This is a genomic window from Halioxenophilus aromaticivorans (assembly GCF_042850945.1).
GTDB lineage: Bacteria > Pseudomonadota > Gammaproteobacteria > Pseudomonadales > Cellvibrionaceae > Halioxenophilus > Halioxenophilus aromaticivorans.
Window position 1 is genome coordinate 1,437,494 of record NZ_AP031496.1, and the last position, 57,671, is coordinate 1,495,164.

The 57,671-nt window shown below is 49.7% G+C and carries 44 protein-coding genes (1 of these 44 cut by a window edge); 30 read left to right on the top strand and 14 right to left on the bottom strand.

What is annotated here, in order from left to right; all coding sequences use genetic code 11:
• The 10 genes from gluQRS to panB all read left to right on the top strand — a co-directional run.
• A protein-coding gene (gene gluQRS, locus ACGHM3_RS06275; RefSeq protein ID WP_345427311.1) for a tRNA glutamyl-Q(34) synthetase GluQRS crosses the window boundary here: on the top strand, positions 1-367 show its final stretch. 521 nt of this gene lie to the left of the window's left edge; the window shows 367 of its 888 coding nt (coding positions 522-888); its start codon lies off the left edge, out of view; the stop codon is at positions 365-367.
• Positions 368-380: 13 nt separating this feature from the next.
• The gene (locus tag ACGHM3_RS06280; protein ID WP_345427313.1) at positions 381-575 is read left to right on the top strand and encodes a hypothetical protein; all 195 of its coding nucleotides are present in this window, start codon (positions 381-383) and stop codon (positions 573-575) included.
• Entirely contained in the window at positions 562-3,516 is a 2,955-nt protein-coding gene (locus ACGHM3_RS06285; protein WP_345427315.1) for an ATP-binding protein, read from the top strand. Before ACGHM3_RS06280 ends, ACGHM3_RS06285 begins: the two co-directional genes overlap by 14 nt.
• Positions 3,517-3,600: 84 nt before the next feature.
• Positions 3,601-5,028 (top strand): sigma-54 dependent transcriptional regulator, encoded by a 1,428-nt coding sequence (locus tag ACGHM3_RS06290; protein WP_345427317.1) that lies wholly within the window; start codon positions 3,601-3,603, stop codon positions 5,026-5,028.
• Positions 5,029-6,518: 1,490 nt separating this feature from the next.
• Positions 6,519-7,358, top strand: a complete 840-nt coding sequence (fdhD, locus tag ACGHM3_RS06295) for a formate dehydrogenase accessory sulfurtransferase FdhD (RefSeq protein ID WP_345427319.1) — start codon at positions 6,519-6,521, stop codon at positions 7,356-7,358.
• A 287-nt stretch (positions 7,359-7,645) separates the two neighbouring features.
• The gene (locus tag ACGHM3_RS06300) at positions 7,646-9,805 is read left to right on the top strand and encodes a TonB-dependent siderophore receptor (protein WP_345427321.1); all 2,160 of its coding nucleotides are present in this window, start codon (positions 7,646-7,648) and stop codon (positions 9,803-9,805) included.
• A 184-nt stretch (positions 9,806-9,989) separates the two neighbouring features.
• Positions 9,990-11,351: a polynucleotide adenylyltransferase PcnB gene (gene pcnB, locus ACGHM3_RS06305; RefSeq protein ID WP_345427323.1), complete on the top strand. Its 1,362-nt coding sequence runs from the start codon at positions 9,990-9,992 to the stop codon at positions 11,349-11,351.
• Positions 11,352-11,358: 7 nt separating this feature from the next.
• Positions 11,359-11,862: a 2-amino-4-hydroxy-6-hydroxymethyldihydropteridine diphosphokinase gene (gene folK / locus ACGHM3_RS06310; protein WP_345427325.1), complete on the top strand. Its 504-nt coding sequence runs from the start codon at positions 11,359-11,361 to the stop codon at positions 11,860-11,862.
• Positions 11,863-11,872: 10 nt separating this feature from the next.
• Complete coding sequence (locus tag ACGHM3_RS06315; protein ID WP_345427327.1) at positions 11,873-12,553, top strand: deoxynucleoside kinase; 681 nt, start codon at positions 11,873-11,875, stop codon at positions 12,551-12,553.
• A 47-nt stretch (positions 12,554-12,600) separates the two neighbouring features.
• On the top strand, positions 12,601-13,428 hold the full coding sequence (panB, locus tag ACGHM3_RS06320) for a 3-methyl-2-oxobutanoate hydroxymethyltransferase (protein WP_345427329.1): 828 nt from the start codon (positions 12,601-12,603) through the stop codon (positions 13,426-13,428).
• Positions 13,429-13,530: 102 nt separating this feature from the next.
• Here the strand turns inward: panB and ACGHM3_RS06325 are convergent, their stop codons facing one another.
• The 5 genes from ACGHM3_RS06325 to ACGHM3_RS06345 form a co-directional block, all read right to left on the bottom strand.
• Positions 13,531-13,821: a hypothetical protein gene (locus ACGHM3_RS06325; protein WP_345427331.1), complete on the bottom strand. Its 291-nt coding sequence runs from the start codon at positions 13,819-13,821 to the stop codon at positions 13,531-13,533.
• A 740-nt stretch (positions 13,822-14,561) separates the two neighbouring features.
• On the bottom strand, positions 14,562-16,253 hold the full coding sequence (locus ACGHM3_RS06330) for a PAAR domain-containing protein (RefSeq protein ID WP_345427333.1): 1,692 nt from the start codon (positions 16,251-16,253) through the stop codon (positions 14,562-14,564).
• Between the two features lie 211 nt (positions 16,254-16,464).
• Positions 16,465-17,547 carry a trypsin-like peptidase domain-containing protein gene (locus ACGHM3_RS06335; RefSeq protein ID WP_345427335.1) on the bottom strand — a complete coding sequence of 361 codons (1,083 nt, stop codon included), beginning with the start codon at positions 17,545-17,547 and terminating at the stop codon, positions 16,465-16,467.
• 15 nt (positions 17,548-17,562) lie between these two features.
• Entirely contained in the window at positions 17,563-18,456 is an 894-nt protein-coding gene (htpX, locus tag ACGHM3_RS06340) for a protease HtpX (RefSeq protein ID WP_345427337.1), read from the bottom strand.
• Positions 18,457-19,132: 676 nt separating this feature from the next.
• Entirely contained in the window at positions 19,133-19,432 is a 300-nt protein-coding gene (locus ACGHM3_RS06345) for a TfoX/Sxy family protein (RefSeq protein WP_345427341.1), read from the bottom strand.
• Positions 19,433-19,643: 211 nt separating this feature from the next.
• On the opposite strand from ACGHM3_RS06345, the gene ACGHM3_RS06350 reads away from it, so the two are divergent.
• The 8 genes from ACGHM3_RS06350 to tsaA all read left to right on the top strand — a co-directional run bounded on the left by ACGHM3_RS06350 (position 19,644) and on the right by tsaA (position 28,019).
• Entirely contained in the window at positions 19,644-20,354 is a 711-nt protein-coding gene (locus ACGHM3_RS06350; protein WP_345427343.1) for a M15 family metallopeptidase, read from the top strand.
• Between the two features lie 44 nt (positions 20,355-20,398).
• The gene (gene cysE, locus ACGHM3_RS06355; protein ID WP_345427345.1) at positions 20,399-21,208 is read left to right on the top strand and encodes a serine O-acetyltransferase; all 810 of its coding nucleotides are present in this window, start codon (positions 20,399-20,401) and stop codon (positions 21,206-21,208) included.
• Between the two features lie 46 nt (positions 21,209-21,254).
• A complete protein-coding gene (locus tag ACGHM3_RS06360) occupies positions 21,255-21,923 on the top strand; it encodes a protein-L-isoaspartate(D-aspartate) O-methyltransferase (protein ID WP_345427347.1) in 669 nt (222 codons plus the stop codon).
• A 37-nt stretch (positions 21,924-21,960) separates the two neighbouring features.
• Positions 21,961-22,887 carry a DUF368 domain-containing protein gene (locus ACGHM3_RS06365; RefSeq protein WP_345427351.1) on the top strand — a complete coding sequence of 309 codons (927 nt, stop codon included), beginning with the start codon at positions 21,961-21,963 and terminating at the stop codon, positions 22,885-22,887.
• A 248-nt stretch (positions 22,888-23,135) separates the two neighbouring features.
• The gene (locus tag ACGHM3_RS06370; RefSeq protein ID WP_345427353.1) at positions 23,136-23,927 is read left to right on the top strand and encodes a peptidoglycan DD-metalloendopeptidase family protein; all 792 of its coding nucleotides are present in this window, start codon (positions 23,136-23,138) and stop codon (positions 23,925-23,927) included.
• Between the two features lie 149 nt (positions 23,928-24,076).
• Entirely contained in the window at positions 24,077-25,075 is a 999-nt protein-coding gene (rpoS, locus tag ACGHM3_RS06375; RefSeq protein ID WP_345427355.1) for an RNA polymerase sigma factor RpoS, read from the top strand.
• Between the two features lie 491 nt (positions 25,076-25,566).
• Positions 25,567-26,913: a DUF3422 domain-containing protein gene (locus ACGHM3_RS06380; protein WP_345427357.1), complete on the top strand. Its 1,347-nt coding sequence runs from the start codon at positions 25,567-25,569 to the stop codon at positions 26,911-26,913.
• Positions 26,914-27,296: 383 nt separating this feature from the next.
• A complete protein-coding gene (tsaA, locus tag ACGHM3_RS06385; protein ID WP_345427359.1) occupies positions 27,297-28,019 on the top strand; it encodes a tRNA (N6-threonylcarbamoyladenosine(37)-N6)-methyltransferase TrmO in 723 nt (240 codons plus the stop codon).
• Positions 28,020-28,104: 85 nt separating this feature from the next.
• On the opposite strand, the gene fdxA is transcribed toward tsaA, so the two are convergent.
• Together fdxA and mutS are read right to left on the bottom strand one after the other, a co-directional pair.
• The gene (gene fdxA, locus ACGHM3_RS06390) at positions 28,105-28,428 is read right to left on the bottom strand and encodes a ferredoxin FdxA (RefSeq protein ID WP_345427361.1); all 324 of its coding nucleotides are present in this window, start codon (positions 28,426-28,428) and stop codon (positions 28,105-28,107) included.
• An 89-nt stretch (positions 28,429-28,517) separates the two neighbouring features.
• Positions 28,518-31,262, bottom strand: coding sequence for a DNA mismatch repair protein MutS (gene mutS / locus ACGHM3_RS06395; protein WP_345427363.1), 2,745 nt, complete (start codon positions 31,260-31,262; stop codon positions 28,518-28,520).
• A gap of 254 nt (positions 31,263-31,516) precedes the next feature.
• Here mutS and dptF point away from each other — a divergent pair, with 254 nt between their 5' ends.
• Genes dptF through ACGHM3_RS06430 form a run of 6 tightly spaced genes read left to right on the top strand, consistent with a single transcriptional unit; the run spans position 31,517 to position 42,099 of the window.
• A complete protein-coding gene (dptF, locus tag ACGHM3_RS06400; RefSeq protein ID WP_345427365.1) occupies positions 31,517-33,085 on the top strand; it encodes a DNA phosphorothioation-dependent restriction protein DptF in 1,569 nt (522 codons plus the stop codon).
• Positions 33,085-34,431, top strand: coding sequence for a DNA phosphorothioation-dependent restriction protein DptG (dptG, locus tag ACGHM3_RS06405; protein WP_345427367.1), 1,347 nt, complete (start codon positions 33,085-33,087; stop codon positions 34,429-34,431). The genes dptF and dptG overlap by 1 nt, the downstream gene beginning before the upstream one ends.
• Positions 34,412-39,577 (top strand): DNA phosphorothioation-dependent restriction protein DptH, encoded by a 5,166-nt coding sequence (dptH, locus tag ACGHM3_RS06410; protein ID WP_345427369.1) that lies wholly within the window; start codon positions 34,412-34,414, stop codon positions 39,575-39,577. The genes dptG and dptH overlap by 20 nt, the downstream gene beginning before the upstream one ends.
• Positions 39,570-40,115, top strand: coding sequence for a hypothetical protein (locus ACGHM3_RS06420; protein ID WP_345427371.1), 546 nt, complete (start codon positions 39,570-39,572; stop codon positions 40,113-40,115). The genes dptH and ACGHM3_RS06420 overlap by 8 nt, the downstream gene beginning before the upstream one ends.
• A complete protein-coding gene (locus ACGHM3_RS06425; protein ID WP_345427373.1) occupies positions 40,112-41,263 on the top strand; it encodes a DGQHR domain-containing protein in 1,152 nt (383 codons plus the stop codon). Before ACGHM3_RS06420 ends, ACGHM3_RS06425 begins: the two co-directional genes overlap by 4 nt.
• Before the next feature lie 5 nt (positions 41,264-41,268).
• Positions 41,269-42,099, top strand: coding sequence for a hypothetical protein (locus ACGHM3_RS06430; RefSeq protein WP_345427375.1), 831 nt, complete (start codon positions 41,269-41,271; stop codon positions 42,097-42,099).
• On the opposite strand, the gene dndE is transcribed toward ACGHM3_RS06430, so the two are convergent.
• Genes dndE through dndB form a run of 4 tightly spaced genes read right to left on the bottom strand, consistent with a single transcriptional unit; the run spans position 42,086 to position 47,170 of the window.
• Positions 42,086-42,430, bottom strand: coding sequence for a DNA sulfur modification protein DndE (gene dndE / locus ACGHM3_RS06435; protein WP_345427377.1), 345 nt, complete (start codon positions 42,428-42,430; stop codon positions 42,086-42,088). The two genes, ACGHM3_RS06430 and dndE, sit on opposite strands and share 14 nt — an antisense overlap.
• Positions 42,431-42,480: 50 nt before the next feature.
• Positions 42,481-44,472 carry a DNA sulfur modification protein DndD gene (gene dndD, locus ACGHM3_RS06440; protein WP_345427379.1) on the bottom strand — a complete coding sequence of 664 codons (1,992 nt, stop codon included), beginning with the start codon at positions 44,470-44,472 and terminating at the stop codon, positions 42,481-42,483.
• Positions 44,472-46,055: a DNA phosphorothioation system sulfurtransferase DndC gene (gene dndC / locus ACGHM3_RS06445; protein ID WP_345427381.1), complete on the bottom strand. Its 1,584-nt coding sequence runs from the start codon at positions 46,053-46,055 to the stop codon at positions 44,472-44,474. The genes dndD and dndC overlap by 1 nt, the downstream gene beginning before the upstream one ends.
• Positions 46,052-47,170, bottom strand: a complete 1,119-nt coding sequence (gene dndB, locus ACGHM3_RS06450; protein ID WP_345427384.1) for a DNA sulfur modification protein DndB — start codon at positions 47,168-47,170, stop codon at positions 46,052-46,054. The genes dndC and dndB overlap by 4 nt, the downstream gene beginning before the upstream one ends.
• A 1,073-nt stretch (positions 47,171-48,243) precedes the next feature.
• On the opposite strand from dndB, the gene ACGHM3_RS06455 reads away from it, so the two are divergent.
• The 5 genes from ACGHM3_RS06455 to ACGHM3_RS06475 all read left to right on the top strand — a co-directional run bounded on the left by ACGHM3_RS06455 (position 48,244) and on the right by ACGHM3_RS06475 (position 52,236).
• Positions 48,244-48,774 carry a hypothetical protein gene (locus tag ACGHM3_RS06455; RefSeq protein WP_345427386.1) on the top strand — a complete coding sequence of 177 codons (531 nt, stop codon included), beginning with the start codon at positions 48,244-48,246 and terminating at the stop codon, positions 48,772-48,774.
• Between the two features lie 690 nt (positions 48,775-49,464).
• The gene (locus ACGHM3_RS06460) at positions 49,465-49,764 is read left to right on the top strand and encodes a hypothetical protein (RefSeq protein WP_345427390.1); all 300 of its coding nucleotides are present in this window, start codon (positions 49,465-49,467) and stop codon (positions 49,762-49,764) included.
• Positions 49,765-49,828: 64 nt separating this feature from the next.
• Positions 49,829-50,731, top strand: coding sequence for a 2OG-Fe(II) oxygenase family protein (locus tag ACGHM3_RS06465; RefSeq protein WP_345427392.1), 903 nt, complete (start codon positions 49,829-49,831; stop codon positions 50,729-50,731).
• A gap of 658 nt (positions 50,732-51,389) precedes the next feature.
• A complete protein-coding gene (locus ACGHM3_RS06470) occupies positions 51,390-51,902 on the top strand; it encodes a hypothetical protein (protein WP_345427394.1) in 513 nt (170 codons plus the stop codon).
• A gap of 1 nt (position 51,903) precedes the next feature.
• Positions 51,904-52,236, top strand: coding sequence for a hypothetical protein (locus tag ACGHM3_RS06475; protein ID WP_345427396.1), 333 nt, complete (start codon positions 51,904-51,906; stop codon positions 52,234-52,236).
• Between the two features lie 179 nt (positions 52,237-52,415).
• Here ACGHM3_RS06475 and ACGHM3_RS06480 read toward each other — a convergent pair whose 3' ends face one another.
• The 3 genes from ACGHM3_RS06480 to ccoG form a co-directional block, all read right to left on the bottom strand.
• The gene (locus ACGHM3_RS06480) at positions 52,416-53,726 is read right to left on the bottom strand and encodes a type II toxin-antitoxin system HipA family toxin (RefSeq protein WP_345427398.1); all 1,311 of its coding nucleotides are present in this window, start codon (positions 53,724-53,726) and stop codon (positions 52,416-52,418) included.
• Positions 53,726-54,049: a helix-turn-helix domain-containing protein gene (locus tag ACGHM3_RS06485; RefSeq protein WP_345427399.1), complete on the bottom strand. Its 324-nt coding sequence runs from the start codon at positions 54,047-54,049 to the stop codon at positions 53,726-53,728. The genes ACGHM3_RS06480 and ACGHM3_RS06485 overlap by 1 nt, the downstream gene beginning before the upstream one ends.
• A gap of 419 nt (positions 54,050-54,468) precedes the next feature.
• A complete protein-coding gene (ccoG, locus tag ACGHM3_RS06490; protein ID WP_345427401.1) occupies positions 54,469-55,842 on the bottom strand; it encodes a cytochrome c oxidase accessory protein CcoG in 1,374 nt (457 codons plus the stop codon).
• 253 nt (positions 55,843-56,095) lie between these two features.
• On the opposite strand from ccoG, the gene ACGHM3_RS06495 reads away from it, so the two are divergent.
• Positions 56,096-57,538, top strand: a complete 1,443-nt coding sequence (locus ACGHM3_RS06495; RefSeq protein ID WP_345427403.1) for a PLP-dependent aminotransferase family protein — start codon at positions 56,096-56,098, stop codon at positions 57,536-57,538.
• Positions 57,539-57,671: the final 133 nt, after the last annotated feature.

The following is a 57,671-nucleotide window of genomic DNA, read 5'->3' on the forward strand; positions in this document are numbered from 1 at the left end:
CTATCAGTTGGCAGTGGTGGTAGACGACTTGGCCCAGGGGGTAAACCATGTGGTGCGCGGCTCTGATTTATTAGACAGCGCCGTGCGCCAGGCACTGCTATTGCGGCTGATGGGTGCCGAGCCACCGGCATACGGCCATCTGCCCGTGGCGAGCAAACAAGATGGGCAAAAGCTCAGTAAACAAAATCACGCAGCCGCATTGGATAACAGTGCAGCCGCAGCGAACTTGGTGCGTGCGCTGCAATTTTTGGGTCAAGCGCCACCGGAGCATTTGCTCCAGGGCTCGGTGCAAGCTATCTTGCGCTGGGGCTGCGAACACTGGCACCGGGGCAAAGTGCCGGCCAGTTTGGCCATTGCAGTGGATTAATGTAGGGGGATGTGTGCAGTCAAATAGTGCCTCTGGCCAGCGTTGGATGATGCTGGTGTTAGTGATGGCGGCGACATTTTCGCCATCCGTTCTAGATTGGATGTTAGACCCAAAAGGCGCCTGGTTTCGCCCGTTTCTGGTGTGGCTGGTCGTCATTGCGATTGCTTTGGGTGTGCAGCTAAAAGGCCGAAAGCATGATGACCTTTGAGCTGTCCACCATTGTTTTAGTGGTGGTGGCCTATGTGTTGGTTACTTTTGGCATTGCCACCTTAACCAACCGCGGTTGGTTACCCGATTCCTTCATCAACCACCCTGTTACCTACATTCTTTCCCTGGGGGTGTTTGCCAGCACCTGGGCCTATTACGGCGTGGTGGATTTAGCCTATCAATACGGTTATGGCGCGCTCACCTATTACATCGGTATTGTGGCGTTATTTTTGTTTGCGCCGGTGGCACTGACACCCATTGCTCAGCTGGTGCAACGGTTTAAAATTCCCTCGGTGGCCGATTTGCTGGTATTCCGCTATCACAGTCAATTGGTGGGTAGCGTGGTCACTCTGTGCATGATGGCGGCTGTGATGCCGTTGGTGGCCATGCAAATTCAGGCGGTGGCAGAGTCGCTGTCTATCTTGACCAACTACACCCCAGAGAAATCTTCACATTTCGATTTCGAGAAGATGTTCGCCCTGGGCTACTGCCTGCTGTTGTTGGTGTTTGGCTTGCTGTTCGGAGCCAGCCGAGAAAAACAGCGTGGCCTAGTGATGGCCTTGGCGTTTGAATCGCTCATTAAGATCCTTGCCATTACTGCGGTGGGCTTGTTTGCTGTGTTCCAGGTGTTTGGTAGCCTAGATGGTATTGATCAGTGGCTGGCGCAAAACCCGGATCAGCAAAAGCTGTTGTATACCGCTCTATCGGATAACAGCACCCACACGCTGTTGTTGGTGTTTATTGCCACCGCCGTGGCCATGCCGCACTTGTTTCAATCATCGGTGGTGGATGTGCCCGTGGCTCGATCCATGCGTTTTGCCTCTTGGGCGTTTCCCTTATTTCTATTCTGTATGGCCGCGCCTATTTTGCCCATTCTGTGGGCGGGTTTCGCGCTGGATGTGCCACTACCGGTGCAGTATTACACCTTGGGCGTGCCGTTTGTATCCGAGCAGCCCGGTCTTACGATGTTGGCGTTTATCGGCGGCTTGTCCGCCGCCACCGGCGCCATCATCTCTATCACCATGGCCGGTACCGTTATGGTGCTCAACCACTGGTTACTACCAATGTCTCGTCTGGGTCAAAAGCGAGACCTGCGCCGCCGAATAGTGTGGCTGCGCCGCACTACCATGGGTGGCATATTGGCGGCGGCCTATCTGTTCTATCTGATCACCGGCGGCGACCACCGCCTAATGGAGCTGGCGCTGACCACTTTTGTGGCCATGTTGCAGTTTTTGCCGGCCATCATAGCCGTGACTTACTGGTCCCGGGCCAATCGTTTCGGCTTGCTGGCCGGTATGTGCGCGGGCGCTACGGTGTGGTTTTGGTGTTTGCTCTTACCTGTGATGTTTGAGGTGAGCCAAGTCAGTCTGCCGTTTTGGGGCACGGTGGCACTGGGCATTGATGCTTGGAATAGCATCGCGTTGGTGTCGCTGGCCTTGAACATTGGTTTGTTCGTGCTGGTTTCCATGAATACAGAGCAAAATGCCGAGGAGCAATTCAGTGCCTCGTTGTGCACCGAGGCTGAAATCGCTCAGCCAGTAAGGGTGATTTTGGATGTTCACAGTTGCGATGAAATCAAAGAGCGTCTAAGCCGGAGCTTGGGCGCAACCCTGGCCGAGATTCAGGTAAACAAGGCGGCGGAGGAGCTGGGCTACAGCTTTTCCGAGCGACGCCCGTACAGCCTGCGGCGAATCCGAAACCGGCTGGAAACCAATCTGTCTTCCATGATGGGGCGCTCCGTGGCCAGTGAGATCATTGATCGCCATTTGCCCTATCGTCTGCCTAGCCAGGCCGGTAATACCGACATTAACCTGATGGAATCGCGTTTGCACCGCTACCGCGATCGGCTCACCGGTATGGCGGCCGAGCTGGATAGCCTGCGCCTATACCACCGCAACACCATTTACGAGCTACCCATGGCGGTGTGTTCCCTAGGCAGCGACTTAGAGGTCATCACCTGGAATCGCTCCATGGAAGAGTTGACGTCAATCCAGTCTGGTGACGTGGCCGGCGCGCACTTGTCGGATTTGTCTTCGCCCTGGCGTGAGCTGATCATCGATTTCACCGACAGCGAAGAGCGCCACCTGCACGGCCAGTTGGTAAAGGTTGACGGCAAAGAGCGTTTTTTCAGCCTGCATAAATCGCCGCTGCATACCCCCAAAGCCATCGGCGAAGAAGACGGCCAAGTGATATTGATCGAGGAAATCACCGAGCTAAAACTGTTGGAGCAAGAGCTAACGCACAGTGAGCGACTGGCTTCCATCGGTCGATTGTCGGCCGGGGTGGCCCACGAAATCGGTAACCCGGTGACGGGCATTGCTTGCTTGGCACAGAACCTAAAGTACGATTCCGACGCCCCAGAGGTGTTAGAGACCGCCGAGCAAATCCTCTCGCAAACCCATCGCATCAGCAGCATCGTGCACTCGCTAGTGACTTTTTCGCACTCCGGCAGCCACAACCCTAGGCAGTGTTCTGCAGTGGAGGTGCAAAGTTTTGTAAGTGAGGCCATTGCGCTGTTGTCTCTGCAGAAAGACGATGTTCAAGTGACCTACCAAAGCTTTGTGCCCGCGCATTTGCGGGTGATGGGCGATACCCAAAAGTTGATTCAGGTATTCATCAATTTATTATCGAATGCGCGGGACGCTAGTGAAGATGGCGATACCGTTGTGATTGAAGCCGAGGCTGAAGCTGGCGAGGTGGCCATATCGGTGAGTGACCAAGGCAGCGGTATCGATCCAGACCACATTGATCAAATCATCGAGCCTTTTTTCACCACCAAAGAGCCAGGCAAAGGAACGGGCTTGGGTCTGGCGATGGTGTACAGTATCATCGATGAACACGACGGCAGTATCCGAGTGGAGAGCCCGCTCGACAAACAGAGCCAAACCGGCACCCGGTTTATCATTACCTTGCCTGAGGGAGTTGAGCCTTCCCCGGAGTAGTAGCAGGGCAACTAAGCCATCCGGCGAGCCTTTTATTAGGTTAAACTTAGGCTGTTTTATCAAACAAATTGTTCGGCGAGGACTATGAGCAAAATACTCATTGTTGAAGACGAAGTGATCATTCGCACCGCATTGCGAAAATTACTAGAGCGCAGCAAGTACCAAGTAAACGAAGCTACCTCTGTCAAAGAAGCCACCAGCAAGTACCAGCTGGCCGATTACAACCTCATTATTAGCGATCTGCGTCTACCCGGGGCCCCTGGTACCGATCTGATCAAGCTGTCTGGCGATGTTCCTGTTCTGATTATGACCAGCTATGCTAGCCTGCGCTCGGCGGTAGATTCCATGCGCATGGGCGCCATGGACTACATTGCCAAGCCCTTTGATCACGATGAAATGGTGGCCGCCGTCAAACGCATTATTGGCAAAGCCAATGCCGCCAAAATGCCCCAGCCTGCCGCCGGAAAACGCAGAACGACCGGCGCTTCCATTGATGGCATGATTGGCACCAGTGCCGTAATGCGTGAGCTGTACAACAAACTGCGCAAGGTTGCGCCCACCCAGGCCACCGTGCTGATCCACGGCGAAACCGGTACTGGTAAAGAGCTGGCCGCAAGGGCCATCCATAACCTCAGCCCAAGAGCAGACCAACCCATTATCTCGGTTAACTGTGCCGCCATTCCCGAAACCCTCATCGAATCCGAGTTGTTTGGCCATGAGAAGGGCGCTTTTACCGGCGCAGCCAACACCCGAGAAGGCCTAGTGGCCGCCGCCGATAAAGGCACGTTGTTTTTGGATGAAATCGGCGAGCTTCCGTTGGAGGCGCAGGCTCGCTTGTTGCGTGTGATCCAAGAGGGCGAGGTACGTCCCATTGGTGCTATTGAGTCGCGCAAGGTTGACGTTCGCTTAGTGGCGGCGACCCACCGTAATCTGTTGACTCTCTCCCGGGAAGGCAAGTTTCGGGAGGATTTATACTATCGCCTTAACGTCCTGCAGCTAACGCTACCGCCGCTGAGAGAGCGAGGTAAGGATATTCTGGCCATTGCCGAGGCGTTGATTGAAAAGTTTTGTGTGCAAATGGATGTGCCTATCAAGGTGTTGTCGCCGGAGGCCATCCAAGCCATAACAACCTACAACTGGCCCGGTAATGTGCGCGAGTTGGAAAACGCCATGCAGCGTGCGGTGATTTTCTGCGACGAGGGCAATGAGATCCCCCACGACGTATTGGATATTGGCATGGAGCTGGTAAACACGGCAGATATTGAGCGCAGCACCTCGCCATACCCAACAGCGGCCCCTGCGCCGTCTCGGCCTGCAGTCAGCAAACCCTCATCCGACCCCGCGGAAGATTTGTCCTTGGAAGATTACTTTCAGCACTTTGTGTTGGAGCATCAAGAGAGTATGTCGGAAACCGAATTGGCTCGTAAACTCGGCATCAGCCGTAAATGTTTGTGGGAGCGCCGGCAAAAGCTAGGCATTGAACGCAAAAAAACCCTCTCCAGCGCCAAATAGCCGTCTGCTTGGGTGTGCCCGCCCAAGCCCTCTTTTAAGCTCCCCTCTAGATAATTGAACCTCAACATAGATGCCCTTTGGTCACTTTTCCTAAGGGGGCACTTTCGGCGTGGTTTTATAACCAGCTCTTCTGAGCGCCCAAACCGTGCCAGGTCGCTTCAGTGCGTCGTTTTGGCTGCCATGGCGTTACTCAAGGTTACCGGGGTGTTACTTCCAGTAGACTTGCATTATGCGTTCTGTGCCTAAGCGGGCTATTTTTATAGCTGAAAACGAGCTGATTATTGTGCCAGCGTCGTTTGAGTCAACACAGAATGCTCATTCCGCATAACTGCATAAATTTGAATGCCGGCGGGGATCTAATAAAACCGTCGAAATCGTGTGAATGTCACCTGAATCTGGGTGTTACCTAAATGTGTTGTGGGTAACACTTCCCGTGAGAATAGGTAACGAATTGAAAATAGCGAATTTTCATAAGAAGACCTATTCTGGGGTTATGTTGTTGATATTAAATGATTTTTTATTTTTGGCGCACCAGCTGCATTATCACTGGCATAATAAAAACAACAAATAATAAAAATAATTACTTAGTAAACGACAAATTATAATAAGAACAACAAATAATAAGAAAAACGATTATAATAACAACAAGAAATAATAATAACAGACAATATAACAACAACAAGAAATAATAATAACGAGAAAGAAAACAACAACAATTAATAAAAACTAGCGACAAACTGACTTGATTCTCGGAGAGAGTTTGCGAATAACGCAATCAGTTGCACGGATGCTTAGACATTGTTGGTAATCCAATACAAAGGGGAAGAGGTTCTCTTCCCCTTATTGCTTTCCCCAAACACATTCCCTTTGCATAACTTCCCTTTGAACAACCCAGCTATTTACAGCTTCTGTTACAGTTTCTGGTACTACAGCCATATCATCTGAAACAAGCATCCACAGCTGGTCTCGATTATTTGATCAAAGCTTCCAAACGCGCGTGACCAAAGACCTTGCCATAAAACTCCGCGATAGCCTGGTAGTGCACCTATCCAAGATTTTTACTCACACTGTGCGCCGCGCGCTTTCACCTAAAGGCCTGCGTGATGCGAGCGCTTGGCGTGGCTTCACCTGTACAATGTCACAACTCCCTGGTTGGTTCTTCAAGCCTCAGTCATAACGGTAGAAGATCCTGGCCACAACGGCGGCCTTGGATAGTCGTTTGTGTTGGTGCCTTGCGCGGCAATATCAACGGCTTGTCTGCCTCTGGCCCCCTGGGTTGCACTCACCAAGCGCCGTGAGATCTTTCCCATAGGCGAAGCGAGGGTTACACTCGCGCTCTTCACGGCTGCCATCTCTGCACAGCACAAAGCCACCACTGTTAGGGTGAAAGAAATATCGCTGCCCAGTCAGAGGCCGGCCAATGTCAAAACCCGTAATCAAAAACAGCTGGCGCATCTGGCGCGCGGGCGAGAACACTCTGAGGCGTAACTGTGACTAATAAAGACAACAGCAAGCCCATGGCTTTACCAAAGAAGGTACAAAATGCCGCACAGAAAGCGGCGGTGGAATGCTGGCAGGAGGGTACAACCCACCAGCAACAAGACTGGGTAGCCGAAGAGGTACCCGTGGCCTTGAGCTACAACGGTATCTCACATGCTGTGATGATGGCCACGCCCATGGACCTAGAGGACTTTGCGCTAGGTTTTAGCCTTAGCGAGGGCATAGTCGATAGCGCTGACGAAGCCTACGATTGCCAGCAAGTCACCCACGCGGACGGCCTAGAGCTGCAAATACGGATCGCCACCCGGCAGCAAAATCGCTTGCAACAACGCCGCCGTAACCTGCAAGGACGCACCGGTTGTGGTCTATGCGGTGTGGAATCCTTACAGCAAATGCAGCGCGATATCGCCCCGATAAAAAACGCTGTGCCAGTTAGCGAGAGCGCAGTGCAAGCGGCATTACAGCAATTGCCTAACTGGCAGCCACTGCGCGCGGCCACCGGTGCCTGCCACGGCGCCGCCTGGTGCAGCGCCGATGGCGAAATTATCGTCTCTCGTGAAGACGTCGGTCGCCATAACGCGCTGGATAAACTCATTGGCGCGGCCGTAAAAAGTGGCCTTCGCTTTGATGCTGGCTTTGTAATGGTATCCAGCCGAGCCAGTTTTGAAATGGTGCAAAAAGCTGCCGCCGTGGGTATCGGATCGGTGGTGGCGGTGTCTGCGCCCACCTCCTTGGCGTTAACCTGTGCCCAACGCTATGGCGTGAACTTAATTGGTTTTGCCCGTCCAGGCCGGCACTGCCGCTACCATTCCACCGACGCTTCTCCATGACAGACAACGAGCTGAAGATCTTCATCATCACGGCCTAATTGCCGGCATCATCGTGGCTACCCAAAACAGCCGATGGTTGACCGTTAGCGCAGTCTAATTTCCAAATGATAAAAATAATAATTATTATTTGCATTGAGATTGTCTGGCGCTTGCTTTAACATTCCAGGCCTCGTCACAGTGCAGCCTGCGCTGTGAGCGCATCCTAACTCTGCGGCATAGCTGCCATTCTAGTCAGCGTACGCGCACAGGTTATTGCCCTAGTTTTACTTCCCGTTTTAGAGGTCATCATGCAGTTTCGCCCGTTTCCTATCCATTCCCTTTGGCACGCCATCGCCTGCGCTAATTCCCAACGGGCGGCCTGTGCTGTCGTTGTCGGTTGCATGGGCTCGACGCTGGCATTAGCGCAGAATGCCGGCCTAGAAGAAGTGGTTGTTGAAGGCAAATACTTGGTTAACGAGCAATTGGATACCGCGACAGGCCTTGGCCTAAGCCGGCAGGAGACACCGCAATCGGTGACCATTCTTACCGCCCAGCGAATCATTGACCAAAACCTGGCCACCGTGGTGGATACCGTACTGAACACCGTTGGCGTCAACTCCACCGAGGTGGACAACGTTCGCAATACGCTGCAAGCGCGCGGCTTCGATATCGCCAACTACCAAATCGATGGCGTGCCCTTGGCGTGGAGTTTGGCGGGCGATTCTGGTGAGACCATTGCCGATGTTTCGATATACGAGCGCGTGGAATTTGTGCGCGGTTCCACCGGCTTGCTCACCGGCCAAGGTGATCCTTCGGCGTCCATAAACTTGGTGCGCAAACACGCCACCAGCCAAGAGTTCAAAGGCTATGCTGCCGGCGCCGTGGGCAGCTGGGACACCCGCGAAGTTTCTTTCGATGTTGCCAACAAACTGAGCCCGTCCGGCGCCATACGCGGCCGCTTGGTGGGCAAGTACAAAGAGCGAGAATCCTATTCGGATTATTTTTCTGCTGAAACCAACGTGTTGTACGGCACAGTCGAGGCAGACCTCAGCAGCAGTACTTTGCTGCGAGCCGGTTTTAGCTACCAAAGCGACTCACCGGATGCCGCGGTGTGGGGTGGTTTACCCGGAATCTTCAGCGACGGCTCAGCCACCGATTGGGATGTAGAAACCACCACGGCACCGCATTGGAGTGCGTGGGATACCACCAGCGAAAACGCTTTCGTTAACCTGCAGCACACCTTCGTCAACGACTGGGAGCTGACGCTTAGCTACAACAAACTCAGTTACGAAAACGACACCCGCTTGCTGTATTTGTACGGCGATTTAGACGCTGCAACCGGTGCCGGCTTAATCAGCTGGCCCTACCGCAGCGAAGGCGAAAGTGACCAAGACAGCTTTAACTTCCAGCTGCAGGGCGAGTACTCGCTGTTTGGTGCCGAGCACGAGTTTGTAGTGGGTGGTTTGTACTCCGAGCAATCTGCCGTGGCCAAAACCTACACCGCGTTGACGAACAGCTTTTTAGCGGTGGATAACTTCTACCAGTGGAACGGCGATTTTCTGCAGCCGCAGTGGTCAGATAGCCCCACCACCACCGCCCAGGATATGGACACAGAGCAGGAAGGCCTGTTTGCGGCCACCCGCATCAATGTGTCTGATGCGTTAAAAGTTATCCTAGGTGGCCGCATCAGTAGTTGGCAACGCAGCGGGCAGAGTTACGCTACGGTTACCGACTTCGGTGAAGACGACGTACTGGTGCCGTACTTTGGTGTGCTGTACGACATCAACGATGAGCATCGTGTTTACGCCAGCTATACCAGCATCTTTAACCCACAAAATGCCCAGGATCTCAACGGCAATTATTTGGATTCCATTGAAGGCAACACCTTTGAAGTAGGCCTGAAAAGTCAATTCCTGAACGACCGACTGCAGGCCTCCTTAGCCGTATTTCGCATCGAGCAGGACAACCTCGGCCAAGATCACGCCATCGACGGTGTGGTGCAATATGTGCCAGGGTCACCGGGTAGCATTGCTCAGATAGAGTCAGAGGGTGTAACCAGTGAAGGCTTTGAGATTGAGTTGGTGGGCCAGCTATTGGACGGATGGAACGCTACCGTAGGGTACTCCTATTTTACTGCCGAGGATGCCGCCGGCGTGGATGTAAACACCGACCACCCGCGTAAGCAATTTAACCTGTTTACCACCTACCAGTTGGTTGATGCCTTGCCCCAGCTAACCCTAGGTGGTGGCATTAACTGGCAGGATGAAACCTACCAAGGCGGCGCCAGCCAAGACGCCTACACGCTGATTGACCTGATGGCCCGTTACGACATTACGGAAAACCTCAACCTGCAGCTAAACCTGAAAAACCTAACCGACGAAAAATACTACAACTACATCGCCGGTAATAGCCAAGTGCGCTTTGGTGCGCCACGTAACGGCACATTGTCTGTGCGATACCTCTTTTAAAGCGGCCTATGGCAGCCGCCGTCCGGTGGCTGCGCTGATTGTGCTAGTCTTTCTGCAGCCAACCCGATGCTATCAACCGACGAAAAATTCCCCGGTAGCCAATCCTCTGGTAGACTCACGCCCTTATTTACTCAGGCCTTAGGGCGGAGCCCCATTTGTATCCAACCAGCAGAATTAACACAGCATGTTGAAACGCTTTATTAGCCTTTTCACCGGTGATTCCACCAGTAGCGGTAAAGTGGTTATTCCGCACAGTAAACACTCCATTGCCAATAATGATGTCAGCCGTAATGCTATTAAGGTGATTGAACGCCTGCAGCAAGCGGATTTTGAGGCCTACTTGGTGGGCGGTGGCGTGCGCGACCTGTTGTTAGATGGGCACCCAAAAGACTTTGACGTGGCCACCAACGCCACGCCTGAACAGGTGCGCAAGTTGTTTCGCAACTCGCGCATCATCGGCCGCAGATTTCGCATAGTGCATGTACGCTACGGCCGAGAAGTGATTGAAGTGACCACCTTCCGCAGCCATCACCAAGAGGGCAGTGGCAAAAGCCAGGAGTCACATCAGTCGGATGAGGGCATGTTGCTGCGCGATAACGTCTACGGCGATTTGCAAAGCGATGCCGAACGCCGCGACTTCACCATCAACGCCCTGTATTACGACCCGGTCAGCCGCGACATTCTAGACTACACCCGTGGTGTTAACGACATCGACGCCCGTATGTTGCGCATCATTGGTGACCCGGCCACCCGCTTTAAAGAAGACCCAGTGCGCATGCTGCGTGCTGTACGATTTGCGGCCAAGCTCGGCTTTGAAATAGAACCCAAAACAGCTGCCCCCATTGCTGACCTAGCCTCAATGCTGCAAAACATCCCCGCCGCGCGCCTGTGGGATGAGAGCATGAAGCTGTTTATGAGCGGCTATTCCACCGCCATATTCCACCAAATGGTGGAGCGCGATCTATTTAAGTATCTGTTCCCGGGCAGCGCCTCGCACATTGCCAACCCACAGACCATGGCGTTTTTTGAAAACGCCATGCTCAACACCGACAAACGCATCCGCGCCGATAAGCGCGTAACGCCTGCGTTTATTTTTGCCGTGTTGCTGTGGCCTGCGGTGGTGACGCGCCAGGATGAGCTCATGGCCGAGGGCAGCAGTACGGCGTTACAAGCCGCCCACCAAGCCCAGCAGCAGGTATTGCAGGCTCAGCTGAATGTCATCTCCATTCCCAAGCGCTTTACCAGCGTAATGCGAGAAATTTGGGATCTACAAGCCGCGTTGCCACGCCGCAATGGCCGCCGAGCCTACCGTACCTTAGAGCAACAGCGTTTTAGGGCAGCCTATGACTTTCTGTTGTTGCGCGAGCAGTCCGGCGAAGACCACCAAGGCTTAGGCGCCTGGTGGACTGAATTCCAATTTGCCGATGAAGAAAAGCGCGAGCAACTGATTGCGGCATTGCCGCGCAGCGGCAACAACAGCAACCGTCGCCGCCGCAAGCCGCGCCGCAGTCCCGGGCAACAAAACCCTGGCCAACAAGAAGGGTAGTTCACCCGTGGCACAATCGGTAACGGCGTATATTGCCCTGGGCTCAAACCTGGATAACCCACTCACCCATGTAACCCAGGCTTGTGCGGAAATTAACGCACTGCCAAATACCCAGGTGGTGGACTCTTCCCCGTGGTACATCAGCCAAGCGGTTGGTCCCGGCCAGCAGCCGGATTTTATCAATGGCGCGCTGCAGTTAACGACTCAATTGCCTGCGCAAACCTTACTCGAGTCGCTGCAGACTATAGAAAACCAGCACGGCCGCCAGCGCGAAGTGCGCTGGGGCGCGCGAACCTTAGATTTGGATATCTTGCTGTACGGGGATGACCGTATCCAAACCGATACCCTCACCGTGCCGCATCCCTATTTGCACAAAAGAAACTTTGTGGTTTACCCTTTGGCCAACGTGGCGCCGAATTTGGTATTACCCAACGGCACAGCGCTGGCCGAAGTGCAAGCGCAATTGGGCGATCAAGGCCTGCAGTGTATTGGGCGTGTGTATTCACAATAAGGGATAGGCTTTGGATTACGGTTTTAATTTAACCTGGGACTTTCGTGGCCTGGAGCTGCCAAAATACATCGCGGTAGAGGGCCCCATTGGCGTGGGTAAAACCACCCTGGCCAAGCATCTGGCGGCCACATTCAACTACCAAGCCCTGCTAGAGCAAGCCGACCAAAACCCCTTTTTAGAAAACTTCTACACCCAGCCGGGCCAGTCGGCTCTGCCCACACAATTGTTTTTTTTGTTCCAGCGGGTACAGCAACTGCAAAATCTGCATCGCGATGAATTGTTCGAATCCACCTTTGTGGCCGATTTTCTGCTCGCCAAAGACCGCCTGTTTGCAGAGCTCACCCTGGATAGAGACGAGTACCAGCTCTACGATCAGGTAGCGCAAAAGGTAAACACCAACACCGCCGTGCCAGATTTGGTGCTCTACCTACAAGCGCCCACAGACAGTCTAATAGAAAGGGTGAATAAACGTGGGGTAGAATTTGAGCGCGGTATCAACCCAGATTACTTAGATCGACTGAACGATGCCTACACACGTTTCTTTTTGCATTATGATGAAGCGCCGCTGTTAATCGTCAATGCCAAGGACCTAGACCTCGCCAACAACGAGCGAGACTTCAAAGCACTGGTAGAGTACCTTCTAACCATTAAAAAAGGTCGCCACTTTTATAACCCATCACCGCTGTTATAGCCCCGGGGCTCAGCCCTGGTAAAGCACAGCGTCAGGAGAGAGTAGCCATGCCCTACGGAACAACCACACCAGAATCTGCCCTAGCCAAACCGGTTACCGTCAACACCTTGCGCAAATTCAAGCGCGAAAAACACAAATTTTGCTGTGTCGCCCTGTACGACGCGCCCATGTCGGCCATGGCGCAAAAAACCGGTATAGAAGTGCTGCTGGTGGGCGACAGCCTAGGCATGACCGTATTAGGCTATGACAGCACCATCCCCGTTACCATGGAACAAATGATTTACCACGTAGAAGCGGTAAAGCGTGGCAATTCAAAATCGTTAATTATGGGCGACATGCCTTTTATGACCTACGCCACGCCAGAGCAAGCCATGACCAACGCCACTCGCATCATGCGTGCCGGCGCTCACATGGTAAAACTCGAGGGCGGAGCCTGGGTGGCAGATACGGTTAAGATGCTGGCCGACCGCGGCATCCCAGTGTGCGCTCACCTGGGTTTAACGCCCCAATCGGTGAACAAACTGGGCGGTTTCCGGGTGCAAGGCCGCAAAGCCGAGCAGGCCGAAGTCATTCTCAACGACGCCATCGCCCTAGATAAAGCCGGCGCCGACCTATTGGTGCTAGAGTGCGTGCCCCAAGCCCTGGCCAAAGAAATCACCGACGCCGTATCCATGCCCACCATCGGCATCGGCGCCGGCGGCGAAACCGATGCCCAGGTATTGGTGATTAACGATATTCTGGGCCTAACCGAACAGCCACCCAAGTTCTCGAAAAACTTCCTGGTAGAAACGGCTTCAATCCCAGGCGCGCTAATGAAATACGCCGAGGATACCCGCTCTGGCGCGTTTCCTAGTGAAGAGCATATATTTGTTTAATGGCGCACTTTCACTGCCTGCTGGCGGTTTGGCTAGCAGGTGGTATTGAGCGCGGTAATTTTTGGTTTTTAATCAGTTTGGTATTTTAGCGATCCTATTAAGCTAAAGCGTTCCAGCTTGGTGGCGTTTAGCAATGCCTTTAAACAAATCCAACATCCCACCGTTAAATAAAAACTCATCGCTCATATTGAAGGTTTGGCATAAATCCATATCTGGATGATCGCAGCGGCTGAGGTTGTCTAGCGAATATCCCGGCATATCTTTACCGGTGGAATGAACCAACCTTGAAATCCCCAAACGTTCACCACCAACTTGCTCATTGAGTGAAAACTCTTCCGGCGGCAAGGCTCCGGGCTCTCCTGGTTTTTTAAAGAAACGGGGCAGGTTTTCCACAAACCAGCCCGCGGCTTCTATGGGGTATTCGTACTGGAAGATATGTCAGATAGGTTCTCCGTTGAAGCGATTCATTCTGTCTTTGTGTCTGTAAATTACTAGTATTGCGCCGTCGAAATAAAACAGCCAATCGACGGGCTCTTCTAGGAATGTTGAATCTGTGCATTGCGCCATTAGCCTCCATGAGTGTGGAAGCTTCTCTGGTTGATATATCTGCCACTCCGGTACTCGCGGGACCGGTACGAAATTGGCTTCGTTAAAGATGGGCTTGTTCATACAGCTATATAAGATGGAGATTTGAGTTGAGAAAATCTATTTGGTCTTAAACCACCAGACCTCTACGCTGTTGGGGGCTGTAGTAATTAACTCTATATCCTCCCGACCATCATCAAAGTCTGCACCATCTGAAAAACGTGGGAAAGAGACGTTATTGATGAATCGATCGTACTTCGTTTCACCACAACATGGACAAGGAGGCAAACTTAACAGAAACCTATTTAATTTATTCTGATAGTACCTCCGATACTCATCGCCACTGGGCGGAATAGAGCTAGGTCGAACCTCAGCTAATATTGGGTTTTCTCTCGGGCTTACCCAAACTATTGTATTGCAGCAGGAGCACTGTCCTCCTACCGCTTCACTATCATGCCAAGTAAAAAAGCACAGTCCATGCTGTTCCATGCCTTTGACTTTGGCTGGCTGTATGCCAACCTCATCTGCATACCGTAAACATAAATTACTCATGGTTTAATCTGCTTATCTAAAATTAGCTTAATGGTATCAGGGACATAACGGCCGTCAAACAAAGTAATTGCTTGGTTATTTCCAGTTTTTCTACTACTCGGATACAGGATTCCATTATAACCAGCGTCGTACGCTTGGTTTGAAACTTGATTTGTATAGCCATAAATCGCTTTTTGCTGGACAGGGTTATCAACTCTCGCAGTTAGTCTAGCTGGGTCAATATTCATCTGTTTCAGTACATTCGGATCAGTCAAATCCAAAATGTTATCGACCCGAACATCTCCAACAAAAAGAGATTTTCCATCCAAGTTTTTACGCACTTCCATATATGAAGTGACAATATTCTCACCGAAGTAAACATCACCCGCCGTGGAACGATAAGATGGATCGGAGAATCGATATTGCGCGCTTGGGTTTGTACTTAATGCTGGGTAGCTTGAATCATAAATTTTATGCCCGTCCATACGAACATAGGAACCTTGATCAGAAACAACTCTTGGATTGTTCAGATTAGACAGGTTCTTAGATGCTGCTCCTACTTTGCCAGCTGCACCAGTTGCCGCGGTGCCCAGCAACATCTTGTAGGCAGCCTCACCTTTTTGCTCCGCCGGAAGGTTGGCAAAACTTTTTGCGGCTTGTTTCAGTGCTTCGTAGGTTTCGGCTGGGTTGGTAACAGTATCGCTCATGCCGTTTAGGGCAGACTTAAACTTGTCCCAGTCAGTAAGAGTGTCATACAGGTTGATGATTGCGTCTGCCGCTTCAAACCCGGCTTCTGCATTTAGACGCATTAGTCTAGCTCCAAACGCAGCAGGGAAGTTATCGGCATTTAACTCTGCTTCTGTCCAGTAATCTATAGCGTTTTGTTTGTTATTAGCCACAGGCTCAACTCGCACATTGGTGTTATTGCTGTGGCTGTTGGGCGAATACACCACAGAGTCTACTTGGGCTGAGCTGGTATTGGCTGGCGGTTGAGTGGTGATGGCTTTGGGTTTAAAGCTTGCGCGCCGATTTTTGAATACAATGTCTGGTAGGGAAACTTTGGTGGGGGGCACCAGTTTGGGTTCGTTGCCAATAAAAACGTTCTCTGAACCGGTTTCAATGGTGCCGCCACAATCGACGGCATCGGTAACGCGGGCGGCGGGCATGCCGTTTATTAGTACGCTGGGCGAGCCTTCGGTAATGGCGCGGGTGCCGGGGTGGTGTGGGGCTAGCATATCGCCCTGGCGAGCGGCCGGTAAGCCATTGATAAACACATTAGCACTGCCGGTGATAATGGCGGTGGGTGGACCTTGATGACCGCCGGCGGCTGCAGCGGCTAGGGCTTCTGCCTCTGCCAGTTCTTCTTCGGTGAGCTCTTCCTCAACCTCGGCGGTTTCTTCGGCGCTGCCTTCTTCGGCCCTGTCTTTTTCGGTGGTGGCTTCTGCGATAGCTTCTGAATCTGGCGTTATCTCACTGCCATCGGCAGCGCTACCGTCGCTCGATGCGCCGTCTTCTGTAGCTTCGGATTCTTCCAGTGTTTCTTCTGTAGCGTCGTCGGCGAGTTCGCCGTCTTCCAATTCACCTTCTTCTAGCTCGCCGTCGAGTAAGGCTTCTTCTTCCAAGCCCTCGGTAACGCCGGCGGATGGGCCGGAGTGGCCGGTATCCATATCGGTGAGTCTGGCTGCTGCTTCCCTGCTATTTGAGCCCATAATTGCTTGCCTAAATTATTTGCATCCACCCGGCATAAGCCTTGGCGTATTTATAGTCACTCCCTGTTATGAATAGCGTACATTATTGAAATGCGTTATTTCTTGTAAGTTGATCACACCCCATCTGGAATTGCTGATCAAAAATAAAAAAACCCGGCATTGCCGGGGTATAAATAGTAAATAACTTAATAAAATCGTTAAGATAAAAACATTAAGGTTGCGGTGCAGCCAACCTAATTTTGGTTTTCTTTTCTTTGCCCTCGCGTAGCAACGTCAGGGTGACTTTATCGCCAGGTTTGTGGCCTTCTAAAATTGACAGTAAATCGTCATCGCTGCTTACTTTATCGCCGTCAATGGCAATAATGCTGTCTCCCAAAATTGTCGCACCCCAGCGGCTGGTAGTAATACCTCGCAAGCCGGCTTGGTCGGCTGGGCTGTTGCTGTATACCCGCAATATTGGCACACCAGGGATTTTATTTGCCCGCGCCCAATTCAACGGCGCTATTTCAATACCCAGTACTGGCCGCATGGGGTAACCGAATTGAATTAAATCCGGCACAATTTTAGATACCGTGTTTACCGGAATGGCAAAGCCAATGCCAATGCTGGCGCCGTTAGGGCTGTAGATGGCGGCGTTAACGCCCACCAGTTCACCATCGGAATTTAACAGCGGGCCACCGGAGTTGCCGGGGTTAATGGCGGCATCGGTTTGAATAACATTGCGTATAGTGCGTTGGTTTGGGGCTTGAATTTCACGGCCCAGGGCGCTGACCACGCCCACGGTTAGGGTAGTGTCTAAGCCAAAAGGGTTACCAATGGCCAGCACTTTGCGGCCCACTTCCAAATCGTTGGAGTCGCCCACCGGTAGAGGTGTTAATACTTCCGGCGGTGCGTTTACTTTTAGAACCGCTAGGTCTTTTTCTGGCGCAAGGCCCACAATCAACGCATCGTAGGAGCTGTGGTCTGCAAGGGTAATGGTAATTTTGCGAGCGCCATCCACAACATGAAAATTCGTCACAATGTGGCCCTGTTTATCCCACACAAACCCAGTGCCTGCCCCCTGAGGGCGGCTGGAGTAGGTGAGGGAGTAAGGGTCTCGCACCAAGGCATTGTTGGTGACAAATACCACCGAGGGGCTGGCGTTTTTAAAGACATCAATATTATTAATTTCGTCTTTATCCAACGCGGCCCAAGCATTGCTGGCATAGAGCAACCACAAGCCAGCTAAACCGGTAAAAAGGCTGGCTAGCGTGGCCAGCCAGTGTGAGTTTTTGTTAGCAAATATTCTAGCCACGGTTTCCCTCCGCGTTTATACGGCGGTTTTTTGCAAAGCGGCAATGCGATCTGGCAGCGGCGGGTGGCTGGCAAACAAAGCGCCGAATTTGTCTTTAAAGCCGCCGCTAATGCCAAAGGCTTTCATGGTGTCTGGCAGCTCGCCGGGCACCTGAGCTTGGCTTTCAGCCTGCAGGCGGGCTAGCGCGTTAATCATGGATTGTTTGTCTGCCAGTGTGGCACCCGCGTAGTCTGCGCGGTATTCGCGGTAGCGAGAAAACGCAGCCACAATCATGGAGGCTAAAATACCCAACACAATCTCGGAAACGAATACCACAGCGTAGTATCCAATGCCGTGTCCGCGTTCGGTTTTAAACACCGCGCGGTCAATGGTGTGGCCGATGATGCGGGCAAAGAACATTACAAAGGTATTAACCACGCCTTGAATTAACGTCAGCGTTACCATATCGCCGTTGGCGACGTGGCCAATTTCGTGGGCCAATACCGCCCGGACTTCGTCCTTTTGGAAGCGATGTAGTAGGCCTTCACTCACAGCAACGAGGGCTGAGTTTTTATTCCAGCCGGTGGCAAACGCGTTGGAAGCGGGGGAGGGGAAAATACCCACATCGGGCATGCCGATGTTGGCCTTGTTCGCCAGCTCTTCTACGGTTTGCACCAACCAGCGTTCATCGGCAGTTTGGGGGGATTCAATAATTTTGGTGCCGGTGCTCATTTTGGCCATAAATTTGGACAAAAACAGAGAAACCAAAGCACCCACAAAACCAAACACAGCACAAAATGCCAGCAAGCTACCTAGGTTGAGGTCGCCATTGGCTTCTAAGTAGCGGCCAACACCCAATAAATTCAACACAATGCCTGCCAACGCAACCACGGCTAGGTTGGTAAGCAGAAACAAGCCAATTCTCATCATCTGAGGTAGATCTCCAGGTAATCACAGTTTTGCTGATAGTATCAGCAATTATCGTAGGCCAATCTGACTGAAGTATTAAGATGGGTGCTGGCAGGGAAAATTCAATAAAAAAAGCCACCCCGAGAGAGGTGGCTTAAAACCGTGATTAGCCTGATAAGGAGAAGAGACCATGAGATTGGACTCCTCGTACCGACTGCCTAAGCCGTCGATGTGGTAATAATAACAATTCTCATTATCATGTAAAGAGTTTTTTGCTAAAAATCTTAAAAAATATCAATAGGGTCAGATCCGTTTGATTTTTCGACGCGGCGGGCCAGGATCAAAGGGATCTGACCCCATTGATTGGTTGTGGGGATCGGTTGCGGGAATTGCAGGCATAAAAAAAGCCACCCCAAGAGAGGTGGCTTGAAACCGTGATTAGCCTGATAAGGAGAAGAGACCATGAGATGGGCTCCTCATACCGACCGCTGTAAGCCGCCGATGTGCAAATAATAACGAATCTCATTTGCAAGTAAAGTCTTTTTTGAAAATAAATCTCATTTGCATGTTGGTCGTGACGAAAGTGTGCAGTGCCTCACATTGCTTGGCAGCTATCAACAAATTAAAAGGCACCATAGGTAAACGCCCAAGCCCTAATCGTTAGGGCACGGGGGCGATTGGGATGGCCTGGGGCCGATTAGCTGTTAGCGACGGATTGAAACTGCGCCGGGGCTTCTTGATGGGCGGCGGCTTCGATCAACTCAGCTTTTTCTTGGGAGGATAAATCACTCCAATGGGTGTTATCCAAGGCGCCTTGCAATGCATAGAGCATTACCTTAGAAACACTGATGCCGCGGTTTTTAATGCGGCGATAGGTTTCTACGGCACCTATGTTCTCGAGGTCGTTTACGCTGTGAATACCTACGGCGTGAAGAATGTTCACCGAGGCTGCGCCAATGTTTTTCAAATGAATGAGATCGGACTCGTATACGTTCATTAGTGTTTGCCTTCGTTCGTTATTATTATCAGTCGATAACTGCGGTCATCGCTCATAAGGAAAACCTAAAAACAGCTATTTGTTATAGCTAGGTTTCATAATACACTTGCCCGCAAGCGAGGGTAAAGCCAGGGCCAAAAAGGCCGCAAACTTGCTTTTTTGGCGTTACCATCGGTAGCAAAAACTGCAATTGCGAGCAAAAGAGAAACAGATGCCGACATTTGAGTGCATGAGTGGTCAGAGTGAAAACCACGTCAGGCTGTTTGAATACGGCTCTGTCAAAGCGGTAGTGCATCCAGAAATGGAACCCGCATTAAAAATTTTAGCAGATGCAGCAAAAAAGCAAGGTTTTGAAGTAAAAGTTGTCAGCTGTTTTCGCAGTTTTGACCAACAACTGGCCATTTGGAACGCAAAAGCTTGTGGCAAACGCCCGGTGTTGGATATTCTGGAGCGTCCCATTCGCAAAGGCACGCTGCATGGCTGGTCTTTGGTAGAGGCCATCCTGCGATGGAGCGCACTGCCCGGAACTTCCCGTCACCACTGGGGTAGCGACTTAGATATCGTTGACGGCGCCGCTTTAGCGGGCGGCTACAAAGTGCAGCTAACCCAGCAGGAGACTGCACCGGATGGCGTTTTTGGCGCATTTCATCAGTGGCTAACACCGTGGCTTGTGCAAAACCCGGAGGTAGGTTTTACCCGGCCTTATAGCCATGAATCCTCTGCTGCACTGCACCCAAGCCGCTATGGCGTGGCCCCAGAACCCTGGCATTTAAGTTACCGGCCCGTGGCCGAAGCCTGCGAAAAGGCCTACAGCACCGGCGATTTAGCCGCGCTGATTGCCAGCAGCAGAATTGAGCTAAAAAGCGATATTCTCGCCCACCTCGATGAGATCATTGAGCGGTTTGTGAAGGTGCCCACATAGGGTATGCTTGGCCATCGAACCCGCAGTATTGGAACCTGCCCACCATGACATCGTTCAGCGCTACCGAAATCCCGCCAACGTTAACGCGTATTTGGCCGTCGATTCGATGCGAAGCAGAAGTGTCTAGCGCGGCCGAGCCCAGTTTGGCCAGCTTTTATTACGGTGCCATTTTAAACCACAGTAGCTTCCAAGATGCCATAACCTATACCCTGGCCAATTTGCTGGCTGGGCCGGATTTGTCCGTCATGTTGGTGCGCGAGGTATGCCAGCAGGCACTGGCGGATAACCCGCTTATAGAAACCCAAATGTTGCGCGACATAAACGCCTGGTACGAGCGTGATGCTGCTTGCGATCAGTATATGATCCCGCTGCTGCACTTCAAAGGCTACCACGCGCTGCAGTCCTACCGTATAAGCCACTGGCTGTGGCAGCAGGGCCGCCAATCCTTAGCGTTGTTTTTTCAAAACCGAATTTCAGAGCGATTCAGCGTGGATATTCACCCGGCAGCGGTGATTGGATCTGGCATAATGATCGACCACGCCACCGGTGTGGTCATTGGAGAGACTTCCATTGTCCACGATGACGTATCCATGCTGCACTCCATCACCCTAGGTGGTAGTGGTTGTGAGGTGGGCAAGCGCCACCCTACCATTGGCCGCGGCGTATTAATGGGCGCTGGGTGCAAAATTTTAGGGCCGGTGGATATCGGCAGCAGAGTAAAAGTGGCAGCAGGCAGTGTGGTCATTGCCGACGTACCCGCCCAGGTTACCGTGGCTGGCGTACCTGCAAAAATCGTAGCCGATAGCCGCAACGCTCGGCCGGCGGAATCCATGGATCATCGCCTACCCGGGTAGCGTTCTTACTTCTTATATATGTACAAGGTTTATTAAAGCAGCAGCTATGGCACCGCAAACAGAGCTAGATGGTTTCGGCATGACCTCTCCCCGCGCACGCGCCCGGTTGGTAGAGCGCCTGCGCGACCGAGGAATTCAAAATCGCCGCGTGCTCGCAGTGATGGAAAACACCCCTCGACACATCTTTTTAGACGAAGCCCTCAGCCATCGTGCTTATGAAGAAACCGCCTTGCCCATTGGCCACGGCCAAACCCTGTCGCAGCCCTACGTGGTTGCCCGCATGACGGAAGTCCTCTACGAGGCGGTTCCTCACGCCAAATCAGTGCTAGAGATTGGCACCGGCTCCGGCTACCAAACCGCCGTATTAGCTCAGATTTACCCGCAAATCTACAGTGTGGAGCGCATAAAACCCCTGCAAGATAAAGCCCGCCGACGTATGCAGCAGCTTGGTCTGCGCAATGTGGTTATGAAGCACGCCGATGGCGGCCTCGGTTGGCCCCAACCAAAACAGTTCGATGCCATTCTCAGCGCCGCAGCCCCTGCGGCCATCCCACAAACACTGTTATCACAACTCGCCCCTGGTGGCGTATTGGTGATCCCCGTGGGTGAGCACACTCAGTATTTAACCTTGGTACGCGATTGCCGCGACGAATACGAAATCAGCACCTTAGAGCCGGTTAAATTTGTACCCCTTCTTTCTGGAATAACTCGGTAGCCCCTTTCCGAGCGTTTTTACTACATGGATAGTTGCTATGGCGCACTCGTTTAAACATTACTTTTTGGTTTTTGTCCGTGGTTTGGCCATGGGCGCCGCAGATGTGGTGCCTGGGGTTTCTGGTGGCACCATCGCCTTTATTACCGGCATTTACGAAGAACTGATCAACTCCATTAAAAGCATTGGCCCACAAACCTTGGTAACCCTGGTGAAGCGTGGCCCGGCGGCCGCTTGGCAAGAGATCAACGGCAACTTTTTGCTGGCAGTGTTCGCCGGTATCGTTACCAGCGCCATCACCCTGGCCGGAGTGATCGAGTACGCCTTGCAGAATCATCCCATATTGGTGTGGTCATTCTTTTGGGGCTTAGTGCTGGCCTCCGTGTGGCACTTGCTCAAACAGTTTCGGCCGCTCACCCCCACATTGTGGGCCTGGTTGGTGGTGGGAATGGCCATTGCCCTGGCGATATCCGTGCTGCGCCCTGTGGCATTGCCCGGGCACTGGTGGGTAATGGCCCTGGGTGGCTCGGTGGCCATCTGCGCCATGATATTACCGGGAGTTTCAGGCAGCTTTATTTTGCTGCTGCTGGGCTTGTATTCGGTGTTTATTGAGGCGCTTAGCAACCTGCAATTGGGACTGCTGGCCAGCTTTGTATTGGGTGCCGGTTTGGGGCTTTTGTTGTTCTCGCGCTTTTTGGCTTGGCTGCTGCGCCACTACCACAACCCCACGCTGGCGGTGCTCACGGGCTTTTTGTTGGGCTCGCTGAACGTAATTTGGCCGTGGAAGCAAGTGATCGAAACCCGGCTAGACCGCCACGGCGAAGAAATCCCCGTAGTTCAGCAAAATCTGCTGCCTTGGCAGTTTACCGAGGCTACTGGCGAACCTAATTACTTAATAATGGCCATAATAGCGGCCGTGGTGGGGCTAGTGATGGTGCTGGCAATAGAGTTTATTAGTCGCAAATAAACTGGATAATTCGGTTTTTTAGCCTATTTTTATTGGATGCCAGTGATGAATTGCTCCCCCAATCACGCAATATATGCAGGGTTGCTGTTAAATAAGCTCAAATTAAGCGCCATTTTACAAAATTTTTTAGAATCAATGAGCATAAAGTTTAACTAATATAAGTTAAATGGTAATAAGGGGGGGCATCAAAATCTTGAACTTCACTGCCAAGTTATCACCCGACGGCTGGGGCTTGTGATGTGAGCTGCATGCCTCAGGTGTTCAAGATCTTGATCGGGTGCGTTTTTTTGGCGGCGTGCAGCACACCCAGCGGCCCGGCGCCTGTCGTCGATCTCGACCAGCCTCCGTCCCGAAAACTCACCAAACACGTGGTTGCGCCCGGCGAAACCCTGTATTCCATTGCCTGGCGGTACGGATTAGATTACAGAAATTTAGCCAGGGCTAATAATATTGGCGCTGCTTATAGCATTTACTCAGGCCAAATACTCAATCTACGTACAGATAATCCTCCTGCTATTACGAAAAGCGAGCCTAAGGTCATCGCCCGTGCTCCCACGCGGCCTGCGCCCAATACCACCTCAACAAACGTCAAAAAACCGTCGACTTCACGTTCAAATCCGTTAACGAAACAAAATTCATCGGTTGCAACTTATTCTCATTCCTCGCAAAACGTACGCTGGCACTGGCCTGCACCGGGCCCGGTGGTTGGCACTTATGTGAACGGCAAGCCCAATTCTGAGGGTATTGCCATCGCAGCTAAAAAAGGAGAATCTGTAATGGCTGCTGCAAACGGCACCGTCGTTTACGCAGGAGAAGGATTAAGAGGTTACGGCAAGCTTCTGATCATTAAGCACAGCAAAGAGTTTTTAAGTGCCTACGCCCACGCCGATCATTTATTAGTGGCTGAAGGTAAAGATGTTCAAGCGGGCCAGAAAGTTGCCGAAATAGGTTCCAGCGGGACGGAAAAAGCAAAGCTGTATTTTGAGATTCGCAAAGACGGTAAACCGATCAATCCTTTGCGAGTGCTGCCCAAAAGGTAACAGCTTAAAACTACGGCTAAGTGCGGTATCAGCACCCATAAAAAAGCGAAGGCTTTAAGTCCAAGGTGGTGAGAGAGTCCGGGCTGAAAATGGGCGCGCAGTCGCCGTCACTTCGATCAAAAAAAACCGATACTGAAAGGGCTAGGACCATGGCAGTGACACTACAGAATTCAAAACGCGAACAACGCAACGATAGCGTGCTAGTCAACCAAGAGATCGAAAATGACGTCGAATTTGAAGCCGATGCTGAAGAGTCTTCCAGTGATGTCGAAGTCGATATGTCGACTTACAGCGAAGCGGAAGACGTTGGTAAAAACCTAGACGCCACCCAGCTGTACTTAAATGAAATCGGCTTTTCGCCACTGCTGTCTGCCGAAGAAGAAGTCTACTTCGCTCGCAAAGCCTTAAAGGGTTGCGAAGCCTCCCGTAAGCGCATGATTGAAAGCAACCTGCGTTTGGTGGTTAAAATTTCCCGCCGCTACGTTAACCGTGGCTTGGCACTGCTAGATCTTATTGAAGAAGGCAACCTCGGCCTGATTCGCGCGGTAGAAAAGTTCGACCCAGAGCGCGGCTTCCGCTTCTCTACCTACGCCACTTGGTGGATTCGTCAAACCATCGAGCGCGCCATCATGAACCAAACGCGCACCATCCGTTTGCCCATTCATGTGGTTAAAGAATTAAACGTATACCTGCGTGCAGCTCGCGAGCTTTCACAAAAGCTAGACCACGAGCCAACCGCAGAAGAAATTGCCAAGCTGTTGGATAAACCCGTAGAAGACGTTGAGCGCATGCTAAAACTCAACGAGCGCGTTACTTCCATGGACGTGCCCATCGGCAACAGCTCAGAAAAAACCCTGTCCGACACAGTGCCAGATCAAAATATGTCTGATCCATCGGCCCTGTTACAAGACAGCGACCTGTGCCACAGCATCGACAACTGGCTGGGCGAGTTAACCGAAAAACAACGCGAAGTCATCGCCCGCCGCTTTGGTCTGCGCGGCTTCGAGATGAGCACCCTGGAAGAAGTTGGCCGCGAGATTGGCCTCACCCGCGAGCGTGTTCGCCAAATTCAAGTTGAAGCCCTTAAGCGCCTGCGCGATATTTTAGAATCCCAAGGTCTCGATGGCAGCAGCCTTTTCGGTGCCTAAGTTAGCAGTAGTGTCCTAGTTACATTAGTCCTTGAAACCGCGGCTTAGCCCGCGGTTTTTTTTGCCTTGCAGAAACGGCAGCGCCTACCGTAAAGGTGAGATCTTCGCACCCAGTGTGCTATTCCCGATCTCTTATCCTAATTTTCCTATCCCCAAACTGCCAGCCCCAATCCTTTATCCCTGGTCTCCTAGCTCAACTAGCCACATCTACTTATAGCCCAGGTTCGATTTTTGCAGCCTGAATAAACAATATCGCACTGGTGGCGGCCGGCCCTGGTTGAGCACTCCGGCCGCTGGTAAGTAGGTTATCAATAGTGATATAGGGCGTTGGCAGTGCCTGAGTTACAGCTTGGCAATTAGCCAAACAGATGAGACTGATGGGGGCCTAGTAGGTGACTAAAGTGCTACTAATTGCGCCTGCAAAGCCCCTGTAAATCAAGTGCTCATTGGTTATTATCCGAAATTTATCGTTGTTAAGGGACTAAAGATCCGTGGCCAATAATATTCAATTAGAAAACGCTGCACCGGAAGTCAAAACGCCAACCGTCTCGCTCAGAGTTCACCCTCTGCGCACCGCGCTCTACGACGAGTTACACAATCGCCCGTCGCCGATTATTGAAGGGGCGTGCCAGGTCACTCACCTAACGGTGATGTTTGAAGACAACCCCCAAGCAATAACCGCCCATGTGATTGACCTTTGCCGCCGATATAGCGTGCCTTCGCCAGCCGAAGAAGCCACGTGTTTGTATCAAGATTTTGGTGGCTTTGAACTGCGTTGGGAGCGCCATACGGAGTTTGCCAATTTCACCTTTTTATGCCCGGCTGTTACACCGTTTTCTGACGACGCCCTCGCGTTTATCCCCAAAGATTGGTTGGATTCTATGCCCGGCAAAATCATGGTGGCGACTAACCTGGTGGTCATCAATGAAGAGCCAGATAAACCCACCTTGCGACATTGGTTTGAAGGCCAGCGCAAATCCGGCTCTTTAGTTATGGATCAGCAAGCCCAGGTTTGGACGTCGTTTAAATTGCACAGCGATGGCTTTGGCAGAATGGTCATCCTCAACAAGGGGCTCACCGCCTATCAAACCGGCCGCTTAGTTCAGCGCCTATGTGAATTAGAAACCTACCGTTTGATGTCGCTGCTATCGTTGCCCATTGCCCGCAAATTGGTCAGCGACCTGGACCCAATCGTAGACGCCCACACGGCTTTGAATAAAAATATTTCCGAGATTGATAAATCGCGAGACGAAAGAGAATTGCTGCAAGCGCTGTCCCATTTGGCGGCAGAAGTGGAGCGTTATCGCTCGGATACTAACTATCGATTTTCCGCATCCATCGCTTACTACGATTTGGTACAAGATCGCTTAAAGCAGTTGCGAGAAACCACGGTGGATGGCTTACAAAGCCTGCGTGAGTTTTTAGAGCGCCGGTTAACCCCCGGCATTAAAACCTGTATTTCCGCCCGGGATAGGCTGGAAGATTTATCGCAACGCATTCACCAAACCACCAGCCTATTGCGAACCCGGGTGGATTTGTCCATTCAAGAGCAAAACCAACGGGTGTTATCCACCATGAACCGCCGTGGCAAATTGCAATTACGCTTGCAACAAACCGTAGAAGGTTTATCGGTTGTGGTACTCGGTTATTACATACTGGGGTTATTGGGCGTAGCGTTAGATGGCATTAAAGCCTATGGAATTTCCATTAATACTTCTTTGGTAAAAGCCTGCGCATTACCTGTGGTGCTATTGTTGGTGTACGCCAGTTTGCATTTTGTTAAAGGGAAAATACATTCCAGTGAATCCAAAAAAGAGCCCGATGATTCAGATCTCTAACTGGGAACCAGTGGCACTACTCGCACAGCTTGGCAAGCATTAAAACCGTGGCAAAGGCCGCGGTTTTTTGCGTTTAAAATCCAGGAATGGGTGACGAGTGGATTTTCACAGAGCAGATTTTATTGGATAGTTTGCAGGGATAGCTTGTAGGTTTAGCTCGTCGGTTTAGTTTGTAGGTTTAGCTTGTAGGTTTAGTTTGTATGGCCAGTTTTTATGGATAGCAGCTTCACATCTCCGCTCGCTTTTTAAACCGCAAACAAACCGCGTGCTGGTAGCTGGTTTGAAAGTTGTCTCTCTGCTCGTAGCAGTGTGTATGGTATAACCTCGCTAGCAACTTTAAACTGTAGCGCTTTTGTTACTGTCAAAATCAGACACCGCCAATCATGCCAACCTCAAGCGAGCATCACACCTTTCAGTTTCAGCCCGTGGCCATCGTACGCTCGGTATTTAAAGAGAAGTTCGCCGTGCCCCGGCAAAGCGGCTTGGCACCCAGTGCCCAGGCCGTTATCGAATTGCTGCCGCCGTGCAACAGCGCAGATTACGTAGCGGGGCTAGAGCAGGTCAGCCATATTTGGTTGCAGTTTGTGTTTCATCAACACCTTAACACCCCGGCCCGGGCCAAGGTGCGGCCACCACGGCTGGGCGGTAACCAAAAGTTGGGGGTGTTTGCCACCCGCTCGCCGGTGCGGCCTAACCCCATTGGCCTCTCTGTAGTGGCCTTGCAAGGCATAGAGCAGGGCCCAAACGGCGTGCAATTGCGGGTAACCGGAGTAGATTTGGTGGATGGCACGCCGGTGTTGGATATCAAACCCTACGTGCCTTACGCCGATAGCATTGCCGGTGCAGAGAACCTCGTAGCACCGGCAGAGCCGCCGGCCATGACGGTGGCGTTCTCCGAGCTTGCCAACACTAAAATTGGCGCAAACGCGGGGCTTAAGAGTTTGCTGCAAGAGGTACTGGCCCAAGACCCGCGGCCAAAATACCAAGCCATCGACACCCAGCGGGTATTTGGAGCTCTAATCGATAATTACAACGTAACCTGGCGTTACTGCTTAGATATAGGGCGGGGCGAGTTTATTGAAGTGCTCGATTTACAACAGAGGTAAAACCGATATACACAAAAAAAGCAGCTTGCGCTGCTTTTGTGGCTAGGTTGTCTGGGGCCGTGCTAGAAAACGGCCCAGTTGAACCTTAGCGTTCTAGGTATTGCAGTTTGTTCTCAACGCCATCCCACTCTTCGGCATCGGCGGGGGCGTCTTTTTTCTCGGTAATATTGGGCCATACTTCCGCCAGCTCGGCGTTAAGCTCAATGTAAACCTCTTGGCCGGCAGGCAGCTCATCTTCAGAGAAGATCGCCTCGGCTGGGCATTCTGGCTCACACAGGGCGCAATCAATACACTCGTCTGGGTGAATTACCAGGAAGTTAGGGCCTTCGTAGAAACAATCCACTGGGCATACTTCTACACAGTCGGTATGTTTGCATTTGATACAGTTGTCGCCAACAACAAAGGTCATGCTGTGCTCCGAAAAAACTTGGTTACTCTGCGAGCGGCGCATTTTAGCGCAGCTCAATAAAAATGCACGCGGTTTTTAGCCCCCCGGGCCTACTGCTTGGTTAAGCCTTGCAAAGTATAGAGCAAGTCCAGCGCCTGCCGGGGCGTTACATCGTCCAAATTCAACGCCTGTAACTCGGTAACGGCTGGGTGCGGCGCGGCCGCAAAAAAATCCGGCTGCATGGGCTGATCGGGTGCCTTAGGAGAGCTTTTAGGTGCCGGTTTGGCCGCTGCTGGGCGGGAATCAGGGCAGGCTGCAGGGGCCGGTGCGGTTTTTAGTGTAGTCCCCGGTGTAGCTTGCGGCGCAGTGCTAGGAGTATTTTTAGGTTTAGTTGGAGGTGTAGCCACAGCAGACACATCCGCCACGGGCTGGCCGCTTTCTAGCCGCTCTAAGTGGCCCTGGGCGGCGCTGAGCACGTGTTGCGGTATGCCGGCCAGCTTGGCCACCTGCAAGCCGTAGCTTTTGCTGGCCGCGCCCAGTTGGATGCGGTGCAAAAACACGATGTCATCGTTGTGCTCGGTGGCATCCAAATGCACGTTGGCCACGCCGGGCAGCAGCTCCGGCAGCTGGGTAAGCTCAAAATAGTGGGTGGCAAACAGGGTAAAGGCGCGCACCTTCTCGGCCAGGTATTCCGCCGTGGCCCAGGCTAAAGACAGCCCATCAAAGGTACTGGTACCGCGGCCAATCTCGTCCATCAACACCAAGCTTCTATCGGTTGCATTGTGCAAAATGTTGGCGGTTTCGGTCATCTCCACCATAAAGGTCGAGCGGCCACCGGCCAGGTCATCCGAGGAGCCAATACGCGTAAAGATGCGGTCTACAATGCCGATTTTGCCGCTTTCGGCGGGTATGTAGCTGCCAATGTGGGCCAGCAGGGCAATAAGCGCACACTGGCGCATATAGGTACTTTTACCGCCCATGTTGGGGCCGGTTACCACCAGCATGCGCTGGTTGTTATCCAGGCTTAAATCGTTGGCCACAAAGGGCGTATCGATCACTTCCTCCACCACCAAATGGCGGCCGCCTACCACATCCAAGCCCGGGGTAGGGGTTAGCTCGGGCCGGCTTAAATTTAGGTTTTGCGCCCGCTCCGCCAGGCACACCAGCACATCCAGCTCGCTGACGGCAGCGGCGGAGGTCATCAGGCGGCTTAGGTCTTCGCTAACGCGCTCAATTAACTCTTCGTACAGGGCTTTTTCCCGCGCCAGGGCACGGCTTTTGGCCGAAAGCGCTTTATCTTCAAACGCTTTTAGCTCAGGCGTTATAAAGCGCTCGGCGTTTTTCAGGGTTTGGCGGCGAATGTAATCCGCCGGTGCACCATCGGATTGGCCCCGGCTGATTTCAATGTAATAGCCGTGCACGCGGTTGTAGCCCACCTTTAAGGTGCTGATTTTGGTGCGCTCGCGCTCGCGGGTTTCCAAATCCACCAAAAACTGGCCGGCGTTGCTGCTTAAATCGCGCAGCTCGTCGAGTTCGCTGTCGTAACCGGCGGCAATCACACCGCCTTCGCGGATCACCACCGGTGGGTTTTCTTCAATGGCGCGGCTAAGTAAGTCTACCAAATCCGGGAATTCGCTAACTTCCACTGCCAATTGTTTTAGGTGCTCGCTGTCGTGGCTGGCCAAGGCCTGTTGCAGTTCTGGGTACACCGCTAAAGATCGGCACAGGCGAGACATATCCCGTGGCCGGGCAGAGCGCAAAGCCACTCGGCCCAAAATGCGCTCTAAATCGCCAATGTTTTTTAACAGCTCGTGCTGCGCTTCGTAGGCGTAGTTATCCAGCAAGCTGGCCACGGCATCTTGCCGGGCGGTAAGCACCGCCAGCTGGCGAATGGGCCGGTTTAACCAGCGGCGCAGCAAGCGCCCGCCCATGGCCGTGGCGCAGGTGTTTAAAACAGAAAGCAGTGTGTGCTCTTCCGAGCCATTGAGGTTGATATCCAGCTCTAAATTGCGGCGGGTGGCGCTGTCCATGGCCACGGCTTCGTTGCGGTCTTCCGGGCTTATGGCTTTAATGTGGGGCAGGGCCGTGCGCTGGGTTTCCTGGGCGTAGGCCAGCAGGCAGCCGGCGGCAGATAACGCCAGGTGCATTTCATGGCAGCCAAAGCCAGATAAATCTTTAGTGCTAAACTGCTGGCACAGCAGGCGCTCTGCAGTTTCTAAATCAAACTCCCAGGGGGCACGGCGGCGCACACCGCGCTGGTTCTCCGCCAGGGGGCTTGTGGCCGTGCTATCGGCCATTAACAACTCTGCCGGGCGCAGGCGCTGAATCTCACTGCCTGCGGCCTCCAGGCCCACCACTTCCAACACCTGGAAACGGCCACTGCCAATATCCAAACTGGCAATACCAAAACTGTTATCGTGCTCGTGCACCGCCACCAGTAAATTATCGCGGCTGGAATCCATCAAGGCTTCGTCACTTACCGTGCCGGGGGTAACCACCCGCACCACCTTGCGCTCCACCGGGCCTTTGCTGGTGGCTGGGTCGCCAATTTGTTCGGCAATGGCTACAGATTCACCCATGCGTACCAGCTTGGCCAAATACCCCTCGGCGGCATGGTAAGGCACCCCCGCCATGGGGATAGGCTCGCCAGCGGATTTACCGCGCGCAGTAAGGGTTACATCCAACAGCTCCGCCGCCTTCTTGGCATCATCAAAAAACAGCTCGTAAAAATCCCCCATACGATAAAACACCAACTCGTACGGATGTTGGGCTTTAATCTTTAAATATTGCTGCATCATGGGGGGGTGATGCTCAAGCGAGCTGGACGATGAGGGCTTAGCGCTGGGTTTGGCCATGGTTATAAAGTGATCATTCTGGTGACAGTGAAGAGGGCGTGAGTCTACCGTTTTTGTGGGGGTGGGGGTAGGTGTGTGGGGCATAAGAAGGCTCGAGTTTGTACGGTTCATGGCTCGTTGACTGCCTATCGAAATGCAAGGCAATATAGAATTCAGCCCACTTGGCCTTTCCGCTAAGTTAGTAACACTCTTTAGATGAGATTTGTTACATTAAAATACGAGCAATGCCAATCTGGTTGGCTTAAAGGATGTATATGGATTTTCAAGACCTTTTAGGTACCTTAGCTAGGTCCTCTGCACAAGCGGTATCAACGCTCAAAAAATCATCACATGAAGTTGAGAATCTACGATCCTATTTGTACGTCGAAACAGAAATTGAAAGGCAGTTTGTTAAGGCGCTAGATTCCACACCGTCTTCAGACAGTATTCTGTTTCTTTGCGGCTCAAGTGGAGATGGGAAATCTGAAATTCTTCGGCGGCACTACGAGAAATATTCAAAACAATATCGCTTCCATCTAGATGCAACACACAGCTTTAAACCAGATCAGGATGCAGTACAAGCGCTTAATCAGCTGTTTGATGAACATCAGGAGTCGGAGCGACCGCTGATTGTTGGCATAAACATTGGAATGATGTTCAACTTTCAAAATGCTGGGGCTGAGCGGCATTCACAGATTAGAGACGCCATTGGACGTTTTATTCAAGGTGAGCGAGACTTTGAATGTTATCATTTTCTGAGTTTTGAGGACTATCCGAAGTTCAGTCTGGAAGAAGGCAATGTAGGGTCAGAGTTCATTTCTGAGCTCTTCGCGAAGGTGACGGCTAAAAGCAATGAAAATCTTTTATACTCCGCTTACCTTGATGATGAAAAAAATCATCACAAGCTGGAATATCACAACTACCGGATATTGCAAGAAGAAAGTGTGCAGAAAATTATAGTAAAAGAATTGCTTCATGTTCGCTTGAAATACGACCAGTTTTTCTCTGCTCGTGCCATCCTCGATTTTATTCATAACTTGATTGCTGGAGGGTCAAATCTTTATGACAACCTATTTTCCTCGGCTTCTGGTGGGTTGGGAGAGAGTTTTTCGAATCTTGACCCTTGTCAGAGGCGTTCTCAGAGGATAGACGAGTTTATTGTTCAGCGTTCGCTTGATATAGATGATGAGGTTTTTGAAAAATTCAAAGCCGAGTATCAAAGCCGATATGGTGCCGTAGAAATGTCACCTAATTGTTGGATAAGGGTGTTCTATCTTCTTCGAGATGTTGATTTTGAAAATAATTATCACAAACAGTTTTCGGCAGACTTCGAAATTACTATCTTCGAAGACTATATCAAGATATGGCAGCTACATCGTCCGCCATTAGACAAGAGGAAACTCAGAAATTTTTACAATAAAACTATAATCGCTAGTTTAGTCAAATATGCAAACCGCCTAGCTCCAAAAATTGTTGGCGATGGCCTCTATCTTGCGGAACGCAATGGCGTAATAATATCCGCCAAAGTGGATATGGGTATAGATTTTGGATTACTCAAAGAGACGAACTCAGATCAGATAAGCAATTTTTTTGCAGCGATAAAAGTTGGAGAAGAGCCTGTAAAAACATTTCCTGTATCGATCTCTTTTCTAGAGCTGACAGAGCGTATCATGGCAGGCTACAGGCCTAATAGGCATGATAAAAATACGGTTGTTATTCTTGAAGAGGTTGTTGAGGAAATAACCAGGATCGCCTTAAAAAGTGAAACTTTATACTTTCATAGAGAAAGTGGCAATTGGTCTCTACTGCTGGAAGATGATGAATTCGTAGCGGAGGCCTGCTAATGAGTTTGAGGGACAATTTACAGGCGGCAGCTTCTGTAGAGATTAAAGACCGCAATTTCGTCAATCACTTTCTGACATTTCGACAGCAACGCGGAGAGAAGATTGGCGATCCTGACGTTATGGCTGTTGCTGGAGAGTTACTTTCTATTGCTTGGCGAAAAGCGTTAAAGAAAGGGGCCGCTATTGATAGGTATATAGAGGCGAGTATTGCGCGATTATCGAAGAAAATCGCTGATGAAGAGTTTGAAAACCTCTTACAGCACATGTACTTCGATGATAATGCCAAAGGCCTCTTCCAGGTGTCGCCTGACTTCATGTTGTTCAAGGCAGGTGGTGCATCATCCGGAAATACGCGGCATGTGGGTACGGTATTAGGCAACATGCTGCTTTCCTGGCCAGAGGTAACAACCGTCTCTTCTGAAAATCTGAACTTTCTAGAAGCCGAGCTGCTCGACGAGTTTCAATCCTTTGTTTGTGAGCTATCTCCACCGGATGCAACGGAAGACTATCTGCCCTTTATGGGAGAGGTTTTCGCAGCCGACCTATCTCTGCTGTGTCGATACCCTGGTTACATGATGCAGAATTTGAAGGCTTTTGTAGGGCTATACAATTTTCTCTATAGCGCCCAGTTGGCGATGAACCTTCGTAGCTGGCACACTGAGCCTACCAGCAAGCCACTTTACTTCATCATGGATACTGAACGAGCCAGTAGCGAGCGTACTTACGTTCGTGAGGCTTTGAGTTCTCTTATCGATTATGTCGAAGACCTTTTCCCGGTGTTGTCTGCGCTTGAGTACCTCAATCAGCCTGATAACAAAGAAGCGACCCGCTATCCATTATGGAAGCATTTTCAATATCTTGAGGGGTTGTCAGAAGAGGAGAGTGGTGAGCTAACTAGCGGATTAAAGAGTTTTCTTAAACGCTATCGAGAGACTCGAAGGCGGGAACCTTTGAGTCGTGAACCAAGTACATCAAAAGATGTAATCAAAGCCATAGTTTCAACGGCGAAAGAGATATTTAGCCAGCCACGCTCTAGTCAATTGACTGTAAACAGGAAAGTAGTTGCTTCATTCGAATCTGAAGTGGCTCGCCATTTTATCCAGAATCGTAAGCGTGGTGGACGAGTACTGATTATGAATCAGGACTACCTATTGCTGTTGACGAATCTGGCAGTGGGAAACAAAGAAAAACTTCAATATCAACAGCTAATTGAAGAGTTTAAGCGCCGGGGAGTCTGGTTTGATCAACAGTCTCAACAAGCGCTAATGGAATTTTACGAGCGAGTAGGAAATCTCGAGCGAATGAGCGACAGCGGGGATGCGGTATATGTCCGAAAAACAATTTGAAGGTTTTCTCGTCAATCACCTGAAAACCTGGTTGTCAGAAAGGCTCAAGCCTGGTGATCGTTTCCAATTTCGCTCAACAGACCCGGAGAATACCGTGCGCCTGCTGGCTGCGTTACGTGATGCCGCCGATGGTGCTGTCCAAGACGAAGAAACCCCCCTCAGTTATCTGAATATAAATGGCATCCAGGTTTTGATCGCTGGGCACGCAGAAGAAAGATCGGTAGAGGATGGGTGTTATACCGACAACTATTTGGCGAAACTCAGAGATAGTGTTGTAGATGATGAACGTGCTCTGATTATGGTGCACAACAGCGCGCTCGATACCATTACGAATAGTACATTCGACCTAGCCCAAGCAGGAGCCATTTGGTCAGTTGCAAAAATCAGAGAGCTTCTTGAAAGTCTAATTGACGACAGCATGACCAATAGGCAAACGTCAAAGTGCTTGCTTGATTTGCAAGCAAAGATTGTTGCGTCCGATGGCGCCAGTATTTTCGGGTATCGTAGCCTTTACGAGTCAATGATAGACGGTGATCTGAGATTTGATGAGTTAGGGTTGTTTAATGATCCGCTCCTGACCGGTTCATGGGACGGCGCAACGACTCCCCCTAATCAACGACAGATTGAACGCCGTTTAGAAGAAAACCGGAAGCTTAGATCTGAAATTGAATTTGAACTTGAACATCATCCAGCCGAGCTGGAAGACCGCTTAAGCAGGTTTGGCGGAAAGTTTATAAAGGATAACTTTATAGACAGTGATGACTGGAAGAATCGAACTTACGATGAGCTTGTCGCTGAAATCCAAAGGCAAAAAAAGCAAGCTTTAGAATTCATCGATGTTACTAGTGCTAGCGGAAATCTTCAGCGTCGAAGTAAGACGGAAACCGCAGCCGGACAGCGTGATCAGAACATCCTATTAGAGGTTCTAGCGGATCAAAGTACCTTCCAGGTCAATTTTAAGTTCACCGGTGCTAGAACAGAAAAGAGCGAGTTCGAGGTAAAACCTAATAAGGCGGCCAAGCTGTTGGTGCCAGACCACAAACCCCGTGGTAACAATACGACACTCACGATTACAGGTGAGGTGACTCCGGAACCTTTATTTTTCTCTGTGAAAACAAAGCGAGAGATTTCCAGCGAGCAGTTCAAGTTCCACTGCCTTGTGCTGCCGGAGGGGAAGTTCTGCTTCGACGATATTATCAACAAATATCTGATTAAAGCGACTGGCCGTGGCCAATCGCTCATTATTCAGTCTGATGTCCAAATATTGGAGACCAACCCCAACTTAGATACATTGACAACATTAAAAGATAACGATGAGGTTATCGATGTTAATGAAGTTGGCACGCTCGATTATCAGCAGATCTATGATGAATCTGATGAGGTTAGATTCATTCTTAAAAGTGGAGAGACACTACTTCCTATTCAGATAGAAGGCGAATCAGCAAAAGAGTCACTTACGCTACCGCTCCTTGTGGATACGGGGCGAACACGTCATATGTTCGATGATAATTACTATGGTGTCTATAAAGAGTCGAAAGGTACAGTTGTCGTAGAAAACCAGGAAATCATGCAATTATTCCTGCGAAAGCAACTTTTAGATGCTGAGTGGGAAATTATTGCATCAGAATGGGTTTTCTGGGATGCATCTCAAGAGAAAGGCCTACCAGCTTCTGGATTGACGGCATTCCCTGAGCTTAAAAATCTGCACCAGAGCTACATAGCGTTTCTCAATCACTTCAAAGCTCATGGTAGGCGTACATTGCCTTCACTCGAAGGCTGGGGTCCCACCCTGGTCGGGCTTGCCAGGAATTACGTAGATAATTATCTCGCCTACCTCGAGTCAGTCGAGCGAGGAAAGACCTTATCTCCCTGTACTAAGTTTGTGATGAAGCTGGGCACTGCGAGTATTCGTGATACTGAAGAAAGTCGAGTTAAGAGCTATCTAACCCCGTTTCATCCCCTGATACTGTCTTATTACCTCTATCTTATTGAGAGCATTGAGTCCGAAGGCGATGAATTCAGTTTTCGCACCCTTCCTGATGTGACCCTCAAGCGGCTTAATCCTCGTGGATTGATCCCGCATCTGTTCGATAAGGAGCAGAAATACAGCTATACGCAATCTGTTGATGAAAATGCGTTCTGGCTGGAAATAGTGCCTCACGAAGACAGCAGCTTTGATTACGTCAGCAAATTGGTACGACACAAAGTCGAAGAGTTTACCGAGACCTTCGCGCGCCTGTTCGATACTGTCTCTTCAGCGCCGATACTCATTAATTCAGTTAACCATGCTGAGAACCACGAGCTATTTCGGGGCTTGCTGTCCTACTACATGGAGCATCTGGAAGAAGGTCGCTACATTCATGTCAATCTGTATGACGACGAAGAGATCGAAACAGAATTCGATCTTTTTGCCGAGATGGCTACCTATGATGATATCAAAGACAGGTACGATCTCGATAAAGGTAAGGCCAAGAGAAATACCGATACCATTGTCGACGTCCTACGTACCCGACTGACCTTCAGCAAGTTCCTCAATGGTAAGAGTGAGAAGCAAGCTTATGCGCATCTCACATTCTTTAAGAACAATCAGGTTGTCGATGCGCGTGACAACAATATCGATGAGCACCTCTCTGGTGTTGCTTGTGGCGGCTTGCTGAATGGTGAATCATCTCGAAGCGAGAACGATGCATACTTTACGGCGTTTGGTCTGAAGGGAGTTGATTATTCAGACAAGCCCCACCTAAAGATTGCGCGTTTATTTGGGGCGTTGTGGCGGCCTACGCACTTGAGTAGTGACTCTTATCATGAGCACTCGGCAATTAGCCTTGCGGTCAGTGATTCAGTTAAGACCCGTCTAGCTAAGTCCTATGATAGCTCTGTATGGGTCACTATTGTTGACCCGAAAGTGACCCTGGACTTCTTCTCTAACACAAATGACGTCATCTTGATTCATTATTCGGATCAATACACCAGTTCCGCTGGATATGATGCTATTACAGTAACTAAGCAATCACAGCTGTATCGCAGTGTGCTTGGCGCGTCGGGTGAGAGCCTGATGCGCGAGTTCAACGCCTTCAATGGTGAGTGGCTCTTGCAAATGGTGAACGACCCAAGCAAGGAGAAACTGGGCAAAGAAGGGGTTATTGCTTCTTACAAGGCTGTTTCTGCGATGTTGTCTCAGTCCGATATCTGCTGGGTACCATTGTCTGTAGCCGAGATGATTCGCGTTGCTGGAAATATTGGGCTGGCAATGAGCGACTCGGACTTCTCTCGGCATAACTTCGGTATTAAACGGGGCGCTATTTCTGACGATGTGTTGTTTGCCGGTTTCAAGGGCGGCAAGCTATACCTGTTGCCGGTTGAGTCTAAAGCGGGCGCACGCCCGAACTTTGAAAAGGCGCGCAAGCAAGCGCGTGAATTGAAAGAGTACATGGAAGGATTACTGGGTCAGAAAAACCTGGCTGGTCGGTTGTATCGTGGTTTGTTTGTACGCCAGGTGCTCCTGCAGGTTGAGAAGTATCAGCTTTATAAGGTATTCAGTGATGACTACTTTGAAGAGCTGTTGTCCACACGGGAAGAGTGGTTAGAAGGTGCTTACGAATTAGCACAACTGAAAAACTACCCCTTAGGAATGGTCGTAGCTCATCTTAATACAGATTCCTGTGTCACAGAACGTTACGAAGAGATCGAGGGAATTCTTGAAATTGACATCCCAATGAGCAAGCTTGCAGGCTTAGTTCATCAGCCCTACGAGAAGTTGAAAGAAGAGCTTCAGGCAGGCCACCTATTGGCAGTACCTAATTACTATATTCTTAGTGATTCTGTTAGCGATGTACCAGTCAATCAAGAGTCCAGTGGGGTTGGTGAATCTTCTGAGACCGAAGCTGGCGCGAATACATCAGCCCCTGATGTTGGGCGTCCTAAGGCTGCAGAGCCCTCGGCCATATACAATGCATCCTTGCCTAGTAACCCAGCGGAGGCAGTCAAGCCAACAGAGCCTCTGGTTATTCAGTTCGGTACCGATGTGTCCAGTAATCAACCAGTACTATGGGAGCCTACAAATACCGAAAAGCTGTTTAATACCAACACCGGTATTATTGGCACCATGGGTACGGGAAAGACGCAGTTCACTAAGTCTATGATTACTCAGTTGGTGCGTAACCAGCATAACAATGTGTGTGGTACGCCTATTGGCATTCTGATCTTCGATTACAAGGCTGATTACGTTAAAGATGACTTTGTTGAGGCGACAGGAGCTAAGGTCTATGACTTGTACCATCTGCCATTTAACCCACTGGCTATATTTGGTGATAGGCCGATGCAGCCAATGCATACGGCGAATCTCTTTAGAACAACCATTTCCAAAGCATTCGGATTAGGGGCCAAGCAGCAAAACAAAGCGCGGACTTTGGTTATGGATGCTTACGAAGCAGCCGGTATTCATCCTCAGGATAAGAGCACGTGGAGCAAGCTACCGCCGACTTTGGCGGACGTGTGGGCAGAATTTCAAGCTCAGGATAAAATTGAGCAGGATTCACTCTATGCGGCACTGGACGATTTAATCAGCTTTGAAATTTTCGAGCCAGACAGCAGCAAGACTAAATCGCTTTATGATCTCGTGGATGGGGTGACGGTAATCAATCTGTCGGGCTACGACCCTAGCATTCAGAACCTGGTGGTCGCTCTGACCCTTGATTTGTTCTACACCCAAATGCATCAGCAAGGCAGTTCAAAACTGGATGGCAACTTCCGTCAGATCTCCAAGATGATCCTAGTTGATGAGGCAGACAACTTTATGTCGCAGGACTTCGAGAGCTTAAAGAAGATTCTGAAAGAGGGGCGTGAATTTGGGGTAGGTACTATTTTGTCGACGCAAGAACTAACTCACTTTAAAACCGGGGATAACGACTACTCGACACTGATCCTTTCATGGGTAATTCATCAGGTGGCGAACATCAAGTCTCAGGAAATCAAGGCGATATTTAATACGCAAACGAAAGGTGATGAAGAATACTTTATGGGCCAAATCCGTAAGCTCGAGAAGCATCATAGCTTGTGCGTGGATGGTAAGAAAAAAGTGGCTAAAATTAAAGATTTGGCATTTTGGGAGTTGGTGGATAATTTGAGGGGGGTTGATAGTGTTTGATACGCACAAGCAAACAATAAGTGCATGCTTTTGGATGCTTTTGGGCTCTTTTTTACCAATGATAGTGGATGCAGCACTTAGGAACTGGATGTTTTCTATGAGCTATTGGGATGCCTTAAAAGATACAATGAGGGGCGGTGAGGTGTTTATTCTAACAACTGCAATGATAACGCCTTTTTTTTGGCTGCTCGTGAAGAAGGTCGCAGGGAGAGTAAAAAATCATTTTAGAATGTTCGGGATCGTATTCTTTTTTTCGTTGGTTTCATTGATAGGGGGCGTCGGAACTTTCGCGTATTTTAGAATTGGCCAGTTGCTCTCAAATGAAAGTATGAGCTTGGAAAAAGAAACACTTGATTATCTTGATGCGATATTTTCAAACGATCTAATTTATTTTGCGTACCCTATATATTTCATATCACTTTTGGTGTGGTATTACTCAGCATACTATGAAAACAATCCCCCTTCGGACTATACGGCGAGCGTTTTTAGGGGCCAGAAATCACTAAGTAGTAAAGTGTTTAATAAGGAGCAGGTATGATGAAGCTCGTTGTAGAGTTTGATGCTATTAAGGTAAGTCAGCCTGTAGGTGAGTTTTATTGTGGAGTCATGAACGCTGAAGATGTCGCTAGGATATCGGAAGCTGATGTTCGCAAAATGGAGAATGATGACGTTGGAAAATACCTTGGTATTCAAAGAGAGTTGAAGCCTAATAGGGTGAAAGAAATCAGTTCCTATATAAAAACTATTGACGCCACCTTCCCAAGTTCAATTATCTTATCTGTCGATGAGGATAATGTTGAATGGAGTGATCAGGATAAAAAGGTCAAGCTTTTATCCGAAGATGATCGGGATGATAAAATTGCTTCAATATTAGATGGTCAGCATCGTTTAGCAGGATTTAATGAACATAATTTTGAATTCGAAAATCCCGATGGTAGTTTTTCGAAGTTTCAGCTTTTAGTAACTATTTTTGTTGGTGCGGATATATCTACGCAAGCAGGGATATTTGCAACTGTTAATTTGGCGCAAACCAAGGTCAATAAGAGCTTGGTTTATGACCTTCAAGCCCTAGCTGATTCTAGGAGTCCTGAAAGGACATGCCATGATATTGCTGTAATATTAAACTCAGAGTCTAAAAGTCCATTTTATAGATCTATAAAACGATTAGGAGTGGCTACTCCGGGTGTAAAGAATGAGTTTCTTACACAGGCTACTTTTGTCGAGAATTTAGTTAAGCTCATATCGCCAGATCCTAAATCTGATAGAGATTATTATTTGTCTGAGTCAAAGTTCTGGAGAAAGAAAAAGGAGCTCTCTTATATGGATGATGCGAGCTTAGAAAAGCATTTTTTTAGAAAAGCATTTGTTGAAAATAGAGATGAGATTATTGCCTCAAATCTAGTTAATTTCTTTAATGCAGTTAAGAGGAAGTGGCCAAAGGCATGGTCAAAAGCTGAGAAAAAATCATCGTTAAACAAGTCTATTGGATTCTCCGCTTTGGTTAGAGTTTTTAAGGATTCGTACAAAGAAATGAATAGTAATTTGAATTGGGATATGGTTGTTGATGAAAGTTCTTATTTTAAACGCCTAAACCAGAGCTCTGTTAACGACGATTTTTTCTTGAATCTTGATCCGTCTTCAAAATCTGTGAAGGTTATATATGATGCGATTTCAGCTATAGATTAATTGCTATGGAAGATCATAAAGCAAAGTATAAGTTTACTTCGGCATCAGATCATGCATATAACCTGAAGTGTTGCATTCAATTCGGTTGTTTTGAAGGGCAATATTTTGAATTTGCAGGTGTTGACACACAAGGTGTTTTAGAGGTTTTAAGTTGGCTAGAATTGTCCGCAGACATTTCTGACGTAGAAATAAGCCCCAGATACTCAAACTCGGTTCAATGGTGTTCGGGGGCCTACGAGTACGAAAAATTACACAAATCTCACTACAAAAAGTTTGCATTCAAAATATCACGCTTGGTATTCGTTTGGAGTGCGTTTGAGCAGTTATGTGAGACTATTGGTATCGATTCAATTGTTCCAGGAAACGAAGGGCCAGGAGTGAAAGTTGGAAAGTTTTTGCAGCAAAAAGATATAACTGTCCATCCAAGCTTTATAGAAATGTGGAGACACCTATCTGATTTATATCTGAAACATGAAGACTTTGGTAAGAAAAAGATAAAAATATACCCATTTGCTGAGTCGTGGGATGTGGCTTCATTAATTAATCTGGCGAGAGATGTCAGAAATAAGGCTGCGCATGGTGGTAGTTCACTTAGATCTCCTGAAGATTACTCTTTTGGAGGTGAGCTACCAAGCAAGTGTTATCTTTGTTTCATCGATGCCGCAGTAAGGGCTGTATTGTTAACTATGCAGATGCTGCTTAGTACTTTTCTTTCGAAGAAAGTTGGTGAGTATTATTGCAGCTATAGTGGGGAGGGCAGAGCATTGGATATGTCGCAATACTTGAACACTTTGCACCTGGCACAAACTGAACATCCAGATATTATGCACTGGTAATTAGACGTGTGATGTTGGGGGTTCCCTCAATAGTAGTCGCCCCATCATCTACATGACTGCCCCAAGCCTTATAATAATCCTTAGCTCCAAGCTTTGGATATTTCTGCTTTAGTAGCATCTCTATCACATCGCCGTAGTCGCCCAGCCAAGTGTACTTATCCAGTTCACGTTGAGTAAGCTGGATATCTTCGCCAGTCCATGTGAAGCTACGTTCAATAGAAGCAAAGAAGGCCAAGCGAGCACCGATATTCACGGTTAAGCCTGTGTTATTCTGCAGGCGTCGCAGTGAGTTAAAGGCCTTTTCTGAAACTTTCATTTTTTGCGGCAGCATGGTATCTCTCGTATTGTTCTGTACTTTCTCAGTTTGAATATTGTCCAGGGTTAGTACCGCCAGAAGTAGCCTTCGTAGTATGCGGAACTTCCTGCTTGTGGATCGTAAGCGACCTCGAAAGCGTGTGAGATCTCTGGTGACAGTTCTTTATAGAAGTCTTCATCGACCTCGGTATCCGTCGATAAGATCAATACCTGATGGCTGGCGGTGGGGAAGTAGTTTTTCACCAGATTCTCTCGGTGATGTGAGTCCAGTCGGCCTAGTGGTGTATCAATAATGATTGGCAGGTTGCGGCCAGAGGTGCGCCCGAGGGCTTCCAGCATGGCAATAGCGTAGATCTGCTTCTCACCTGCGGATAGCTTTTTCTTGTCGATGATTTGGCCTGCGCCATCGACGAGCGAAACATTGAAGGTTTCGGGGTCAATTTTAGCGGTAATCATCAGGTCGTCTTTACGGGCTAGTTTGGCAAACGACTTAATAAACTCTTGCTCAAGGGTATTGATCCTGGTTTCGCGACTTCTGCTAGAGAAGCTTTCCAAGAGACCTCTGGTACGGTCAGCTAAAGTGACCGCTTGATCCAGGTTCGTTACGTTACCAAACTCTTTCTCTTTGTCTCGAAGTTTGCGCAAGCTATCCATCGCCTCACGCAGAGTGGCTTTGGCTGCCTCAGTTTTTTGTTTGATCTCAGTGTGGCGCTGTCCAAGGGTGTTTTCGATTTCGCCCAGCTCGGAAACAACGTTAGAAATCCGACGTTCATCTGGTGCTCGTGAGATATTGAGGCCGATATTAGCTAATTCTTCTTCGACTTCTTCAAGCTCGCTAGAGAGCGTTTTCACTTTGGCCTGTTGTTCTGGCACAACTTTGGTAATTAGGTGATTCAGGTGGTTGAATTCGCTATCAGAGATATCGTGGATGATGTCTGTATCAATGGGTGCTGCTGCGGGTAAGCTTTCTCCGATGGAGGCTTCAATAGCCTTCTTGTGCTCCTTTCCGAGTGACTTGATTAATGCGCTCTGAATTTTGGTTAGCTGCTTATGTAGCTCAACCTGGAGCACCAGTTGGCGTTTAGCTTGTTGTTCGTCAGACAGCTGCTTCAGCAGGTTGGTAATTTGATTTTTCGCCAAAGCTAGAGGGGCCGCATCTGCAATCAGATTTCTGATTTGCCCTTGTAATTCATTCCGCCTGGCTCTCAACGCTTGTTCTTTGGTTTCTGCCTCTTGCCTATTGCTGGCCCAGGCGCCTCCCAGATCATTGATGTTCTGGTTCAATCGCTCTTTTGTTGCTTCGAGCTCGGTCGACTCAATCTTTAGGGCTTCGATATCGGCTAGTTGAGACTGATATTTGGAGTAAAGAGATTGGTAGTGGTTCTCGAGAGATTCCATCTCTTTTTGAATAGCAGAGGGTAGCTTGTCTCGTTTCTGATCACGCAAGTAAACACCGAGATCTGCCTTTAGTCGATCGATTATGTCCAAGCCTAGAAGTCGATTGATAGCATCCGCCAACGCGCTGTTGTTGTCATCTTCGGCGAGGTCGGCGATCTTCTCTCCGTCAAAGAAGAACAGGTCGGCCACGCCAATGGGAATCAGCTCATTGAGGAAGGCCTGTTTTTGTTGGTCGGTCAGATCTTTGAGATGCTCGCCATTCTGGCTGATTTCGACATTTTCAAATACGCTCTTGCCGCTTACGGTCCAGACGCGCTTGATGGTATAGTCGATAACTTCGCCTTGACGCCCAAAGTTGAAGTCTAGCTTTATTCCTGCAGTATTAGGTGCGAGAACCTTCCCCTTAGGTCTGTGGATGGCATCCGCTAAAAACTGGTGGTAGTTCTGTACAGATACGGTACGGCCAAGACTCTGCTTGCCATAGAGTGCAAGTCGCACAGCGGTAAGCGTTGTTGTTTTACCCGCACCATTCAAGCCACCGAAAAGTATGATGGGCCGCTTGCGGTTGTATTTCACCCGTGGCTCCAGATCGATACGGTTGTCGTCAAAACTGCCTTGGAAAACACCAAAATCTTGCAAGTAGAGGCTTTTTAAAATCATTAGCTTAGGGCCTCATACTCTTTGGTCAGAGCTTTGAGTTGTTCGTCATAGACAGATTTCAAGTGTAGATCTGTACTGTCGGCTTTGAGCTCGTTTTTCAGTTTATTCTTAAAGTCTGACGTGTGGGTCGCGGCAGCTTTGGCCGCTTGGATATCCTCCATGCTTCCCCAATCGTTTTTGAGCAAGCTCTCAATTTTGTTAAACAAACCTTTTCGGCGGCTAAGGCCGTCCATGGAGAGTTCAAGCTCCAGAAGCTTCATAACCAATTCTGCGGGCACACCATTCTCAGCCGAAAGCTCATCAATGAGGTCGGCGTCTGCCTGTGAGAAGGCTCCGCTATCGTGTTCGACCCAGTCTAAGTCCTCGCCGTATACGGAGTGGTAGATTTTGGGCAGTTCGTCTGACCAGTCTGGCTCATTGGGATCGAACATCCATTCTTTACGAATGGCATGCAGCTCTTCCGGATGAATAAGCTGAATCTTACGCCCTTCTGCTATGAGGTTTTTCTCAATAGTCAGTAGCTCTTTCAGCCATTGCTTTCTGTATTCAAGCAGATAAGGTCCAGGAATCGTTTTGATTTCGGCGATATTGTCATTGTCTATTGCGCCGCGTGCATACTGGATTCGTCCGGTGCGACGTTTAAAGTTACGAAACTCGTTCTTATTTTCTGGGAGCGTAGTTTTAAAGAGCTTGTTGCGGAAGCTTTTTAGCTTCTTCAACCACACTTCACCTGAATTAATCAGCCCCTCAATGGCTCTGTCTTTGGTGACGACCGTACAAGTCCAACAGCCAAACCGGGAGTTACCACAGGATGGTGTGTTGGTATCTATCACCAAGGGGCATTCACCTGCACTTGAGTCTTTGTAAAGTTCGAACAGTTCGAAGTGGTCACCACCCCAGGGGGCGGGAGCACCTAGCAGGTACATCCACACTTCATCGAAAGTCCAGTCCTCAATGGGCATATAGGTAAATGCACCAGGTAGTGACGAGTGACGGGATAGTGAAGAGCCTTCGATCTTATGTTTAGCGATGACTTGGGCGCGGGAGGAGCTTTCTTGGCTCCGGGCACCTAGGACAACGATTACCTCTCCAAAACGGGCAATTTTATCTTTGATAAAGGCACTAACTGGATCGATTTTCATCCGTTCAGTGCACCAACGGAAGTTCTGCGTCGGCGCAGGATAGCCTTTGCCCAAGAGATTTACCCAGAAGGTCTCATTCCACGCCGGATACACGACATGGGCGGAGATGGGGAGTCTCTGTTGTTCTGCGTTTTTATTAATGGCCTCAATGGAGTCGTTGATCATGTCGACGACCATGGGTGTTTCAACTAGCGTGTCAGATGAAATCACGTAGATATGCTTGTGGCGTTTAGTTGCTGGGAGGCCTGTCAGCGCCACATATACAAGGGATAAAACGGTTGTACTATCTTTTCCACCGCTAAAGCCGATGACCCATGGCTTTTCATTCTCTAGGTATAATTCCTGTATTTCCCGTACAAGGTCATGGGCCGGGCGGCCGGCAAATTCAGACGCTTCCAGCATTTCGTCCATGCTGGAGTAAAGGGTTTTTTTCTGGCTCATGAATTTAGTTGATCTTCGATGTTTTGCTGTTCTGCATCGAGTGATACTCCAAGTGCACTACGGATGACATTGGCTGTAAGTATGGTACTGCTGCGTGTTTTGCTGATCTTGCCATGGTTATCCATGGCTCTGCCCCGCCATTGTTTAATATTTGATCGGCTCCAATCTATCGTGGATAGACGTGAGAGCCTCTTTTTCCAATCGTTTGGAAATTGTCTAAGCAAGTCCGAGCCTGCTTCTCCTAAGGCTCCGAGTCCAATCCCGTGGGCATGGATGTATTGCTCGCGAAGGTCTGAAGTGGAGGTCTTGCGATTGAGTGCATCTTGCCAATCGAGCATGTTACTACAAACTGCTTCCCAGTACTCAGATGCGACCAGCATTTCGGGCTCTGATATGCGCTCTTTCCCGCGCTTGCCTAGGAGAGCTTTTGAAGCTTGTTTAAGTGAGCTCAAGGTAAACAGCTTGCTACTACGTTTGGAAAGGCTACTGCTTTCAAGATCTGTTAGGGCCTTGAAACAAGGCACACATTCATATACGTATCTGGCGAGAGCTGAGGCATCATCTCTATGATCATAGAGCGTGCTTAGTGACTCAGAGGGCCTTACTGCGTGTTTGTTTAAGTCGGCAAACATCTGTTGACTACGGGTTAAGCCTTCATCAACGAAGAACAGCACAGGAATGTTATCGTGCCCTAACTCATGGGCTTCCTTTACTGCTTGCTCAATGGCTTTCCGACGATGCTGACCATCATTAACCAGAATCTGGGTGTCCATTCCAATCGAGAGCAATCCAAGGTTGATTGCTGGGCCTGTGTCCGCCACAGTTTCGAAAATAACGGAACCATCAATAGAGGCTGTAATCGCCGAGAGTGTATAAGAGCGGGGATTTTCAACTAGATAGTGGGTTATGTCTGGTACTCTACTTTCATTTAATCTCCGTTGTGCGCGTAACTCGGGTGGTACAACGTCTTCATCGAAGACAAATAATTTGGGTATAAGCCTCATTGGGCACATCGCTATGTAACATGGTCTACCCGCTTGCATTCCTCTTACTGCAGGAAACTTGTGAGTATACTCGTTTAACAAAGTAGAGCTCATCGTCCCGGACCGATTCATTGTTTGGTATTAATTACGAACAGGGCGTATGTTGTTCGTAATTGAGTTAAAAGGCAAGCTTTCTAGATAAATTTTATTAAGGTGTTGACTGGCAAATAGCAGGCCTGACATCGGATGGCGACTGGTAACTAAAAAGGACATACACGTTAGCAGGAGCTAAACACGACACGCACGTTAGTACGAGCTGAGAATGCTGCGTATTATCGCCCGCTAGGCTCAATTTGTTATCTTCTAAATGGTTTTAGCGTTGGAAAGCTCGCTCGGGCGGGGTTAGTTACGATAATTTGAGCTTCTCGCCAGATTTGAGACAAGTCGGCGCCCGCCTATTCGATGATAAGCGTAAATTCTATAATTAATTTGATTCTCAGATTTACGTAAATGCACTTTGGCAGGCAGCCATACCAGGCGTTCGAGTGAAGCCCAACAACTGCGCCGCCATTTTCAACCGATGGCCACAGCCCGCCAAGCTTTTGAATCTTGATTCAAACCTTTAGGTCGTATCCAGCCACTGATCGGTCTCAATGCATAGCCGATCCAGAATCGGAGGCTGGTTTGCGTCTATATCACCGCGTTTATCTTCGCAAAGAGTGAGAAGGGGGTTATAACGTTTGGGTTCGCATATAGCAAGGCTTTCGTGGTCAATTTGATTGCTGCGGAGTTTTTATTTACTCGCTTTTACACTATAGTCCTATAGGTTTAATACTTCAGTGTTGGATTTGGCTTACCTCGTGTTAAGTCTTTCAAATGGTTGGGTTCGGTTTTTGAGTGCATGTCCGGTTATTGCGTTTATTAATACTGCTAGCAATTCATTTGATAGCCAAGTGTCGTTATTTTATGTTTATCGCATTGCTTGGCTTTGGGGATGAGTTCTGTTTCTCTTGGAGGAATAAAAGCAAGTTGCAAGCTTAGTACTTTGGGGAGACTAAAATTGTTGCTTTATACTGGATAAAATAGAAGTTGTATGGAGAATATTGAATTTCGATGAAATCTTGGTCCTGTTGTGATCCTTCGTAAGCGAATTAACCCGTACATGGAGTTCAGTAATATTTAATCTTAATAAATAAGGGAATTTAATGAAGTTATTTTTTTATGAAGCTGATGAGAATACTTTAGCGAGCGAGTGGGCGGTTGAGCTAAGACGAATCCTTTCTAAGGCCGGCTTAGGTGCTATTGATATAGCCCCGGTTGACGAAGAATTGGCAGTCGCTTTTAACCAGTGGGATGGAATAACTGATATTAATTCTTTGGTGTATCATTACGTGGATGATCATAACCTGGATTACATTCCTTTGGTACTTGTCACCTCTAATGAGGGATCTAAATATCATGCATATAGTAAACAAGAGGTGGGGGTCGCAGATTGGGGGTGTTGGTTAGCTGGGCCAATCTCGGTCGCATATTCAACCCCGTCAGCGAGCTTAGCCACCCAGCTACACGAAACGCTCCATCTCTTCAATGTGGATGATTGTTACGACAAGGATAACCAATGTCTTCCAAAAGCACAGTGCGCGGATGAAAATTGTGTCATGCGCTATGGTAAAGTTTCTAACCAAGTGTGTTCATCTGTCTTGGCCCAGTTGCGGGCCCTTTCTAGTAATATTTAAGAGACATACCAACCTGATGTAACCAAAGCACACCACTGCAACGCAGGCTAAAAAGCCGAACTTAACAGGACACGTACGTTAGTAAGATCTCAGCTAAGCAGGAAATGTACGTTAGTGAGAGCTGAGAGTGCAGCGTATTGTCGCCCTTTAGGCGTAATTTGTTATCTTCTAAATGATGTTAGCGTTGGTAAGCAAGCTCAGATTGTGTTTGTTTTGATTGGGCTGCTCTCCAGATTCGAGATAAGTCGACGCCCGTCCATTCTATGATAAGCGTAAATTCTATAGTTGATTTAATTCTTAGCGTTATGGAAATGCGCTTTGGCAGGCAGCCATACCAGATGTTCGAGTGAAGCCCAATAACTGCGCCGCCATTTTAAACCGATGGCCACAGCCCACCAAACTTTTAAATTTTGATTAAAACTGTTGGGCCAGATCCAGTCACTGATCGGTCTCAATGCATAGCCGGTCCAGAATCGGAGGCTGGTTTGCATCTACAGTTCCGCGGTTATCGTCACGAATTAGCCGCCCGGTCCAATCAAGAAATTCCAGATAGTCCAATAAATAGTAGGGCAGGCCAGAGAGAACTACTTTTGTTGGGTTGTGCGAAAAATCGCCTATTGCTAATCCTGAGTTGTACAATTAATATACTTTGGCTCTTTACTTTGTCTCATCGCCTAGGTGGATTAATCCGTGGTTTTACTAACCGCTAGAATCATTTCACACATCGGGCGTAAACGAATACAAAACCGCAACATCGCGTTGTTGCCAGGCCCAAACATGCACGATGACGTTACCCACAACAACCTTGCCACTGGCCATGCAGTGCCAGGGCTTGGTTGTGCTTCGGCTTGGGCGGTTAACTCGTCACTTTTCATAGCGCTTGCAGTGCTGCTACTTTCAAACAAAGGTTTGCGCGGTCTACGCATGCTGTGCCTAAAACCCTCCAGTTTTGGCCACTTCCATTGGTGCCAAGCTTACTGGGCCGATTAACCTGCCTGAAAGATCTATAGCATAAATTCAATTATTGTCTGAATTTTTCTTCAGGAGTCAGGTTATGGCTGTTCCAACCATCGATTTTAGTAACCTCAGCACGGCGCCAGCAGAATTAGAAGACGCGTTGAGTAATGTGGGCTTTTTACAACTCGTCAACGTTGGCATTGATGAAGCGGTGTTGCGTAACGCCTTGCAACAATCACAGCAATTTTTTTCACGCTCGGCGGACGAAAAAGCAGGCTACCGCTACCGCAATGCCGCAGAAAACTTCGGTTATCAGGGGCTGCAGGAAGAAAACCTCGACCCAACCGCGCCTGCGGATATCAAAGAAACCTTCACTATGCGCAACATTCTTCAGCAGAGCTTTGCCGATGAGCGCTGGCCAGGTGCTGAATTTAAGCAAGCTATGCTCGCCTTATATAAAAATGCTCTGGCAGCCGCTTACGCGGTACAGCGAGTGATTGCGTTGCAGTTAGGAGTTAATGAAGATTTCTTCACCCGCAAGCATCGGGGTGAAAATATATCGCTTCGTTTATTACATTATCCTCCTGTGCCGCCGGGTGGGGTGAGCGACAAGCAACTGGGCGCCGGTGCGCATACTGATTACGGTTTCCTGACCTTGTTGTTCCAAGATGACGTAGGTGGTTTGCAGGTGCTGGATAAACAGCAGCAGTGGCAAAATGCCACACCCATGGCCCAAGCGGTTCTGGTGAACTGTGGCGACCTGTTAGAGCGTTGGACCAACGGCCGCTTTCAATCCACCTTGCATCGGGTTCAACCGGTTTCCGGCGTACGATCACGCTATTCCATCGCCTTTTTTGTCGACCCTGACGACGACACCTGGGTAGAGCCACTGCCCAGTTGTGTGAGTGAGCAAAACCCACCTCTATTTGAGGGCACCACGGCGGGTGAGCATATTCTGGCCAAGCTGAACCACTCGCACATAGCGAGGTTTGAGCAATGAAAACAACCTCGAAAAATTCGTTGCGCCCGCATCTGCCATTAATTATTGCTGGTAGAATTAACCAAGACATGCATGTTAGTAAGAGCTGAGAGTGCAGAGTCTTGTCGCCCTGTAGGCTCAATTTGTTATCTTCTAACTGATTTGTGCGTTGGAAAGCTCGCTCCGATGGTGTTTGAATGTGTGCCCGGTTAGTGATGACTATTATTGTCTTCTCGATCGAGCCCGTTAGGCGGCAAGTGGTGAGCCAGGAGTCTTGTTAGACTTTTGACAAGCTTATCAAATGGGATGACGTTCCCGAGCCTGCGGCCGTCCATAAAGAGGGCGCAAAAGCAAATCAATGCGCCACATTGCAAGTATTAATACCGATTTCCTCTCAGTAATGAGACGCGCTTCACGCTTTTTGTCGGCGCGCGTCGTTCCTTCCCCTCAAACATCATTTATATTATTCGGCCTATTTATATTGCGAAGGCTATAGGATGGCTTGCGACACTTTTGCGTAATACTCTGATGAGATTTTGCGGGAGATGGCGTTTCACGCTTGGGATGTTTAACGTCTCACAAAACCGTAATACACAAACAAAAGTTGTGTGATCTAAGTCTCTAACTAACTGAAAAAGCAACATGGTATTATACCGTTTATTTCTGAAAGGGATGTCCAATGAAATACATAATTATATTGGTTTTAATTTCTATGTTGCATGGTTGTGCAACTGCGCCTGCAACTGTTATTTCCTACAGCCCTTTTTTTAAAGTTCAGATTCCTCATCGCGATCTAAACGGGGCGGTTTTTTTTCAGTCGGATTCTATTTCAGTTCGATTTTCAGATGGTAGTGTTTTGTCCGGCTTAATAATTGATGAAGAAATTGAATCACTTCCTCCAGGTTTTAATTTGGCAGAATACCCAGAGTTTTCATTGGGCTTAAAGTCTACAGACGATTTGCAGGAGCCATACGCTAGCCTCTTCAGCAACTCATGGGAAGAAACCAAAAGAATGCTAGAAAATCCGGCAGTAACTAAGTCTAAGAATGGGAATAAACTGATTTACACTGCATGCGGTTCGAATTCATGCGTGTCATTTTTAGTGGATCAAACAATGACGGAACACATCTTTATGCTCTCTGGGTCCAATTTTGATCAAAGTAAATATCTTAATTTGCTAAGCGGAATTTAATATGCTGACTAAATTAGAAAAAGACAATCTCTACCATCTGATTGTTGCCGTAATTGGTGACGATGCTACCGTTAAAATCTATAGGCATGACTTTAACGACAACACTGTAGACATAGTGGAGGATATGCTGTCAGCCGATTCCAAGTGTAATTCCAATATGAGAAAGCTCATTGTGGACCTGTCAAGCAGTGGAAGCCTTGCCACAAAGGGTTGGCTTAAGAAGCTTTTGAAATTTAATAGTAAAGTTATAAAAAAAATCGACCTTAAGGGGTATGGGTGTCAAGTTACGGTCAAGTCACGATGGAGGACTGCAATCGTAAATAGCGCCATATAGCTGTATGCAGCTACTGTGCAATAGGTTGCAATCTGGAGAGAACCGAACCCAAAGGCACTCACCTTAATAAACTACCAAATTCGTCAGCGACTGAACTAATAACATCGCCAAGAGTAGGCGGAAACCTCTTGGTGACTTTGGGAAGAAATTTATTTACCAACTGGACGTTAGCTATAAAATCAAATTCTCAATCTAAGATTACCCGCAACCTCCTCGATTAAAGCTCGGGGCACTTCCCACTGTTTGGCCAGTTGTTGCCATTTGGCAACGTGCTCAATAGTTTCGTCGATAATGCTATCGATTTTTCGTTTGCTAAACAGCGGGCTTAGTTTTTCTAGGCTGTAGAAATCCGCTCGGGTGAAGTCGTCTCGCTTCCCGTGCAGGCTCATCCAGTGGCTGTTTACCCATTGGCTGCCGGGTTTGTAGCTGTAGGCTAGGTCGTAGGCTGGGGCCAGTGCCCAGGTTTTGTTTTTTAGTACAAAAGTAAAGTTTTTGGCGTGGTCGTCGTGGTTGCGGGCAACTATGTTAAACACCAGCCGCTTTAATAATTGCTCGGCATCTGGGGCGGCCAGTTTTAATTGCCGGGCCACGCCAAACAGCTCTGCGTATGAAAACGAGCCCGGTTTCTTGTAATCCACGTGGGCTATGCCGTTCAGCGTTTGTATGTGTCGCTTTTTATTTTTTATGCGGTCAAAACGCTGGGTAATAAAGTGGCGCCGGTTGCCCTCGGGTAGCAGGTGGCAGGGCATCATATCTATGCCGCAGTTTTTGGCGAGTAGGTGGTATACGTATTCCATAGCGCCGTAACCCAGTGGGTCGCCAAAGGTTTCTTGGTTTTGGTTGTGTTCGCTTACACCGTCGAACTTCATTAAATGGTGGGTAAAGCCCTCCGGCACTGAGGTTTGGCCAGAGCGTACTTGGGTAAAATCTTGGTTGAAGGCCAGTACGGCCTTTGGCCTAGCACCTCCGGCACTCATACCTACCGATAACAATGCCATCATGGCTTCACGGTCTGATTGGCCGTGGCGTTTCAGTGTTATGTCGAACTTGCCGCGCGAGTTCAAAATTTCTTGCGCGATGGTCACCAATGATTGGATTTCTACCTGCTGGGATGCATTTAGGCCGCGCACTTGTGTGGCCGGGGCAAATTCTAAAGCGCCCATGCCGCGTTTGCCCGTGTATTGCAGCCTTTGCAAAGGCGTAATATCGCTGGGCGAACGGCCTTGCTCTGCCACCCAGGCGTTGAGAACGGCGTTGCCAAAATCATCGGGTAGAGAATCGGCAATAAGGCCAGGTAGGCCTTTGAAGGTGCGGAAGTTTAATTCGGGAAAACTATAAATACGCTGGGCCAAGGGCATTTTTATCGGCGAAAGCTGAAGGCCCTTTTCCACAAAGCTGGGTGCATATTCAAAGGCGCCCTGGCCTGTGTCGGTATTAAAGCTGACTGCACCAACTTGGCTGCCTTGGTAGGTTACATTAACGGCTTCCATTACCACGCTGGCGGCTCCTCGTTTGCGTCTGTGCGCTTACCAGAGGCCCGCTGTCGTTTTTTACCCTGCAGTTTTGCCAGTTGCAGTGGCGATATTTCTTGAGTGGGGATAAAAAGTTCTAGTTGGCTGGTTAAGTCCAACGCCATGAGAATGGCGATCAATACCTCTAATTGAGCTTTGCCTTTCTCGGCGTTGATCACCGTTTTACGCGCCACGCCAGCCAATCTGGCTACATCTGCCTGAGTAAGGTCGCGGTTAAGGCGGGCCTGCTTTAGGCGCGTGCCAATTTCTTCTGCGTAGGCTGAGGGCGTTTTTACAGTCATTCATAAAGGCTCAAATAAGGTACTTTAGGGCACTATTTGCTCTAAATGTAACCAGTTTAGGACTTTATGTCTGACTTGTACATTAGTATTTTAATGTTCCTATTCGGGGTCATTAAGTGCTTATTTTCCCTATAAAGTACATATTATGGAACATTAAGTGCTTTTGTCTATCTGGTGTACACGAGGCCAGCAGCAAGGTCGATGCAAAAACTGATAAAAAGTAAATAGATACAAAGCGGGTAAAAGGCTAATAAAACACTGGCAAAAACAAGCACGAGACATCTAAAAGTAAAGGCACTGCCAAGTTAGGCGCGGGCCGGGCGAGCGGTGCTGAATGGGAGCACATTCAATGAGGCGGTTTTTTGTACCAAAGCTTACTGTTTAGAGTCCTCTCTTTAAGGCACTCTCAACCCACCCCATCAAAACCCACCCCCCAAAAACGTCGTCTCCTTCTCAACCCTAACCGCCTGCCCCTCAAAGCCAAACACAATCTCACTCACCCCTGGCTGGGCCGCTTCATCGCACACTCTATACGCCAACCACTCACCACTATTTTCGTTTAAGTCAATCACGGCTGGGCCAAACAGTTGGTAGTTGGCGGTGCCGGTTACAGTAACGGTTATTCGCGTTTCATCGGGGTTAAAGCTTTCTACTTTTATGCGGTAGTTGTTGCAGATGTGGTGTTGGCCCAGGTGGGTGGTTAGGGCGTTTCTGTCTCGGCTTATGGCTACTTGTAGGCTGGTGGTGTGGGTAAAGCCATAGGCCACGGCGCTGGTGGCCAGTAGTAGGGCGGCGGCGTAGCCCAGCAAGCGGGTGCGGGCCTGTGGCGATGGTTTGTTTTCCAATTGGGCAAGGGATGCAAAGCGGATTAGGCCTTTGGAGCGTTGGAGTGTGGCCATTACTTTATCGCAGGCATCAATGCAGGCGCCGCAATCGATGCAGGCGGCTTGCAGCCCTTGGCGGATATCAATGCCCACCGGGCACACTTGCACGCACAGGCTGCAGTCTACGCAGTCGCCTTGGTGTTTGTTGTTATTAAGTTCGGTGTTTTTACGTTTGCTGGCCCGTGGCTCGCCTCTGCTAGCGTCGTAGCTTACGGTGCGCGTGTGTTGGTCAAACATTACGCCTTGTATGCGGGAGTAGGGGCAGGCGTGCAGGCAGATTTTTTCTCGCACTAGGCCGGCGTTGAGGTAGGTTAGGGCGCTCATTATCAATAGCCAGCCCAGCAGTAGGGGGCTCAGTTGTAGAGTGGTTGCCGAGGCGAATATGTCTCGCACGGGCACAAAGTAGCCGGTAAAGGTGATGGCGGTGGCCAGGGCTAGTAGTAGCCATAAGGTGTGCTTGGCTATGCGCATTAGGTTTTGTTTGGCGGTGAGTGGCTGGCCTTCGCGGCGGGCTCTTTGGCTGGCACGGCCTTCGGTGAGTTGCTCTATGCGTATAAATAGCCATGTCCAAATGCTTTGCGGGCAGGCAAAGCCGCACCACACGCGGCCCCAGGCCACGGCCATAATACACAGCAAAAATGCGCCGGCCACCATTAGGCCAGCCAGTAGGGTCAAATCAAACCAGGAGTAGGCGTGGCCAAATACGATGATTTTGTGCTGCGCAAACGAGAACAACAGCCACGGCTGGCCATTGTGTTGTACCCACACTAAGCCAAAAAACAGGCCCAGCAGGGGCCAGCTGATTAGCCTGCGAATATTTTGATACAGGCCCTCGGTAAGGCGCACGTGTATTTTGCCATCGCCATTATCGGCCGGAGTTTGTAGCTGTACGGTTGGTATTTTTTGCACCTGGTGATCCCCGCGTATTTTCTGGTGGGCAGGTTACGCTTGTACTTTGGATAGGGTCAGGTATACATTTATTAAAATTAATAGGTACAGATTGCTGTGGGTCTGCCTAGCTGGCAATTGAGTGGGTTTAGGTGGTCTTAGTTGGTAATGGGTGGAACTGGATGGCCCTGGTTGGAGATAGGTGGGCCAAAATGGGCAAAGGTGGCTAACGGCAGATGTGGCAAAACAGACGTAAAAGCAAAGACAAGCAGTAATGAGCGGGCAATACCGATATCAACAGCTAGAGCACTGGTTGCGGCAGGGCATTACGGAGCAGCGCTGGCGGGCCGGGGAGCGGCTGCCGTCTATCCGCACCCTGTGCCAAGAGCGCGGTTTATCCAAGGCCACGGTGCAACATGCGTTGCAGCGCCTAGAGGCCCAAGGCCTATTAGAGGCACGGCCCAAGGCCGGGTATTTTGTGGCGGTAAAGCCTGCGATGGTGCCGGCCCCCAGCGGGTCTTTTCCCAACGGGCTTGCCAGCGGTGTTGGCGAAACCCAAGCGGCGGTAGAGCCACCGCGTTTGGTAAATGTAAGCGATTTATTGTTGGATATTATGCGCCGCAGCGCCGCCTTCGATTTGCTGCCCGGGCCCAACAGCGATGATTTGCCCCCAGGCATAGTCGCCTTAAACCGCTGCGTTGGCCGCGCCCTTCGCCGCCAGCGCGGTGCCGATTACCAATACTATGATGACCCAGCCGGGGACAGCACTCTGCGCGAGCAAATTGCCCTGCACAACGCCCGCCGGGGCTGGCCGGTGCAGCCCAATCAGTTATGCATTACCTCTGGCTGCCAGCACGCGTTGTTTTTGGCGTTGATGGCCACCTGCCAACCAGGGGATGTGGTGGCGGTGGAGTCACCGGGTTTTTATGGCGTGTTGCAGCTGCTGCAACAGTTAGAGCTGCGCGTGGTTGAGGTACCCACCTCGGTGGCTACGGGTATGGATATGGATGCCCTGGCGGATGTGCTTAAGCGGTGGGATGTGCGCGCCTGTGTGGTATCGCCGGCGTTTGCCACACCGGGTGGGGCCTTAATGCCAATAGCCGCTAGGCAACGGCTTTTAGATTTGGCCCAGCAGCACAACCTGGCCATTATTGAAGACGACATCTACGCCGATACCGCCCAAAGCACCGCACCCGATCCGCTCAAAGCAATGGATGCCGATAACCGAGTTATTTTATGCAGTTCGTTTTCGAAAAGTCTTTCCCGCGATTTGCGTTTGGGTTGGGTATCCGGTGCGCGCTGGCATGGCCGTATTCAGCATTTGAAGTTAGTTACGCAATTGGCCAGTAGCCGCTTTTTACAGCAAGGCGTAGCGGTGTTTATGGCCGATGGCAGCTATGGTGCCCACCTGCGCCGCCAGCGCCAGCAGTTGCGCACTAACCGAGATCAATTACTCGCCCAGCTGCACAGTTGGCCGGGGCCGGTACGGGCCAGTGTTCCCGAGGGTGGCTTGGCGGCGTGGGTAGAGCTACCCGGCCACGTGGATACCTTGGCGGCCTACCCCTTGGGTTTGGAGCAGGGGGTGGTAATAACCCCTGGCCCGTTGTTTTCGGTATCGGGCCAATTTAGCCACTGCCTGCGCATCAGCTTTGCCCACGGTTGGGATGCTAAGCGCATGGCAGCCTTGGCGCAGTTGGCCAGCGTGTTAAATTTGTAGCCTTTTACTTTTAGGCTGTTAATAGCGGCCAAAACCCGAACCTGAACCCGAACCCGAACCCGTACAAAATAAAACCCTGTAGGCCTCGGTAAATAGAGCCCGCTTTTTTATGTGTAGATCTGCTCGAATACCT

What these genes read in the sequence shown, in the direction of transcription:
- dptG (WP_345427367.1), top strand. Translation starts at nt 33,085, where the DNA reads ATGAGTTTGAGGGACAATTTACAGGCGGCAGCTTCTGTAGAGATTAAA.
- ACGHM3_RS06290 (WP_345427317.1), top strand. Translation starts at nt 3,601, where the DNA reads ATGAGCAAAATACTCATTGTTGAAGACGAAGTGATCATTCGCACCGCA.
- ACGHM3_RS06495 (WP_345427403.1), top strand. Translation starts at nt 56,096, where the DNA reads ATGAGCGGGCAATACCGATATCAACAGCTAGAGCACTGGTTGCGGCAG.
- panB (WP_345427329.1), top strand. Translation starts at nt 12,601, where the DNA reads ATGCCCTACGGAACAACCACACCAGAATCTGCCCTAGCCAAACCGGTT.
- tsaA (WP_345427359.1), top strand. Translation starts at nt 27,297, where the DNA reads ATGCCAACCTCAAGCGAGCATCACACCTTTCAGTTTCAGCCCGTGGCC.
- ACGHM3_RS06425 (WP_345427373.1), top strand. Translation starts at nt 40,112, where the DNA reads ATGATGAAGCTCGTTGTAGAGTTTGATGCTATTAAGGTAAGTCAGCCT.
- dndE (WP_345427377.1), bottom strand. Translation starts at nt 42,430, where the DNA reads ATGCTGCCGCAAAAAATGAAAGTTTCAGAAAAGGCCTTTAACTCACTG.
- ACGHM3_RS06370 (WP_345427353.1), top strand. Translation starts at nt 23,136, where the DNA reads ATGCCTCAGGTGTTCAAGATCTTGATCGGGTGCGTTTTTTTGGCGGCG.
- ACGHM3_RS06465 (WP_345427392.1), top strand. Translation starts at nt 49,829, where the DNA reads ATGGCTGTTCCAACCATCGATTTTAGTAACCTCAGCACGGCGCCAGCA.
- cysE (WP_345427345.1), top strand. Translation starts at nt 20,399, where the DNA reads ATGACATCGTTCAGCGCTACCGAAATCCCGCCAACGTTAACGCGTATT.
- rpoS (WP_345427355.1), top strand. Translation starts at nt 24,077, where the DNA reads ATGGCAGTGACACTACAGAATTCAAAACGCGAACAACGCAACGATAGC.
- dptF (WP_345427365.1), top strand. Translation starts at nt 31,517, where the DNA reads ATGGATTTTCAAGACCTTTTAGGTACCTTAGCTAGGTCCTCTGCACAA.
- ACGHM3_RS06330 (WP_345427333.1), bottom strand. Translation starts at nt 16,253, where the DNA reads ATGGGCTCAAATAGCAGGGAAGCAGCAGCCAGACTCACCGATATGGAT.
- htpX (WP_345427337.1), bottom strand. Translation starts at nt 18,456, where the DNA reads ATGATGAGAATTGGCTTGTTTCTGCTTACCAACCTAGCCGTGGTTGCG.
- ACGHM3_RS06470 (WP_345427394.1), top strand. Translation starts at nt 51,390, where the DNA reads ATGAAATACATAATTATATTGGTTTTAATTTCTATGTTGCATGGTTGT.
- dptH (WP_345427369.1), top strand. Translation starts at nt 34,412, where the DNA reads ATGTCCGAAAAACAATTTGAAGGTTTTCTCGTCAATCACCTGAAAACC.
- ACGHM3_RS06300 (WP_345427321.1), top strand. Translation starts at nt 7,646, where the DNA reads ATGCAGTTTCGCCCGTTTCCTATCCATTCCCTTTGGCACGCCATCGCC.
- ACGHM3_RS06345 (WP_345427341.1), bottom strand. Translation starts at nt 19,432, where the DNA reads ATGAACGTATACGAGTCCGATCTCATTCATTTGAAAAACATTGGCGCA.
- dndD (WP_345427379.1), bottom strand. Translation starts at nt 44,472, where the DNA reads ATGATTTTAAAAAGCCTCTACTTGCAAGATTTTGGTGTTTTCCAAGGC.
- pcnB (WP_345427323.1), top strand. Translation starts at nt 9,990, where the DNA reads ATGTTGAAACGCTTTATTAGCCTTTTCACCGGTGATTCCACCAGTAGC.
- ACGHM3_RS06480 (WP_345427398.1), bottom strand. Translation starts at nt 53,726, where the DNA reads ATGGAAGCCGTTAATGTAACCTACCAAGGCAGCCAAGTTGGTGCAGTC.
- ACGHM3_RS06455 (WP_345427386.1), top strand. Translation starts at nt 48,244, where the DNA reads ATGAAGTTATTTTTTTATGAAGCTGATGAGAATACTTTAGCGAGCGAG.
- dndB (WP_345427384.1), bottom strand. Translation starts at nt 47,170, where the DNA reads ATGAATCGGTCCGGGACGATGAGCTCTACTTTGTTAAACGAGTATACT.
- fdxA (WP_345427361.1), bottom strand. Translation starts at nt 28,428, where the DNA reads ATGACCTTTGTTGTTGGCGACAACTGTATCAAATGCAAACATACCGAC.
- ACGHM3_RS06360 (WP_345427347.1), top strand. Translation starts at nt 21,255, where the DNA reads ATGGCACCGCAAACAGAGCTAGATGGTTTCGGCATGACCTCTCCCCGC.
- ACGHM3_RS06430 (WP_345427375.1), top strand. Translation starts at nt 41,269, where the DNA reads ATGGAAGATCATAAAGCAAAGTATAAGTTTACTTCGGCATCAGATCAT.
- ACGHM3_RS06365 (WP_345427351.1), top strand. Translation starts at nt 21,961, where the DNA reads ATGGCGCACTCGTTTAAACATTACTTTTTGGTTTTTGTCCGTGGTTTG.
- ACGHM3_RS06285 (WP_345427315.1), top strand. Translation starts at nt 562, where the DNA reads ATGATGACCTTTGAGCTGTCCACCATTGTTTTAGTGGTGGTGGCCTAT.
- ACGHM3_RS06485 (WP_345427399.1), bottom strand. Translation starts at nt 54,049, where the DNA reads ATGACTGTAAAAACGCCCTCAGCCTACGCAGAAGAAATTGGCACGCGC.
- mutS (WP_345427363.1), bottom strand. Translation starts at nt 31,262, where the DNA reads ATGGCCAAACCCAGCGCTAAGCCCTCATCGTCCAGCTCGCTTGAGCAT.
- dndC (WP_345427381.1), bottom strand. Translation starts at nt 46,055, where the DNA reads ATGAGCCAGAAAAAAACCCTTTACTCCAGCATGGACGAAATGCTGGAA.
- ACGHM3_RS06350 (WP_345427343.1), top strand. Translation starts at nt 19,644, where the DNA reads ATGCCGACATTTGAGTGCATGAGTGGTCAGAGTGAAAACCACGTCAGG.
- ACGHM3_RS06475 (WP_345427396.1), top strand. Translation starts at nt 51,904, where the DNA reads ATGCTGACTAAATTAGAAAAAGACAATCTCTACCATCTGATTGTTGCC.